Genomic DNA, 57,671 nt, shown 5'->3' with positions numbered 1-57,671 from the left:
GGCCTTGGTGAGAAAGATGATGTAGTTACAGTAAAGCCAGGTTTTGGCCGTAACTATTTAATCCCTCAAGGATTTGCTGCATTAGCTACTTCTTCTGCTAAAAAAGTATTGGCAGAAAACTTAAAGCAAGCTGCTTTTAAACAAGATAAAATTAAGAAAGATGCTGAAGGTGTTGCTGAGCGTTTAACTGCTGTTAAACTTTCAATTGGCGCTAAAGCTGGCGAAAGCGGAAAAATCTTCGGAGCGGTTAACACCATCCAGATTGCTGAAGCATTAAAAGCTCAAGGCTTTGATGTAGACCGTCGTCGTATTACTTTCGAAACTGAACCTAAATTTGTTGGCGAATATGTTGCTAACTTAAACTTACACAAAGAAGTTAAAGTTCAGGTTCCTTTCGAAGTAGTTGCTGAATAAGCATTCTTTAAGAATCATAAAAAAAGTCCTTTCAGTTTTCTGAAAGGACTTTTTTTATGAAATAGATTTGAGACGTGAGACATGCGAAATGCAAACTAAATCTCACATCTAATGTCTCAAATCTCAGATCTTTCCTATCCCTTCGGAGTGGTTGGTCTGATTTCTACCTTGCTTGGCAGTGTTCTTGCCGGCATGGCTAATAAATCTACCAGCAGTTTGCCCATATCTTCTGGCTGAATTTTCCAGGCATCTGCCTCGGCATCAGGATTGTGATCGTTAAAATGACTGGATACCGAACCCGGCATAATGGTACTTACTTTTACACCATATTTTCTTAAATCTAACATTACCGCCTGAGTAAAACCGGTTAAACCAAATTTACTGGCATTATAAGCCGAGCCTCCGGCAAAAAAGTTAGTGCCTGCCAGACTAGAAATGGTGAAAATATGCCCTTTCGTTTTTTTGATCTCTTCTACAGTAGCTTTAATGCTGTAAAAAACACCGGTTAAATTGGTATCGATAATTTCGTTCCATGAATTAATATCCAGCTCATCAATTGGTGCGAAATGTCCTACACCTGCATTGGCTATCAGTACATCAAGCTGTCCCCATTTCTGAATAATCAGGTCTACTGCTTCCTGCTGCGATTTGAAATCTTTAACATCTGCTTCAATGGCCAATACATCGCCATGCGCTACTAAACCGGCAGCGGCCTGGTTGGCTGCGTCAATTGTTCTGCTGGTGATGGCTACTTTATAACCGTCTTTTAAAAGGGCTTCGGCAACACCGAGCCCAATTCCTTTACTTCCTCCTGTAATTAGTGCAACTTTCATGTTCTCTTAACGTATATCTGTCAAAAATGTTTACTTAGATTTTGAGCTGGCAGGGATGGGGAGCTGTTTAATTTCGATATCTTTAAAATCAACAGGCTGACCTTCGCTTTGCAAGGCGATAAATCCCGATTTAAGCGCTTTGCCATCTATTTTAATTTTGGGGTCGAAACGGTTAGCTACGCCTCCGCCTATTTGTGGTTTGCTGTACTGCAGCACGGTATCGCCATTAATAATATGTGTAACCAGCGAATCGCCCAATACAATTAGCTCTGCCGATACCCACTGGTCGCCATCGTAAGTTTTCGATCTCGAATCTAAACAGTGCCCGGCGTACATTTTACCATTGTAGAAAATTTCGGTACCTGGTGAGCACATGTTACCGGTAGGGCGTGGCCTGCCATCGCTCAAACCACCTAAAAACTGCATTTCAATTGAAATTGGCCAATCCTGCTCTTTAGGCATGGTTTTCGGATCCTGCGAATGGAACATCACACCGCTATTGCGTAAAGTGTAGCCTGGTGCGCCTTTTTGCAGCTCACCAACCATACGGTATTTTAACTTTAGGTGATAGTATGAAAAAGGTGTTTTGTAGTAAAGGTGACCAAACTGATCATTAAAATCGCCATATTGATCGTAACGTACTTTTATAATGCCATCTTCTACGCGGAAAGTGTTTCCGAAGTTCACATTGTAATCGTGGTGGTGGATTTTAACATTCCAGTCTTTAATGTCTTTCCCATTGAAAAGTGAAATCCACTTTCCATTGCCAGTGGTGTTTTTTGTAGTGCTGCAACCCCATAAAAGGACCAACATAAAAAGGTATCCGATTTTCTTCATCTGTGTAAATTTGAAACCCCAAAATACAGAAAATCGGAGCATTAAATTTTATTTCAGTATTTAATTTACAAATCGGCCGTTGGTTAATAATTCTTTCAGCTTGCATTTTCCTTTTCCATCGCTTTAATTACCTTTGCGCTATGGCGAAAACCCGGACAACCAGAGCGAAAAGTAAAGCAAAACACCCGCTTTTAAAGAAGATTACCAAGATTGCATCGAAGGTATTTTTATACTTCCTGCTGGTTTCTGTTTTGTGGGTAATTGCGCTACGTTTTATTAATCCGCCAATTACCTTATTGATGGTTTTGCGTAACATTGAACGCAAAGCTGATGGAAAGCCTTTTAAAACTGAGAAAAAATGGGTTGATTTCGATGATATTTCGGATAACATGAAACGTGCCGCGGTATCGGCCGAAGATCAGCTGTTTTTAAAACATATTGGTTTTGATATGAAGGCTATCGAAAAAGCATTTGCCAGCAATGCCAAAGGCAAAAAAGTAAAAGGGGGGAGTACCATTTCGCAACAAACGGCTAAAAATGTTTTCCTATGGCCAGGCCGTTCGTGGATCAGAAAAGGTTTTGAAGCTTACTTTACCTTATTAATTGAACTCTTCTGGAGCAAAGAACGTATTCTGGAAGTTTATCTCAATGTAATTGAAATGGGAGATGGTATTTACGGTGCCGAGGCTGCAGCGCAGGAATACTACGGTAAATCCTGCACCAAATTAACCAAAAAACAAGCTGCCTTAATTGCCGCTTGTTTCCCTAATCCATTGCGTTGGACGCCTAAAAATGCAACACCATATATCAGGCACCGTCAGTATCTGATTTTAAGAAATATGAACAGGCTGGGGCCGCTTGATTTTTAGTCCTTAGTTTTCAGTCTATTTTTATTAGTAAGTAAGGAGACTCGGGACTAAAGACTTATGACTCACGACTAATCATGATCCTTATTCCATCTGATTTTGATCCCACCTTTTTCATCGTCAACTGCTTTCAGGTGCAATACAATACCACGCATGCGGGCTTCGCGCTTTTCCTGTTTGGTCAGGTTTTCATCTCCTTTGGGGTTTCTGAGTGGAATATCCATCGCTACATTGGTACCCGGACCTAAGGCATAAGTTCCTTTTACATTAAAGTTCAGTGCGCTTGAGCTGACCTGCATCGGGCTGATTTCAACCTTATCGCCATTAATATTTAAAGTACCATCGAGGTTTTTAATTTCTACGTTAGATAAATTCCGGTTGGCAAAGGCAAACTTGCCTACTTTAACCATAGGTTCGAAATTAACCAGCGCTGCATTATTGAGGTTAAATACCACCTTGCCATTAATGGAACGGGGTAAGATTTTACCGGTATGCGAAATACGGCCAGAGATATTCACCAGCGAAGACAAATAACCTTTCAGATTTTTATTGGTAATGGTGTTCTGCCCAAAATTATCAAAAGAGTAAAAGAAATCTTTAACGCTTACATGGCTGATTTTTGAATTGATTTTAAAGCTGTTTGAAGCGGCCTGCTGGATAATATTTCCATTAAGCGATAATTGACCACCTGCATGCGCTACGCTGATTTTATTGAAGAATATACCTCCGCCAAGTAAAGAAATATCAGCATCGAGGTTTTTGGCCATAAACTTCTCATAAATAGCTTTATTCACGGTAAGGCGGATATTCATTTGCGAAAGTTCTAATACGTTACTCAGTTCTTTCGAAACCACCTGCTTATTACCGCTTGATTTTGTTTTTTTAGCATTGCGCGGGCCTAAAAAAGGTAAAAACTCTTTTAAATAGAGTTGCGGACTGTTCATTTTAAGATTTACCAATATTTTTTCGGGGGCGGTATAATACAAATTGGCAAAGTTGGCAATGTCGCAGTTTACATTTAACTCGCTCTTACCCAGTTGGAAACGTCCGTTGCGGATGGATAAGTTATTTTGATTGAAATTGATATTCAAGGCACTTTTTACGAGGTGCAGATTACGCGGAATGTAAAGGATATCGGCATCGGCGATCTTTATTTCGCCTGAAACTACTGGTTTGGTAAACCTGAAGTTATCAATATCTGCCTGGCAGTACAGTCTTAAATCAGCTGTTCCGTTCTTGAACTCAAAATCGTTGGTTCCTAATGAATTGTTAAGGTTTGAAAGCGGAAACTGTGAGGTAACAAGTCCTGTTGCAATGGGGCGTGATAAGTTGTTAACCGTAAAGGTATCGATTTTTAGCGGTGCGTTGAAATACTTTGCAGTAAGCTTATGAAACTTGATAGCCGAGTTTTCATCGCCAATAATACCGCCAACAGTATCACGGTTAGTAAACGAGCCATCAAAATTACAAGCGGTTAATTTACCTGCCGGAATAGAAACCACATTATCCCTTACGGTTATCCCAACTTTAATCAGTGGGTCGCCGTATTTACCAGATCCATCGTCGATAATATTCCCCCTGATATCGATAGGTTTCTCTATGCCAAATTTCAGGAGTTTAGAAGAGATATTAGGTGCGAGCAGCAATGCAACATCTCTAAATAAAATGTCATCAACGGCAATGCTAATGGCAAATGCCGATTTATCCAGTTCTATTTGAGCGCCGATTTTAAATGGATGACCACCGATGTTTAAGATTTCAGGATCTAAAATTACCGCATCCAATTTACGGCTGTAGTGGGCAGAGAGCGTTCCGTCTAAGGTTTTATCTTTCAAAAAGCTGCCTTTACGGGTGTTGAAGGCGAAACTGTTAACCTCTGTTTTCAGTTTGATTTTGCCCGTCCAGCCGCTATCAGGATATTCCATGCGGCCTTGTACCTGGTCGATATTGAAATTAAAAAGCTTGTGGCGCTTTTTGTTATCAAGTACAAGATCTACCTTGTTAAAATCTATTTTCTTAATCTCCAGTGCAGAAGATTTAGGTGATGACTTTTTTTCTGAAGCAGGTTTGCTTTTAAATATACTGGTATTGCTATAGCCGGTAGAATCGGTATAAATGTAAATGGAGGCATTGTTAATGGCAATTTGTTTAATATTTACATTGCCCACAATAAGCGAAAGCACATTTAAAGATACATCAATATCCTGCGCTTTTAAGAGGTCGTGTTTATGTTGTGCCCACAAGCTATCTCTCAGCAATACGCCATTTAGCGATACCGAAACACCAGGAAAGCTTTTCAGCAGGGTAGGTTCCATGCTGGTGGCGGTTATTTCACCATTCAGATTTTTGTTCAGCTGCGAGAGGATAGAAGTAAGTACTTCTTTCTTATTGCGGCTAATGTAAAATGCGCCGGCAAGCCAGGTTAAAATAACCAGCACCACCAGAACAGCTAATATCTTTAAGGAAATTTTGAGCCAGCGTTTCATACACATTACTTTTGGTTTAACCAATATAATGCTTTTTGGCTGCTAATTGTTTGGAGGTTAACGAAAATTAACTAATAATAGAGTTGTAAGTTTTAAGAATTTTAATCAAAATTTTTAAAGCAGGTGCGCAAAAACAGAAGAGTGCCAGCTATTTTTAAATGGAACTTCCCATTTGCTATCCAACTCGGCCAGTGTTTGTACCATGTTGTTGAAAACAATCGTTTCTGGAGTAACCTGTTTAATGTTTACCAGTGTTTCGAAATCTTCTTTACCCTGAACTTTCACTTCATCGTCAACCCGGTAGGCGATGTTAAAGCGGTTAAAAAGATCGACATGATACTCATTTTCGATTTCTTTGATTAGTCTCACCGAACTATCAATAGAGCATCCGGTAACACCAGCCTGACTTTCATCAACGGTAAGGATAATAAAAAAGCCATAACGGATTTCGGCCTTTGCCAGCAATTCATTACCATGTGCTTTCCATTGGTTGGTAAAAGCAGCTAATTTATTCAGGATCTGGTTTTCTTCAACGGAAGTAAACTTACGATCGCTTTGGTAGATCCAAACTCTTGATTGTGGAGAAAAACTCATATACAAATTTATGATTTTAATTAATTTGCTGTGTTTAAAACGCTGGCCATATGAAAAAGTTTACACTTTGCTTGAAAATGTCGTTTATTTCGGCGCTTTGTGTGTTTTTTTATGCTTTTTCCAATCCCGACCCCTTAGAGCAATACGCTGGTTTCCTGCAAAAAACATTTACTGACCATTACGATTCGGCACAGGAAAACAACCAGATTAAGCGCTACGAGCTAAATGTTACTAACAATGGCTTTTGCCGTTACAAACGTTATTTTAATAACGGAAAAACGGAGTATTTCGCATTTAAGTTGTCGAAATTTAAAGATATGGATTATTATGGTAATACAGTGAGCGGTAAACTGTATCTGCATACCAAAGGAGATGATGTGATTGTGCAGACGTATAAGGACAGGGGAGGTGATGTAGATTCGATGGCCACGCAAGTTATTATTCCCCTTAAAAACATCGAGGCGGAAGATTTAAACCAGATCAGGGATAATTTGGAACAGATTGTTAAAATACCTGCCCAGCCAGCAAAGGAAGTGGCAAAAGTGGAGGAGTAGGAAACTGATTAGTTAGGGGTTAATTTCAAAATAGTACGCAACATTCCTTCGACAGGCTCAGGATTGACAGACTACGCAGAAAAATCATCTGTCTGTAGAGTTCCGAAGGGCTCTGCGGATTAAAGAATGAATAAGAGTCTATGACTCGTTTGTAATTATTGAGTTATAAACTCATCTTATTCACCATCCGTAGAGATGCTAAGCTCAACTCTACGGATAGAAACCTGATTAGTAGTTTTCCATTTCTGCGCATTCGGGGTCGTTGTGCATAAGCTTTAAGATTCCCATCCGATAGCTATCGGATCAAGCTGGGAATGACGATCTTGTTGTATGCTTCTGCTGCGAGAATATTCCTTTCAATAAAAAAAGTCTCAGCAATATGCCAAGACTTAAATTTCTTAATTGATTTATAGGGTTAATTTATAGCTACAAACCATTCGCTCTTGCGGTGATCTCAGCAATATCCAATACTTTAACTTCCTGTTCTTTATCTTTCAATTTAATACCATCACTAAGCATCGTCATGCAAAAAGGGCAACCTGCTGCAATAACTTGTGGATTGGTTTGTAAAGCTTCATCAATACGCTCAACGTTAATATCTTTGTTGCCTTTTTCAGGCTCTTTAAACATTTGTGCACCACCGGCGCCACAACATAAGCCATTGCTTTTGCAACGTTTCATTTCTACCAGCTGGGCATCTAACACTTCGAATGCTTTACGAGGTGCTTCGTAAATGCCGTTGGCACGGCCCAGGTAACAGGGATCGTGGTAAGTGATTTTTTTACCTTTAAAGCTTTCGCCACCTTCGGCTTTGAGCTTACCTTCGTTAATTAAATCCTGGATAAGTTGTGTATGGTGAATTACCTCGTAGGTGCCACCCAGCCCAGGATATTCATTTTTGATGGTATTGAAACAGTGTGGACAACCTGTTACGATTTTTTTGATATTATAGGCATTCAAAACCTCAATATTGGTCATGGCCTGCATCTGGAATAAAAATTCGTTACCTGCACGTTTAGCCGGATCGCCTGTACAGCTTTCTTCGGTGCCCAAAACAGCATATTTAATGCCTACATGATGTAAGATTTTGCAGATATCGCGGGTTATTTTCTGGGCACGTTCGTCGTAACTTCCTGCGCATCCAACCCAAAATAAAATTTCCGGTTCTTCACCAGCAGCCATTAACTCGGCCATTGTAGGTACTTTAAATTCCATTCCTTTTAGTATCTAGTATCAAGTATCGAGACCTGATGTAATTATTATTTTAATTCATTGCCAACTGGAAACTGCCAATTGCTAACTTTCCTGAGCCCAGTTAAAGCGGTCGGCTGGAGAATATTTCCACGGTGCCTGGTTGTTTTCAATATTACCCATCATGGCATTAATGCTTGCAGGTGCCTGCGATTCTTCCATCACCGCATAGCGGCGCAACTCTACAATAATCTGTAATGGATCTATATTAACCGGACAGGCTTCGGTGCAGGCATTGCAGCTGGTACAGGCCCATATTTCTTCCCTGCTGATGTAATCATCCAGTAAAGATTTACCATCCTGATGCTCAGCGCCATGTTTATCGATGTTTTGACCAACTTCGGTAATCCGGTCGCGGGTATCCATCATGATTTTACGTGGCGATAAAAGCTTGCCTGTAATATTTGCCGGACAAACCGAAGTACACCTTCCGCATTCGGTACAAGTATAGGCATTCATTAAGTTTACCCAGGTCAAATCTGTCACATCTTTTGCCCCAAATTTTCCCGGTTCACTTTCTGCTGGTACAAAAGAAGGATCGAGCATGGCTTTAACCTCATTAGTTACCGATGCCATATTGGTAAATTCACCTTTCGGCTCCAGATTAGAGAAATAAGTATTTGGAAAGGCAAAAATAATGTGGAAATGCTTAGAATAGGGTAGGTAATTCAGGAAAGCTAAAATACCAATAATGTGGAACCACCAACAGCTGCGCTCAATAATTACCAAAGCACTTTCGGTAGAAGGCAACAGATTGATTAAATACTGGCTTACCGGAAATGCACCTGCCTGTACATAGTGGCCTACACCCAGGCTTTGTAATTTTGCGTCAGCGGCATTCATCAGTAAAAAGGCGCTCATTAACAATATCTCGGTAATGAGGATGTAATTGGCATCTGATTTTGGCCAGCTTTTCATTTCCACACCACTGAAACGCTTCAATTTTAAAACATTTCTGCGGATCAGGAAAATGGCACATGAAACCCATACGGTAAGTGCAAGGATCTCGAAAGAGGCAATTAAAAAGTTGTATAGGCCACCCAGGCCATTAAAAATACGGTGGGTACCGAAAATCCCATCGATCATGATTTCGAGCACCTCAATGTTGATAATGACGAAACCAATGTATACGAAGAAATGGAGGAAAGCCGGAATAGGGCGTACCACCATTTTTGACTGACCAAAAGCTACACGTAACATCGTTATCCAGCGTTTTGCAGGCTGATCGTTGCGGTTAACTGCTTTCCCCAACCGGATATTACGGATAATTTTACGGAGGTTAATTGTAAACAGCGCAATTGCTGCAAGCGTAAGTACTAGAAAAAGGATCTGTGCTACCATGCAATTATTAGATTGTTAACGCTAAATTAGGATATTAATCTAAATAAAATACTATGCATGCATAAAAAAATAGATAAAATTGTTTGTTTGTATTCATTCTAAGCAGTTATGAAGGCCATTTTTTAAAAGTGCTAAAAATTAATTCGCTGATAATCAGTTGAGCAGTGAAATAATCGAAAAAAAGTTTTGCTTTTGAAAAAAGAACACTACATTTGCAATCCCAAACGGATGGTGCCATAGCTCAGTCGGTAGAGCAAAGGACTGAAAATCCTTGTGTCCCTGGTTCGAATCCAGGTGGCACCACTTCCAAAAGCCTTTCAGAAATGAGAGGCTTTTTTGGTTTTTAATCATTTTTAGCAGAATTGTGTTGGTTCGATATACCTGAAATAGCTTACATAGTTCTTAATATCCGGCGAATATCTGAGCCCATGTAAACTTCATTATGTTTTAGATCAGCATTAAAATCTTTAAATCTACAGAAAAGTGAAGTAAGGGCAAGTTTGCTTAATAAAATGAAAATATTTTTTCGGCGCATCTTGTTGCTTATCAAAAAGATGTGACTTCATGGTGCTGTTTCGAAGAAAAAAACTGAAATCCTTTTTTGGAATTGTGAAAAAGAACACTACATTTGCATTCCCAAACGGAGGGTGCCATAGCTCAGTCGGTAGAGCAAAGGACTGAAAATCCTTGTGTCCCTGGTTCGAATCCAGGTGGCACCACTTCTAAAAGTCTCGATGAAAATCGAGACTTTTTTGTTTTAAAGCTATTTTATGTTTCTACATGATATTCGCTTTCTGACATAGCTTTTACCTTTTTTAAGGCCGCAGGCCAGGTTTCGTTAAAATAATCCTTCCATTCTTCAACAATGCTCATATCAATGATAAGCTCAGTTTGCCCGTCTTTTTCTTTTAAGGTATAGTTCTCCAGCGATTCGCCCCAATCATGTAATTCTTCTTTGCCATCTTTTATCTCGCCTATATGCTTAATAGACATAAATTGATTGGGGATATTCTCGGCAATAACTGCTACCATTCCTGATCCTTTGCCATCCCCGAACACTGCCCTGCTTCCTTTTTTCCAATCGGTTTCTACGCTCGATCCTTCTGCAAAAACCGAAGTCCATTTCGGGTAGCTTTCTACACCAAATAATACATCCCAAACCTTTTCAGCACTGGCGTTAATACTGGTTTTAAATTCAATCTTTTCCATGGTTTTGATTTTAATTGTTTTCCATTATTACTTGATTAAACAAATTTGTAAAGTATTTGATTGATTTTTAAGGTGTAAAGACGACAAATTATGGGGGCAGAAGAGCTGAATATTTGTATGAACTTTGAAATTTGGGTTTTTGAACCATAAACCGTAAATCGACTGATTAAACCTTGCATTAATATTTAACATATTTTCACGATTATAATCTCAGGATTAAGTAATTTAATCGGTATATTTAGGTAATTCAACGATACATGTACTAAGCTGCACAATATTTTGGATTAAATTTAGTTGTTGCTTGGTGGGTTTTCAGTTAACAGTTCTCAGTAAAGCGTTTTTCGGGACTGTTTTCGGGCTTGACCATAAAACAATAAAACAACTTTATTGCATCCCTTTACGTATATACAACACCATGTTACCAACTTCCATGAGAAATAATAAATTTAACAGGCTGTTACTATTTGGCTTTTTGGGCCTCATGGCAACTGCTGCCTGTAAAAAAAGTAGTATTACCCCCGATGAGCCAGTTACGCCGACCGAAGTTACACCTCCAGGCACCCGCGAAGAGCTGACTAAGGATTCGATCTTTTTATATGCCAAAGAGCTGTATTACTGGAATACCTCTTTGCCCACTTACGAGACGTTTAAACCGCGCAGCTTTAGCTCAAACGAGGCCGAGCTATATGCTGTAACCCAATATTCGAACGATCCGACTACTGGGAAACCTTACGAGTACGTAAGCGGTTCTGCAGAGCCCAAATATTCGTTTTTTGATTACACGGCAGCTACTACCGGAAAAACCGGCGCTTTAAAGGCCGATGTGAATGGATCGGCAAATGATTATGGTTTTTCTATAAATTACAGCTCTACCGACGATTTAAGGGTGAAATATGTATATCCCAATTCTCCGGCGGCGCTGCAAGGGTTAACCCGTGGCTGCAGGATAACCAGCGTAAACGGCCGTACCAGTCTTACCTACAGTACTGCCAATGTTAGCTTCTTATACGATGCTATTTTTGGAACCAATCCTAGTGTAAGCCTCGGTTTTACCGATTTAAACAATAATACTAAAAACGTGGTGATCACAAGTACCACTTATACAGTCAACCCAATTTTATATACGCATGTGTATACTGTTGGGACTAAAAAGGTAGGTTATATTGTTTTTAACAGTTTTACCAACAATGCAACCGCTGGCTTAAACAGCGCTTTTGCTAATTTTGCCACACAAGGGGTAAGTGAGCTTATTGTCGATCTACGTTATAATGGTGGCGGATATGTATCTACTGCAACCCAAATCATTAACCTGGCGGCACCAATTGCGCAAAACGGTAACATCATGTTTACCTCGTATTACAACAGCTATTTACAAAATATTACTACCGCGCAGCGTAAAGCTTCTATTTTGGCTCATCAGCCTTTGCTGGATGATGCGGGTAAATTGCAGACTTTTACCTCGGGAGTTAATGGGAAATATGCTACATACGCCGATTTAAATTACTCGGCAAGCTCTGCCGATAATATCGAGCGATTTGCAAAATCGGGTAACCTGGCATTAAGCCGGATTTATTTTATTGTAACCGGCTCTACAGCTTCGGCAAGTGAGTTAACCATTAATAGCTTAAAGCCGGTAATGGATGTAAAACTGATTGGTAAAACGACTTATGGTAAACCAGTGGGTTTCTTTCCGATCAGGATTGATAAGCTGGATATGTATATTCCCGAATTTGAAACCAAAAACCAGGCCGGTGTTGGCGGATATTATTCTGGTTTAAGTGTGGATAAAGACGCTTACGAAGACTATAAAAAGGATTGGGGTGATGAAACCGAAACTTATTTATATTATGCATTGGCCTATGCCAACACAGGGGCTTTCCCGCTTACGGCACCAAAAACTGCCAGTTTAAAAACAAGCACTTTGCCGCTTTCTTCAACCTTATCAACCGAAGAGATTAAATCTGTTGATATGCGTTTAGACCCGAATGGGTTTAAAGGAATGATTATGACCCCACACGGAAAATTGTAAAAGATTGATTGAAACAATAAAAAAAGCGCGGTTAACTTAAATAATTAACCGCGCTTTCTTTTTGTAAGCCCAAAAGCTACAACAATATTTTACTGCTGATATCTTTATTGATGGTAATATAACCCGGGTATTTAAATGGAGTGTTACCTAACATAAAAGTTGGCTTAATTTTAATCGTCAATAAACCCAGTTTTTCATCTTTAGCTGATGATCCTTTTTGTGCAGCTTTTACAATGTCGTTAAATACATTGCCGTTTGATACCAGGCCATAAATATTGCTTACCAGTTGCACCGGAACGGTTACAGTCTGGCCTTGTGCAATACTTACCGTTTGATTAACCAAGCCTTCGGCTAAATCGGTATTGTTTACCAGTATTTTATATTCGAACTGGTTTATAGCAGCCAGGTTGCTGGATGGATTGCTGATTTCTAAATTAAGGTTGGCTTTTAAAGGGATATCTTTACGCAATAAACCCAATGCCACGCCCGGCAGGCTGCCAAGACTAAAACTTTGCTGGTCCATTAATTTCTTTACATCGGTGCCCGCAATAGATACCTGCTGAACGCCTGTAATTTTGTAGGTGCAGTTTTCCAGCGCTTTTATTTGCTGCGCCTGTTTATTAATGCCACAACCGAATACGGTAGTTACAAACAGGCAAATCATTAGTATGTTTTTCATGTTAATCATAACGCCAAAATAATAAAACTATTTTATTTGGCTTAATTGTTGAAACGCTTAAATGGAGTAACTGTTTTCTTCCCCTATACAAAGAGCCAGTTGCCTGATTTTTATACTACATATGAATTAACCCTATTTACAGTAATTTTGAAAGAAAAACAGTTATGTCCATTACAGTGAGGAAAATTGTTGCAGAAGATGATGCGGCTGCGGCAGAAATGATCAGAACAATTTTGCGCGAATTTAAGATAGACCGTCCGGGTACGGTTTATACTGATCCGACAACTGATCACTTATCCAAATTATTTGAGCGCCCTGAATCGGCTTACTGGATTGCCGAAGAAGATGGAGAAATATTAGGTGGCTGTGGCATTTATCCCACCTCAGGTTTACCCGAAGGTTGTGTAGAGCTGGTGAAACTTTATACTGCTGCATCGGCCAGGGGAAAAGGAATTGGTAAAATGCTGATGCAAAAAAGTATCGAATCGGCGCAGCATTTTGGCTACAATGAAGTTTACCTTGAGTCTTTCCCAGAGCTAACCACGGCCATCAATATGTACAAAAAGGCAGGCTTTATCACACTACCGGCTCCGTTAGGCAATTCGGGTCACTTTGCCTGTAATGTTTGGATGTTATTGGTATTGTAATTGGTTAATCGTTGAAACTGGTTAATCGGTTAACGGTTTGCAACTTTATAATTGGTTAACTGTCTTGCAACTCTATAATTGATTAATTGTTGAAACTGGTTAACTGTAGATACTCCTACAATTAACCAGTTAGCCGATTTATACAGTTAACCAAATAGATCAGTTAACCAACTAATTTAGTTGCCTCCCACACGGTTTTCCTCCTCACGGGTACCGGTACTTCTGTTGCGTGCGGTTTTAATTTTCATATTGCCGAATTTGTAAGTGAAACTCAGGTTTACCCTGCGACTTTCCCATTCATTTTTCCAGTAGGTTTTAATGTTATTGTATTCGAGGTTAGCCCTGAAGGCACTGGTGTTAAAAATATCATTCACTTTTAAGGCCAGCGTTGCATTCTTGTTCCAGAATAATTTTTTTGCCCCGATATTGAGCTGATAGCTACCTAAACTGTGGAAAAGACCGGAAACGGATGGCGAATCGTAATAAGCATAGGTGGTTAAGCTATAATTTTTAGGTAAAGTGATGGTGTTATCCATCATTACCGACCAGTTCCACGAAAAAGCATTAAAGCCATTGCCCTGCACAGCAGATTGTGTGCGGTTAAAACCAGCCGAAACTTCGGTATTGTTGTTCCACCATTTGGTGATATCAATCGGGCTTCCGGTTGCCATGTAAAAATTGGTGGTGCGGTTCAGGTTTTCCGGTCTCGAAATACTTTCTTTAGTAGCATCGTTCTGATAAACCACTTCCCACATAGATCCGTTATTTACCGAATAACTTAAAGTTAATACCCTGAAGCTTTTGAGCGAATAATTCAATTCGAAACCATTGGCATAAGACGGTTGCAGCAGTGGATTGCCCTGCAAAGCTGTATATGGATCGCTGTAAAAAGTAAATGGATTTAAACTGCGATACGATGGCCGGTTAATGCTTTTGCGGTAAGCAGCGGTAACCAGGTTGTTCGAATCAATTTTGAGGGATACAAAAACGGTTGGGAAAAGCTTCCAGTACTTTCTGTCAATTAAAGTGCTGGTGCCCGAAGATATACCCTTACCCAATGTTTGCTCTGCCCGAAGACCTGCTTTAATCTGGATGTTTTTAAAGCTTTGATCTAAAGAAAGGTAAGCCGCATTAATGTTCTCGCGGTATAAGAACTGGTTGGTACGACGGGGATCGTTTATCCATCCAGCAGTTTTTAACGAATCGAAACGCACATCGCTTTCGGATTTTATCCAGCTGCTTTTCCAACCGGTTTCCATTTTAAAGGTTTTGTTAAAGTTTAGGGTATAATCGGCTTTTACCGAATAGATAGCAACATTACCCATGCCCATATTGCGTAAATCGATGGGATTGCCCATTATGTTATCATTTACATCAAAATAGGTATTGGTAAAAGTTTCATTTTTACTGTTATCGTACCGGACATAATCGGCATCGAAGCCAAGTTCGCCACCCAGACTATCGGTTTTATAGCGGTAATTCAGGTTTAAAGCATGATTCTTCTCTGTGTTGGATTGTGGATTAAACATTGCAGTTGACCCCATTTTTGCACCTGTAGCACTGTAATTAATGGAGTTGCTGTTTACTTTGGTTTCTTCGGGTGCAGTAAATCCCTTCACCATTACGCCTAAGGTATGTTTATCATTGATAAAATAATCGGCACCGGTAGAGTAGTTGAGGCTATTGGTAACCGGGTGCCAGAAATTAAGCTGGTTATATTGTTCGGCGCCAATGGTGCGGTTTAAGGTTAAGCGGTTGTAAGAATTATAATGTCCGGCGTTTAGGCGCAGGTAGGTACTCACCTTACCGATATTGTAATTGAGGTTGGTACCGGCGTTCACTTTCTCGTACCTGCCGTAGCCACCGCCAAGGTTCATGTTGCCGTTAAAACCCTGCATGCTGTTTCTTTTCAGTTTAATATTGATAATTCCTGCCGTACCTGCCGCATCAAAAGAAGCGGGTGGGTTCGAGATCAGTTCAATTTTGCTCAGTACCGTTGCAGGCAGCGATTTCAGATAGGTGGTTAATTCCTGACCGCTCATGTAGCTCATCTTGCCATCAATCATCACATTAATGCCGCTTTTACCTTTCAGCACAATATTATCATCCTTATCCAGCTTTACGCCCGGCGACCGGCTGATGACTTCCAATGCATTGTCGCCGGCAGTATTCATCTGTTCTACATTTACAATAACCCGGTCGGCTTTTTGGTCGATAACCGGCATTTTGGAAATGATATTCACCTCTTTTAAGTTCTGGCTGTGATCGGCTAAAGTAAGCGCAGGAACCCGAACAGCAGCTGCCTTTACTTCAAAAGGATCCGATTGGTTTTTTTGATAACCCATCATCAGTGCCTTAATCAGGTAACGGCCCGCTTTAACATTGCTAAATTCGTATACACCTTGCTGATTGGTGGCCTGTAATCCAACCGAAGCCGAATCGGGCAGGCGGATGAGGGCAACTGAGGCATAATCCAATGGCTTATTGCTTTTGTCGGTTATCGTTCCTGATATTTTGGTGTTTTGTGCCCAGGCTGTTTGAATGCCTGAAATCAGTAATATAAAAAGAGCAGTTTTAAATAAGCGGTTCATCATGGGGTTTGTTTTATAATTTGATGTTCCAAAGATGCGGTGGCTGCGTTGGCCAACAAATTATATCATCCCAACCACCCGAAATATTATCCCAACAGGTTTTAGTACCTGAAACAGCTTTCGTACTAAAAAAGCAAGGTTTGGGATAAATATTTACTGGTTTGGCATAAGAAAATAGGTGGTTAAAAATGCTTTGTATAGTTTTAGGGCATGAAAACATTAAAAACGGTTGCACTACATATACTTTGCTGGGTACTGGTTCTGGGTTATTTTTACGGTGGCTCGCTCATACAAGGCATTACTTTAAGAGAATCGGCCTTTAGCATCTCCATGAACTTTATACAGATCATTGAGTTTTACATCTGCTATCTGTGGGTATATCCGCGTTTTTTGAAAAAAGGTAAAACCCCTCAGCTCATTGGCGGCATTGTACTTACCATTGCCATATTTATTGCTTTAAGATATCTGATTGAGGAAGTTTTGTATTTAAAATGGTTCGGTTTTCATAACTATGCAGAGGGTACAACAGCATGGCACTACATTTCTGATAACATTTACTGGAGTTTAGCCTTTATAGTGGTGCCCGCTGCGGTTTATGGTATCGAACAGAGTTTTAAATCGGAGCAGGTAAACCGGAAACTTAAAGAAGAAGTGGTTAAAGCTGAACTTTCCTTCCTCAAATCGCAGATTAATCCACATTTTTTGTACAACACCTTAAATTATGTGTATTCGCTGGCTATTCCGGTTTCGGATAAACTAGCCAATGCGGTTTTGCGTTTATCTGATTTGATGCGCTATACCTTAAACGATAGCCCGGATGGAAAAGTGAGCTTAGATAAAGAAGTAGGCTATTTGGAAAGTTATGTTGAACTGTTTAAAATGCGTTTCGAGCCCAATTTCTTTGTGAGTTTTACCTCAGAAGGAGTTAGTGATCAGAAAATTGCTTCATTGATTTTAATTCCCTTCGTTGAAAATGCCTTTAAGCATGGTGTGGTAAACGATGAAAAGCAACCCGTGCGCATTAAACTTAAAGTACAGCAAAAACGCCTGAGTTTTGAGGTGAGCAATAAGATCAGTCATGCACAAAAAGACCATAGCAGTGGGGTAGGCATGGTAAATGTACACCGCAGGTTAGATCTCATTTATCCTGACCAACATGAATTGCTGATTTCTAATAACGGCAATACCTATAAAAGTACCTTGATTTTGAATCTCTAGCAGATAATTAGTATCATTGAAATTATTACCTAAACCCTAAGCCCAACATGATCCGTTGCCTTGCTGTTGATGATGAATCTTACGCCTCAGATATTATTGCGGCCTTTATCAATAAAACCCCTTTTCTTGAATTGGTTGGAACCACTACCAATGCCTTTGAGGCGCTGAATATGGTGCAGGAAGGTAAGGTTGATCTGGTTTTTCTTGATATCCAGATGCCTGAATTAACCGGGATCCAGTTTTTAAAGATTTGTGGAGGCAAATGCAAAGTGATTTTAACTACAGCATATCCCGAATATGCGTTGGAGGGCTTTGAACTCGATGTGGTTGATTACCTGCTTAAGCCCATTTCTTACGAGCGGTTTTATAAAGCAGCCTCAAAAGCGCAGCAAATTATAAATCCGGTACCAGTGGTTCAACCTGAAATGATACAACAGGTGGCACCAGGCAACGACTTTATTTTTATTAAAGGCGATACCAAGAATAAATTCATCAAAGTAAACTACGATGATATTTTGTACATAGAAGGACTTAAAAACTACGTTTCTGTGTACACTGCCACACAGCGGATTATTACCTACCAGGCCCTGCGCGAGCTGGAAACACAATTGCCCAAGCCACCCTTTTACCGCGTTCATAAATCGTACATCATATCGATTGAGAAGATTAAAATGATTGATGGTAATACGGTTTTTATTAATGATGAAGCCATTCCTGTTGGCGAAACCTATAAAGAAGAGTTTTTTAAGGTAATCAGGGAAGGGAAGAAGCATGGATAGGTTAACTGTATAAATCGGTTAACTGGTTAATTGTTATGATGAACTTACAGTTAACCAGTTTCAGCAATTAACCGATTAACCAATTACGATTGTTCCATTGCTAAATTGTTCGATTGTAGGGATTGACCTCCAATTCAGTATTTCCACCTTAATTTTCTTAATCTCTTAATGGTAAAAATCTTTAAAGATTATCTCCAGGTGACCAGTTTAAACAATTAACCGATTAACCCCAGGAAGTGTGCATAAAATCTCCCGATTATTTCTTTCTATTTTTTTAAGTTTGCTGCACAAAGATTAAATAGAACATGAGCATGCAAGAAACCAATTCGCTAAACCAGGTTGCCGAATTCCACACTACTTTTAAACACCCTATTCTCGAAAATCCGGTTATCCCTTCAAAGCAAAGGGCTAATTTGCGTATTTCGCTTTTGGCTGAGGAGTTAAAAGAATTGCAGGAAGCGGTAGAAAATGATGATTTGGTAGAAGTTGCCGATGCATTGTGCGATTTGCAGTATGTTTTGGCCGGTGCAATCCATGAATTTGGTTTGGGTGGAAAGTTTAAAACGTTATTTGACGAGGTACACCGCTCAAACATGAGTAAAGCCTGCAAAACCATCGAAGAGGCCGAAAATACCATTCAGTTCTATTTAGATAAAGACGGAACAGAATCTTATTATAAAGAAATCGACGGATTATTTCTAGTATTCCGCAAATCAGACGATAAAACGTTGAAATCCATCAACTATTCGCCTGCTGATTTAAAATCACATTTAATTTATTAAGCTTTGAAAAGGCTAAAGCAGCTAATTGGCGATTTGAAGCAGCAACAGGGTAATCCCGATGCTGCTTTAATGCGCGAGTTTATTTTTTACTCGCCTAAAATGCCGCTACGCCTGCATCAGGAGCAGCTTATCGCCGAATCGAAGCAATTTAGTCTGCCCGTTTTCGATACCTATTTTACCCGTTCCGAAATCAGCATCAATTGTTTTAGCTGGGGCAAAGGTAAAAGGAAAGTGTTGCTTACCCATGGCTGGGCTTCAAAAGCACTCGATTTTTACGAGCTTATTTTAGCCCTTTTAAAAAATGATGACCTGGAAGTGATCGCTTTTGATGCGCCGGGCAATGGGAGTTCTGTTTCGGAATTTTCGAACCTGATGCTCTATGCCGATTCGGTAAAATCAATTGCACTTAATTATGCACAGCCCGATGTGCTTATCGGGCACTCGCTGGGCGGAATGGCCAATGTTATTGCCGTGCAGGAGCTGGCTATACAACCACAATTGCTGGTTAGCATTGCTCCTTTAATTCGTCTGAAAGAGAATTTTGAACAAAGTCTCGATTCGGTAAACATTGCCAGCAAAGACCAGGCAATTTTCTTTGCTAATTTTGAGCAGGAGTTCCCGGTTCCGGCCAGTTATTTTAATTTGACGAATTTATATCAGTTAAAAAACGATATTAATCACTTTCTGGCTTTCGATCCCGAAGACCATATTTCGCCCTATCCGTTTCTGAAAGAATTTTTAGATAAATACCCTTCTATCACCTCCAAATCATTCGAAGATGTTGGGCATTATAAAATCCTTAAATCGGTTGAAGTAATCGAAGATATTGCGCACCAGATTCAAGTATTAAGTTAATTTTTCTGTTTTTAATTTCATTTGGTACCACCCATGGTGTGATGGTTTCAAAGTAACTTTGATTTGACGCCACCCATGGAGGGAAGGTTTCAAAGTAAATAAGCTGAATTACCTAAAGTAAGGGCCTTTAAATTAATCTTATCTGTCTTTAATTGTGCTGTCAGCTGTTTCCAGCTGACAGTCTTGTACGCTCAGCACCTTTGTGGTTATTAAACAAAATTAAGACCTTAGCTGTTCTAAGGTGTCTTAGGTGGTGAAAAAAACTTTGTGCTTTCAGGTTTACCATCTGACAGTTCTCAAATATTGCTTTTAATCCAGTTGGTTTCACGAACTCCATCTACATATTATCTCCCGCTGATTTCGCGGATCACCGCAGAGATTGAATAATCTTTCTTGAATATCCTCATATGTCTTAAATGGTGAAAAAATGTTCTACCCTTTTTAAATCCATAACAGTGCATGACAGTTAAAGCTGCTGTAAATTCTATTTTAGGGCAACCAAATATTAATTAACAGCATGCAGGCAATTTTAGGCGTTATTTTTCATTTCTTCGGTGGTTTCGCCTCCGGAAGTTTTTACATTCCTTATAAAAAAGTTAAAGGTTGGGCCTGGGAAAGCTATTGGATCGTTGGCGGGATATTTTCCTGGTTGATTGTTCCACCGCTGGCAGCTTATTTAACTATCCCGAATTTTAGCGCGATCATCAGCAGTACCAATGGCAGCATTTTATGGCTCACATATTTTTTTGGCGTGCTTTGGGGTATTGGTGGCCTTACTTACGGCTTAGGTGTTCGTTACCTGGGCGTATCGTTGGGCAGTAGCATCATTTTGGGCTTATGCATGGTTTTGGGCTCTATTTTGCCTTCCATCTATTTCGATTTTTTTCCGCAAGCCGGTAAAGATACTTTCACCATGTTTTTGCAAACCGATTGGGGTCGCATGGTTTTACTGGGTTTACTGGTATGTGTGCTGGGGATTGTGATTTGCGGCAGGGCCGGAATGATGAAGGAAAAGGAAATGAAAACCGATATTACCGATCCGCATGGTATGGAGGTAAAAACCGAATATAAATTTGGTCTGGGTTTATTTGTAGGGATCGTTTCAGGCGTGTTAAGTGCTTGTTTCAATTTTGGTATCGAAGCCGGTAAACCCATGGCCGATGCAGCCAATGCCATCTGGAAAGCCGCTAACCCTGCCGAAACGGGTAATTTTCTTTTTCAAAACAACGTTACTTATGTAATTGTGCTTTGGGGCGGACTTACCACTAATTTTATCTGGTGTATGGTGCTTAATGCCCGCAACAAATCATTTGGCGACTATACCAATAAAACAACCCCGCTCTTAAAAAATTATATTTTCTCAGCCCTGGCTGGTACCACCTGGTTCCTGCAATTCTTTTTTTACGGGATGGGCGAAAGTAAAATGGGTAACGGTGCCAGCTCGTGGATTTTACACATGGCCTTTATCATCTTAATTGCAAATGTTTGGGGGCTGATATTAAAAGAATGGAAAGGCGTGTCGCGCAAAACACTTGTAACGGTTTTGGTGGGTATAGTAACCATCATTCTTTCGGTGCTCATTGTGGGATACGGCAACTCAATAAAAGGTTAATCAAATAGAAAAATTTAAATAGAATAATATAATGTCAATCGATACGAAAAGTTATAAGCATGTAAGCTACTTGTGGGATGAAGAAGAAGCTGCAAAACTGGCTGGTGATGAAGTTGCTTTGTTAATCTACCGCTCAAATTTATTGGGTGCAGATTTACGCCTTACCAATTACGGAGGTGGCAATACTTCTTGTAAACTGTTGGAAAAAGATCCGCTAACGGGCCTTGAAACCGAGGTGATGTGGGTAAAAGGTTCTGGTGGCGATTTAGGTACCTTAAAGAAAAGCGGTTTGGCTGCTTTATATGTAGACCGTTTACGCAGCCTGAAAAACATTTACCGCGGGGTGGCTTACGAAGATGAGATGGTTGAATTGTTTAATCACTGCATTTTTGATTTAAGCTCTAAGGCACCGTCAATTGATACCCCTTTACATGGTTTCTTACCTTTCAAACATATCGATCACCTGCACCCTGATGCCGCCATTGCCATTGCAGCAGCAAAAGATGGTAAACGCATTACGCAGGAATTGTTTAATGGTACCATTGGTTGGGTTGAATGGAAAAAACCAGGTTTTGAGCTGGGTTTACAGTTAAAGCAGTGCTTAGATGAAAACCCAGGTATCCGCGGTATTATGTTAGGTTCGCACGGGTTATTTACCTGGGGCGATACCGCTTACGAAAGTTATTTAAATACTTTAGAAGTAATCGAAATTTGTTCAGATTACCTTAGCCAGAATTATGGTAAAAAGGGCCCTGTTTTTGGTGGACAGAAAATAGAAAGTGCAGAAGCAGATCAACGTAAAAAACAAGCCGCTGCATTGGCACCGGTTTTACGTGGTTTATGTTCTTCAAAGCAGCACATGATTGGTCATTTTACCGACGATACACGTGTTTTGGAGTTCATTAATTCGAACGATTTGGGCCGTTTAGCGCCAATGGGAACCAGTTGTCCTGATCACTTTTTGCGTACCAAAATCAGTCCGCTGGTTTTAGATTTAGCCAGCGATGCCGATTTATCGGATGTTAAGGCATTGAAAGAAACTTTGGAGCCCGCTTTCGAAGCTTACAGAGCCATGTATACCGATTATTATGAAACCTGTAAGCATCCAAACAGTCCAGCTATTCGCGATACCAACCCTGTTGTAATTTTATACCCGGGTATTGGTATGTTTACTTTCTCAAAAGATAAACAAACGGCAAGGGTTGCGGCAGAATTTTACATCAATGCCATTAATGTAATGAAAGGTGCTGAAGCTGTTTCTGAATATACTTCTTTACCACACCAGGAAGCTTTTAATATCGAATACTGGTTGCTGGAAGAAGCCAAATTACAGCGTATGCCTAAACCTAAACCGCTTACCGGTAAAATTGCTTTAATTACAGGCAGTGCCGGTGGTATTGGTAAGGCCATTGCTAAAAAGTTCGTGGCAGAAGGTGGTGTGGTTATTTTAAACGACATGAATGCCGAGCGTTTGGAAGAAGCAGGTAAAGAATTTGCGGCACAGTTTGGAAAAGATTCGTACAGTACAGCCATTCTGGATGTAACCAGCGAAGCAGACATTAAAAATGCTTTCGATGCCGCTGCACTGGCATTTGGCGGGGTAGATATTATTGTAAACAATGCAGGTTTATCGATTTCTAAAACCATTGCCGACCATACCGAGAAAGACTGGGATCTTTTATATGATGTTTTGGTAAAAGGACAGTTTTTTATCACCCAGGCTGCAACAAATACGATGCAAAAGCAAAATATCGGTGGCGATATTATTAATATTGTAAGTAAGAATGCTTTAGTTAGCGGACCAAATAATGCAGGTTACGGCAGTGCGAAAGCAGCGCAGTTACATTTAAGCAGATTAAACGCTGCTGAATTGGGTGCCGATAACATCCGGGTAAATGTGGTTAACCCTGATGCGGTAATCAGCGATAGCAATATCTGGGCTGGTGGATGGGCCGAAGGTCGTGCCAAAGCTTATGGAATTACCGTGGCCGAGTTACCTGCTTACTACGCAAAACGTACATTGCTTAATCAGATTATATTACCGGATGATATTGCGAATGCCTGCTTTGCCTTTGTTGGTGGCTTGTTGCAAAAATCAACCGGCAATGTGCTTAATGTAGATGGCGGTGTAGCCATGGCATTTGTAAGATAATAAAAATGTAACCACAGATAAAAAGGATGCACACAGATGAAATTTGATCTATCGATTGGTGTCCCCATCAACTGAAATAAATGCAGCAATACAAATCTGTATTTATCTGTGTGCATCTGTGGTAAAATAAAAAATAGTGGTCAGTGTGGACACTGACCACGGCGATTGTTTTAAATTCAGTTTTAGTAAGTTGTTTCATCGGTCTGTGTTTAGGCACAGATCGAAAATGACTTTAAATTTTTGTTATCGTCCTCGTTTTTAACGAGGATGAACGAGAAAGGCGATTATATCGCCAAAATAATTAACCTAATAAAAACCAAATATCCTCATGAATATCGGGCAGAACCAAATAGAAAAACACAACGACTCATTGTTAACCGCACATCAGCGTAAGCTTGCTTTTTTAAAAGAAGACTGGGCACACGTTGATCTTGAAGCTGTAATTCAAAAACTGGTCGATTTTCAGATTGCCATTCCAAGCTGGGCTTTGGGAACAGGTGGTACACGTTTTGGTCGTTTTGCCATTACCGGCGGAGAGCCACGTACCATTGAAGAAAAAATTGAAGATGTGGGTTTATTGCATGCCTTGAATGGTGCAAGTGGAGCAATTTCGCTTCATATTCCATGGGATATTCCTCAAAATGCAGCAACACTAAAGCAACTGGCTGCGGGTTATGGCCTGAAGTTCGATGCCATGAACTCTAATACCTTTCAGGATCAGGCAGGTTCGGCACACAGTTACAAATTTGGTTCCTTACAAAATGTAAATAAAGCCATTCGCAAACAGGCGATTGAGCACAATATAGAAGTAATTAAACACGGTGTAGCATTAGGTTCTGATGCTTTAACGGTTTGGCTTGCCGATGGATCTTGTTTCCCTGGCCAGCTTAACTTTCGCAAAGCCTTCGAGAATACATTGGAAAGCTTACAGGAAATTTATTCGGCCCTGCCTGATGACTGGAAAATGTTTGTAGAGTACAAAGCTTTTGAGCCTAACTTTTATTCAACTACAGTGGGCGATTGGGGTCAGTCATTATTGTATGCCAGCAAACTGGGCAAAAAAGCTTATACATTGGTTGATTTAGGTCACCACCTGCCTAATGCCAATATCGAGCAAATTGTAGCTTTATTGTTAATGGAAGGGAAATTGGGTGGTTTCCACTTCAACGATTCTAAATATGGCGATGATGATTTAACTGCTGGAAGCATTAAGCCTTACCAGTTATTCCTGATTTTTAATGAGCTGGTTGAAGGAATGGATGCAAAAGGCATGAACCATGCTAAAGATCTGGGCTGGATGATCGATGCTTCGCACAATGTCAAAGATCCTTTAGAAGACCTGCTTCAATCGGTCGAAGCCATTATGATTGCTTACGCACAGGCACTTTTGGTAGATAGAAAAGCATTAAATGTAGCACAGGATAACAACGATGTGGCCAAAGCACAGGAAATTTTACAACATACCTTCCGCAGCGATTTAAGGGCATTGGTTGCCGAGGCGCGTTTAAGAGCCGGAGCGGCATTATCACCAATTGGCTTATACCGCGATTTAGATGTGCGTAATCATTTAGTTAATCACCGTGGAAAAACTGTTGCTACAGGTTTGTAAAGAGGAGAATAGAAATGCCAAAACCTGTTATTGCCATATTTGATGTAGGGAAAACGAATAAAAAACTCTTTCTGATCGATGAAAATTATCAGATTGTTTACGAGCGTTCAGCCCGTTTTGTAGAAACCGTTGATGAAGATGGCGAAGTTTGCGAAAACCTGGAAAGCCTGCGCTCATCTGTGTACGATTCCCTGCATCAGGTTTTGCAGTTAAAAGAGTTTGATGTTAAGGCCATTAATTTTTCTACCTACGGTGCCAGTTTTGTGTACCTCGATGAAAAAGGTGAGCCTTTAACGCCACTTTATAATTATTTAAAAGCCTATCCAGAAGCACTTAAGCAGCGCTTTTACACTACGTACGGGGGTGAGGATAAGATTTCTTTAGAAACCGCTTCACCAGTTCTGGGCAGTTTAAATTCGGGTATGCAGTTGTACCGTTTAAAACACGAAAAGCCTGCGTTATTTGATAAAGTAAAATGGGCTTTGCATTTGCCTCAATACCTGAGTTATCTGATTACAGGTAAAGCTGTGGCCGATATTACCAGCATTGGCTGTCACACCCAGCTGTGGGATTTTAACAAAAACCAGTACCACAACTGGGTATCGACAGAAAAGATCGATGGCAAGTTCGGCACTTTTACACCTGCAGATTCGAGCCTGAAAACAGATTTTGAAGGCAGCAGCATCAAAGTAGGGGTAGGCTTGCACGATAGTTCAGCTGCTTTAATTCCATATCTGGCTAATTTCAATACCCCTTTTGTACTCATTTCTACCGGTACCTGGTGCATCAGTTTAAATCCTTTTAACCAGGAACCTTTAACAGCCGAAGAACTGAAACAAGATTGTCTGTGTTACATGCACTATAAAGGCAAAGCGGTTAAAGCTTCGCGTATTTTTGCTGGTTACGAACATGAGGTGCAGCTTAAACGTATTGCCGAGCATTTTGATCGGGCAGCTTACCTGTTTAAGCATTTGAAGTTTAATCCTTCTATGATTTTGAAACTGGCCAATAAGATTCCGGAGAATAAGGAGGCGCAGACGGGATTTTTGGCGAATTCGGCATTTCCAGATCGCGATCTGAATATTTTTCAAACGGCCGAAGAAGCTTACCACCAGCTTATTTTTGATCTGGTAAAACAGCAGCTCTATTCGTTAAAATTGATTTTAAACCCAGGCGTAAAACGGATTTTTGTTGACGGGGGATTTGGTAAAAATGCCATTTACATGCATTTGTTAGCTACCGCTATTCCTGATATAGAGGTATATGCTTCATCGGTTTCGCAGGCTACCGCTATTGGAACCGCTTTAGCCATTAACGATGCCTGGAATGAAAACCCGGCACCCACGGATATGATTCAGTTAAAATATTATTCGGCCATACAACGTACACTGGATTTTTAGGAATTTCCTTATATTAGAAATCCTAATACCCTAACCATTTTGAAACCAGAAGATCTAATACCTTATCTCAATGTTGATGAATACTCGTCGACACCCAAATACAAACAGTTAACCAATGCCATTTTAGCGGCAATAGAAAGTGGTAAATTGCTTAAAAATAGTTTGCTGCCTTCTATTAACGAGCTCAGTTTTAGTTTGGAAATGTCGCGCGATACAGCAGAGAAAGGTTACCGGAACTTGCGGAAATTAGGGGTGGTAGATTCGGTTCCGGGGAAGGGCTATTTTATCATCAATACCGATTTTTCGCGCAAACTTAAAATCTGTTTGCTGTTTAATAAGCTCAGTACGCATAAAAAGATCATCTACGATTCTTTTACCAAAACCATAGGCGAACGGGCAGCCATCGATTTTTATATTTATAACAACGATTATGCGCTGTTTAAAAAGATGATTGTGGCCAAGCGAGATGAATATTCGCACTTTGTAATTATTCCGCACTTTCTGGAAGGGGGAGAAAATGCACATGAAATCATCAACACCATACCTAAAGAAAAACTGGTGATTTTGGATAAATTGTTACCAGGGGTAACCGGAAATTATGCTGCGGCCTATGAAAACTTTGCACAGGATATTTATGCAGCGCTTGAGCAGGCCTTAGACCGTCTTTCCAACTACCGCACTTTAAAAATTATTTTCCCCCGAAACAGCTATTTCCCACACGAAATACTAACCGGTTTCTACCGTTTTTGCCAACAGTATGCTTTCGATCATAAAGTGATCCACAATATTAAAGATGAAGAAATTAATCCGGGTGAGGTTTACATCAACCTGATGGAAGACGACCTGGTGATGCTGATTGAACGTTTGATTGCACAAAAGCTCAAAATTGGTAAAGATGTAGGGGTAATTTCTTATAACGAAACGCCATTAAAAAGGATCATTTTAGATGGCATCACCACCATTTCGACTGATTTTAGTGAACTTGGTGCCCAAGCCGCTGAGTTTGTATTGAGTGGCAAAACCGAAAGGGTAGAGGTACCTTTTTACCTGAATTTGAGGAAATCGCTTTAGTTTGTAGTTGATCCGTCATCTCGACTGAAGCGTAGCGAAATGGAGAGATCTTTAATAGATTTAGCTTCGCTGAGCCTACGGGTTCTCGACTTCGTTGCACTTCGCTCGAAATGACGATATTCAATTGTGTATAAAAACCTTAAAACCAACTTTACCCCAAACCGAATATTCATTACTTTTATCGTTTAACTTTTTTAAATGAGTGAAACGGTAACTACACAGCTGCGATCAGAAGAAAACCCTTACGATTATATTTTAAGGGATTTTAATCTCAAAGATCTCAGCGAAATTGTTATCCTCAAGCATTTGGGTGGGCTGGTACATACCGATGTAAAAGGTTTTTATCATTTGCATCCCGAACAGATCGAAATTGATTTTGCCGCATTTAGTCAGGAAGAAGCAGCTGAACCTTTTCCTGTGGTGATGGTTCAGCAACAAAATAATTCGGTTAAACTTTCCTGCCGCTGCGCTACGCCAAAAAACAAACTCTGTGCACACCAGGCTCAGGTTTTATACAATATTCTTCAACGCAAAGCGCTGCGTATTTTTTTCGATGCTAATCTACGCAGAGAAAAATTGATTAAAATAGCCGTCAATTATGGGCTGGAAAAGGAAGAAAACCCCGATCTGCTTTTTAACCTCACTTATCACCAGGATGAGGTTGAAATTAAACCCAAAATGGAAGCCTTGCAACCTTTTAACAAAGAAGCTCAGCAAAACCTGGCCGATTTGCTGCTACCCAGGACAAAACCGCAGGTTAAGGCCCGGGATAAAGGTGATTGGAGTAAAATGATCCTGGTATTGGGGCAGCACCGTTATTACAACCATTTAACCATCGAGCTTTTTGAAGCAGCCATTACCAGGACCGGAAAGGTTAAAAATCCATTAAAAGGTATTCATCCGGCAGATTTAATTTTTAAAACAGAAGATAGCGATCTGCTAAAATTTTTTAGCGGCATTACCACCTTTCAGCAAAACTACAATACCGACCAAAGCGAGGTAGAAATTGAAGCTTTAAAGGCAATTGTTAAAAATCCCGCTAAAATTCCGGTTTACCTGCAGGATGCGCAACAATCGTCGGTTATTCAGCCGTCCAGCATCTCGGCAGTTGATGTGCAACCACTCAATGTCGATTTGAGGCTTGCGGTAAACCAGCGCGAGGATTATTATGAAATTACCGGCCGTTTAATCATCGAGGGCAAATCGTACGAACTCGACAACCTGCAATTGGTACACCAGTACTTTGTCAAGCTCAAAAATCAACTTTATCTGATTGGCAGACTTGATTTTTTAAGGGTGATTGGATTTTTTAAAAAACAAAGTAATCGGTTAATCTTACACAAAAGCAAATATCCCGAATTTCAGAAAGCCATTCTGATTCAGCTGGAAGGCAGTATACATGTTGATTATGCTTATCTAAAGCCTGCCACCAAAAGCCAGATGGAAGAAAAAGGCTTCGACCTCGAAAATGAACAATTAATTTATCTGTCCGAATCTGAAGATTTTATCCTGTTAACGCCGGTAATGCGCTACGGAAATTTAGAAATTCCGGTTTTATCGAAAAAGCAAATTCAGGCGCAGGATAAATTGGGTAATGTTTTTAAGCTTAACCGAGATGAAAAAGCTGAACTTCAGTTCGTTTCTAACATCATTAGGTCGCACCCCTACTTTTACGAACAAATTGAAAACGATTTCCTCTTTGAGCAGAATAAATATGATTCCTTTTACCTGCACCGGAAAAGATTTTTAGAAGAAGCCTGGTTTTTAGATGCCTTTGAAATCTGGCGGAATAAGGGAATTCAGGTTTTAGGCTTCAATCAGTTGAAAAATAACAAGCTGAGCGAATTTAAACCTGAAATAAACATTGAGGTAATTAGCGGACTGGATTGGTTTGAAACAAAAGTTGAGGTAAAATTTGCCCGGCAGGTGGTTCCCTTAAAGCATTTGCATAAATCAATTCGCAATAAGAGCAGGTTTGTCAAGCTCGACGATGGCACCGAAGGTATTTTGCCGCAAGAATGGGTAGAGAAGTTTGCGGCTTATTTTAATGCAGGCGAAATTACTGAAGAAGCGCTTCTGACGCCGAAAATTAAATTTGCTACAGTAAACGAACTGTACGAAGATGCTCTGCTGGATGGCGAAGTTAAAAATGAGCTACAGCTTTATAAACAGAAGTTCGAAGGCGCAAATGCAATTGAAGAAGTAGAAGTACCTTCAGCTTTACTGGCAACCCTGCGTCATTATCAGAAAGACGGACTGAACTGGCTTAACTTTTTAGATGATTTTAATTTTGGTTCGTGCCTGGCCGATGATATGGGCCTGGGTAAAACCATACAGATTTTAGCCTTTATTTTATCGCAGCGCGAAAAAGTGAAACACAATACCAACCTGGTTGTGGTTCCGGCTTCGCTGATTTTTAACTGGAAAGCTGAGGTAGAAAAGTTTGCACCATCTATACAGGTTAAAACCATTTATGCCGGCGAAAGGAGCAAAACCACCGAAGATTTTGACCAGTATGAAATCATTTTAACCTCTTATGGCACCTTGCTTTCTGATATTCGCTTTTTAAAGGATTATCGCTTCAATTACATCTTTTTAGATGAATCGCAGCTCATTAAAAACCCTGAATCGCAGCGTTATAAAGCCGTGAGGATGCTGCAATCGCGCAACAAAGTGGCCATTACAGGTACGCCCGTTGAGAACAATACCTTCGATTTGTACGGACAGTTATCTTTTGCCTGCCCCGGCCTGTTTGGCAGCAAGCAACAATTTGCCGATCTATATTCTACCCCGATTGATCAGTTTAAAGATAGCCGTAGGGCAGATGAGCTTCAAAGAAAGATAAGGCCATTCATTTTACGCCGGACTAAGGAGCAGGTAGCAAAAGAACTTCCGGATAAAACGGAAATTATATTGTATTGCGAAATGGGTGAGGAGCAACGCGAAGTATATGAGGCGAATAAAAAGGAAATTCAGGATTTTATTTTGGGTAAACAGGAAGATGATTTGCCTAAAAGCTCGATGCATGTATTGAAAAGTATTACCACGCTTAGGCAAATTTGTAACTCGGCTGCTTTGCTGGCCGGTGGTAAATCTTATCTGCAGGTTTCATCAAAAATTGATGTCTTGCTGGAGCAGATTGAAAGCAAAGCCGGTAAACATAAAATTCTGGTTTTCTCGCAGTTTGTAACCATGCTCGATTTGATTAAAAAAGAACTTGACAAACGGCGTATAGGTTATGCTTATCTCACTGGCCAGACAAGGAACAGGGAAGAAGTGGTAGCTTCATTTCAACAAAATAGAGATATTCCGGTTTTCCTGATTAGCCTAAAGGCCGGGGGAACGGGATTGAATTTAACCGAAGCAGATTATGTTTACCTGGTTGATCCCTGGTGGAACCCTGCAGTAGAAAACCAGGCCATCGATCGTGCTTATCGCATTGGCCAGCATAAAAACGTAATGGCAGTGCGGCTTATTTGCCCCGATACCATTGAAGAAAAAATTATGAAACTGCAGGCCACTAAAAAGGATTTGGTCAGTAACCTGATCCAAACTGAGGGTAGTTTTTTCAAAAATCTAACCAAAAAAGAATTGCTTGGATTGCTGGATTAAGACTATTCGTGATTGCGAGAAACGAAGCAATCTTACTACTATGGGTGGGTAAAAGCATTAATTCAATTTTCAACTAGCGATCGTTGTAAGATTGCTTCGTCGTTCCTCCTCGCAATGACGCAATTATTTAAATCCCCACTTCAAAATCGTAATCCAAATATTTCGGTACATGCAAACTCTCTACAATTTTCCAGCTTTTCTTTTCGGCAATAAACTCAGGTATGGCTAAACCCGATGTTTTGGCCGCTTCCATGTAAAAATCCATTTTCGCGGGGTGCAATGGCGAACAGGCATGATAAATGCGGCCAAAGGCTTGTTTTTCCAATAACCGGATCGCGATACCAACCGCATCTGTTTGATGGATGAGATTTACCGGTGCTAAACCATTGGGAACACCCGTTTTGCCTGCAAAGAACCTTCCCGGGTTACGGTCGGGGCCAATTAATCCTGCAAAGCGGATGATGGTAAAATTGGGCGTTTCGGCTTTTAAAATTTCTTCGGCAGCTACGACAACCCTACCCGAATCGGTATCCGGACAAGTTTCACTTTTTTCGTTTACCAACCGGTTTTCATCTGCAAAAACACTAGTCGAACTGATGAGTACAATTTGTGTTGTCTTGCCTTTGGCAGCCGCTATAATCGACTTAATTTTTGCCGGGTAATCCTGCAGTTCGGCTGAGTTTCTTTTTGGCGGGATACAAATAAACAAGGCATCGCATTCAAAAAAGGAAGGATCTGCTTCAATTTTTGCCGTTGTGAAATTAACCAGATAAGGCACAATTTGCGCATCGGCCAGCATTGTAAGCTTGGTTTCGGTGGTCGATGAACCATTAACTGAATAGCCTTGAGCAACCAGTGCTCTGGCAAATGCAAAGCCAAACCAGCCACAACCTAAAACCGAAACCTTTTTAATTGCCTTTTGATGCACTTTAGAACCTGAAATCATAGTGCCTAAAGATAGCGTTCTACCGGTAATTTATTTGTCAATTCTGCTTCTGGTACAAGCTTTTTGATAAGGCTAAAATGCCATCGTGGTAACTGGTTGGTTTAAAGTTAAAAGCCTTTTCAAATTTTGTAGAATCGAAATGATAATCGTGGTCGTACTGGTAGTACATTTCTACGGTACCTGCTACTACTTTTTTAAATAAGCCAACCAAACGGAGCATCAGTTTATTAATTACCGAATAACGGGCTTTGGTGCCGTAAATCTGGGCGGCCATTTCGATAAAAGCTTTTCCTTTTAAAGGAGCTGCGGTTGGTAAATGCCAGATCTGGTTGCCCGAATCGGGTGTTTGGCCCAAGAGAAAGAGCGCTTTGCCGGCATCCGGAATGTAAGTAAAGCTATGTAAGGTATTGGGATTTCCTATCCACTGGCCGCTGGTATTTTTGGCAAATTTGTCCAGTATCATCATGTCGAAGAAACTGTTCATAGAGTTAGTGCCATAAAAATCGGCCGCACGGGCTATGGTTGCATTAATGCGGCCTGCTTGGCTCTCATCCATTAATTGCTGAGCTATTTTTGCCCTCACTTCGCCTTTCAGGCTGCAAGGATGGTAAGGTGTATTTTCAGTCATCGGACCTTTTACTAGCCCATACATGTAAACATTGTCGAAAAAGATTAATCGTGCGCCGGTTTGCTTGCAGGCACTAATCACATTTTGAATAATAACCGGCCACTGTTGCTGCCATATTTGGGCATCGTAAACTAAACCGGCGCACAAATAAATGATGGTCGAACCTGCTGTTGCGGCAAGTACTTCCTGTTCGTTCAATAAATCGGCCTTTTGCCAGCTTACATTGGGATTGTTGGTCGCTACCGGTTTACGGCTTACCAGCCTAAGGGTTTGGTTATGGGCAATTAATTCCTGGGTTAATGCGTTTGCTGTTGGCCCGCCGGCGCCTAATATCGTGTGCATAGCTTTTCTTTTTTTGATTGACTCAAAGTTAGCTGAGCTTTGATGCAGAAAACGTTAACAAAAGATAATGATTACAAAAAGTATAAGAAGAGGCTTAGTGCTGTAGTAAGGTTCTTTTGCGTATGCGCGAAAGTGAAACAGGCGTAATGCCCAGAAAATTGGCAATAAAATGCTGCGGAACCCGCTGAAAAATATCGCAGGCAGTCTTCTCGAGTGCAGTATAACGCTCTTCGGGACTTTGTGTAATAAAAGCGGTTACCCGGTCTTCGTAACAACAGATGTAATATTCGGCTATTAAACGGCCAAAACGTTCCATTTTTAAGGCCAGTAGCGGGTGGTTTAACATTTGCTGCAAATGCTGGTAAGAAATCATTACCAGTTCGGTTTCTTCAAGGGCTTGAATGTAATTGCGGTTTGGGGTACGTTTAACGAAGCTTTTGTAAGCGCTCATCAATTCATTTTCAAAGCTAAAGTATCCGGTAATTTCCTGTCCATCTTTGATATGGTAATAGCGTACAGCCCCACGGGTAATAAAGGCCATATAGTCGCACACTTTTCCTTCTACAGCAAAATGTTCCTTTTTGTTTAGGCTCGAAAAACTGAGGTAAGTGCTAAAGATTTCCCACTCTGTATCGCTAAAGGTTACAAATTGGGTAATCCCCTTTCTAAATGCTGCAAGTTGAGACTGTTTATCCATACCAGAAGTAAAATTCTGATTAAAGATACAGATTTACGATCAATAAGGTTAACCCTTGCCCAGGTTATAACAAGCCCTGCAACGGGGTTCGTAGCTTTCTTTTTCGCCAAGCAATACGGTAGCTTCATCGGCAGCCGTGCGGTAGCTGTACAGGGCAGGGTTACCACAGCAAACACAAACTGCATTTACCTTAGTTACATGTTCGGCAATGGCCATTAGCGCGGGCATAGGGCCAAAAGGCTTGCCGGTAAAATCCATATCCAAACCTGCAACAATTACGCGGATACCCCTGAGGGCTAATTTATTGCAGACATCAGGCAATTCATCATCAAAAAACTGGGCTTCATCAATGCCTACCACCTGGGTGTTGGTACCCAGTAATAAAATGGCCGAGGCACTATCAACAGGTGTGGAGTTAATCGAGTTTAAATCGTGCGAAACCACAGCAGTTTCGTGGTAACGGGTATCGGTTCTGGGTTTAAAGATTTCGACATTCAATTTAGCAATCTGGGCTCTTTTTAGCCGGCGGATCAGTTCTTCCGTTTTACCCGAAAACATGGAGCCGCATACCACTTCAATACTTCCCGAAAATTCGCCCCTTCTTCTAAAATTTTGTTCGCTAAATAACATGCCTTATTTTTTATTCCCCAGTATCAGCCCGATAATTTTTAAACCGAACAAATATGAGAATTATGTGTTATTTTTGAAGAGATAGTTACCAACATAAATCGATCAGAAATTCGTTTTAACTTTATGATGAACCAACAAGATATTTTCAAAAAGATAGGCAGTATTTTAACAGAGTTGAATGAGCAATACCAGTTTTTAGCTCAAAATCCTCAGCAGCTGAATGATTTGGAACTCGAACTTTTCCTGGCCAACGCACATTTTCTTTCCGATCACGTTAATATCGTAAAAAAACTAAATGCCATCATTGAAGATAAAACACCTGAACCGGGCAATCACCCGCGTTTAGCTGAACAAAATACAATTATTTTGCCCGAAGCGCCTAAAAGCTATGCAGAAGATGATGAGTGCTTCGATCCGCAGGAACTGGAAGAGGTAGCTACTGCAGAAGAAGAAGAAGAACGCGTTGATATTAAGCCTGCACAGGAGATTATTGATGAAGAAGCTGCTGAAGTTGAAAAAGCCGTTGAGGTAGAAAAAACAGCTTCAGCAATAAATAACGATTTCTTTAAACCCGATCAGGACGATCATACTTTTGAATTTGTGCTGGGTACGCATGATGAAAATGCACAGTTTGATTACGAGTTAAAACCTGCCGAAGAAATCTTTGACCGGCCTTTAAGTAAGGAAGAAGCAGAAATTCTGGCTCAAAAGAAAAGAATACACGAAAAAGAAAGAGCATTACCCGCTGATGAAACTCCTTTGCCTGCCGAAGAAGATGAAATTGGTCCGGAACCTTTTTTAATTGATCATGAAGCGGAAGAAGAAGTAGTAGTGGCTGTTACACCTACACCGAAAGAAGAACCGGTAGCTGTCGCCACGAAGCCTATCGAGGCACTTAAGGATGTAAAATTGGATGAGCCTATTATTTCGCCACCTGTTGAGCATGAAAGACCACTGTTTACACCAGAGGCCGTTCCGGTAAAACCAACACCAGAGCCTGTGGCAGCAAAACCTGTTCAAAGTTTAAATGAATTATTGGCGCAAACAAATGGCAAAAACGAGGATCCTGTAAAAGCACCAATATCCGATTTAAAACAAGCGATTAGCTTAAACGAAAAACTGTTGTTTATTAAAGACCTTTTCAACGGCTATAACCTGGCTTACTCTGAAGCGATTGATATTGTAAATAAAATGAACAGCTTTGAAGCTGCTGATGCTTTCTTACAAAACAATTACGCTGCAAAGAATAACTGGGCCAGCAAGCAGGGCACAGTAGATCAGTTCTACGAATTGTTGAACAGAAGGTTTAGCAGGTAAGGCGTTTAGCGGTAAGCGTTTGGCGACAGACGTTAATTGCTGATCGTCATCTCGACTGAAGCGTAGCGGAATGCCTGCCCGTACAGGCGGGGAGAGATCTAAATCAAAAATTCTTTCAAAATAGATTTAGCTTCGCTGAGCCTTGATCGTCCGCGTTTGTAACGCGGATGCCAGAACCCGGCATTTGCAATGCCTCTTGCTCCTTAAATAAAACCCGTCCTGTTCGAATCGAGCTTTAAGATAAATAGCAAGGTGGTAAAATTTAAAGATCGTCCGCGTTTGTAACGCGGATGCCGGAACCCGGCATTTGCAATGCCTCTTGATGCTTAAATAAAACCCATCCGGTTTGAATCTAGCTTTAGAAAGATAAACAGCAGGATGGTAAAACTCCAAAGCGATGATCCTCCATAGCTAATTAAAGGTAGCGGAATCCCAATAACCGGAATAATGCCAATCGTCATCCCGATATTGATAAACACGTGAAAAAACAGGATACAAGCCACGCTGTAACCATAAACGCGCGAAAATGTAGAACGTTGGCGTTCTGCCAGATTAATTAATCTGAGCAGTAAAAAGATGTACAGGCCAATTACAACTGAACAACCTAAAAAACCCCACTCTTCGCCAATGGTTGAAAAGATAAAGTCGGTACTTTGCTCAGGCACATAGCCATATTTGGTTTGTGTACCCTGTAAAAAGCCACGTCCTGTTGCCTGACCAGAACCAATGGCAATCTGCGACTGGATTACATTATAGCCCGCACCCTTATTATCGGTTTTAAGACCGAGCATTAACTCGATACGGCTGCGCTGGTGCGGTGCCAGTACTTTTTCGTAAGCTACTTTAATGAGAAACAAATAGCCAATTGCAAAAACGGTTACTAAAATGGTAGAGAAAATAATCTTTTGTTTCCGTCTATTGTTGTAAATAAAAAGACCCGCAATAGTGGTTATAATGATGATTAAAATATAGGTTGGCACTAAAAAGTCTGCCACAAACAAGACAATCATTCCCAAAAATATCAGCAGGAAGTAGCCTGATAAACCTTCGCGATAAAGTGGAAACATAAAAGCAAGGAAAACCAATGCCGAACCGGTATCGGGCTGGAGCATAATCAATAATAATGGTGCCCCTACAATTAAACCTGCAATGCCAATGGATTTGATATCCCTGAATTTTGGATTAAAGGCCCCCACATACCGGGCTAATAGCAAGGCTGTTCCGAATTTAGCAAACTCAGCGGGTTGTAATTTAAATGAACCAATGGCAATCCAGGCCTGGTTACCTGCAACCTTATTTCCGATCAGCAATACGGCCATCAATAAAATTAATGTACCACCGTAAATAAAAGGAGAAAAGACATTAAACAACCTTCCGTCAAATAGCAGGATTGACAAGCCTAACACCAAGCCCGTAATGATGTAAATTAGCTGTTTGCCATATAGCGTACTAAAACCAAACACGGCTGTTTGTTCAGGGGGAACTGAAGCGTAAATGTTAATAAAACCAATAGCGCATAAAGCGATGTAGATTAAAACAGTAATCCAATCTACGTTAAAGAAAAAGCGGTTTCCCTGTTGCTGCTGCATTTTATTTAATGGTTACAGGTTTATCGATGGTTACAGTTTTAAGTTCTTTAGGTTTGGTTGCTGCGCTTTGTTTTAGGGTTGCCGAATTGATCCTCAAACTATCCTTTATTCTTTTAGTAGAATCTGCTTTCTTAATTAACAGGCTGTCTGCTTTTGTGAGTTTAATGGCTTTGGCTTTGTCTTTTAAAACAGGTAACAGATTTTGGCTTTTCATCCACTCAATTTGAGCAGACCTTTCTCCGCTAACTGTACCTTTAAGATATTTTTCAATCATGTAACTGGCAATTGGTGCAGCATAAGTACTACCGTAACCCGCATTTTCTACAATTACCGCTATGGCAATTTTTGGATTATCGCGGGGGGCAAAACCAATAAAAACCGAGTGGTTTTTGCCGTGCGGGTTTTGTACTGTTCCGGTTTTTCCACACAATACTACATCGGGAATACGCGATAATATAGCTGTACCCCAGCTGCTGTTTACGGCATCCTGCATGCCATCAATTACTGGTTCGAAATGTTTGGCATCTACACCTACATAATTTTTAACCACATATTCTTTTCTAACCAGGTTTTTATCGCCAATGCCTTTAATCAGGTGTGGTTTAATGTAATAGCCACGATTGGCAATAATGGCCATCGCATTAGCCATTTGTAATGGGGTAGCTGTAATTTCGCCTTGTCCAATGGCTTGCGAGATTACGTTGGTGTAACCCCATCTTTTACCGTAAACTTTATCATAATGGTCTGCGGTATAAAAATAACCTTTTCTCTCGTAAGGCATATCTATACCCAGTTTTGCACCAAAGCCAAATTTGGCAACCTTATCGCGCCATTCCTGATAAGTTTGCCTTTGGTTTTTCATGCCATTCTTTGTGATTAATTTTTGAAAAACATAGCAGAAATAGGTGTTGCAAGAACGGGCTATACCTCTTCTAAGCGAAATAGGGCCATCAAAGTGCTCGCACTTGATCCTCCTGTTACCAGCCTGATAATAATGTGGACAAAAGAAAGTGGTGTTGGGATCAATCACGCCTTCCTGTAATCCGATTAAGGCATCAACAGGTTTAAAAGAAGAGCCTGGAGGATAATAACCCATTATTGGCCGTACTAACGACGGGCGGTAGGGGTTACCCACAATAAACTCCATATAATTATTTCCCTGATTGCGGCCAACTAACAAATTTGGATCATAGCCCGGGCTACTTACCAGCGAAAGAATTTCGCCTGAAGAGGGTTCGATGGCAACAATGGCACCAACCTTATTGGTCATTAATTGCTCACCGAGTTTTTGGATTCTCATATCAATGCCAGAAATAAGTCGTTCTCCGGAAACTGCATTGATATCATATTTTCCATCAGCATAACTTCCTTGCGGGGTATTGTGGGCATCATAAACTGTGTTAATCACTCCTTTTTCACCCCTCAAAGTTTCTTCGTACGAAAATTCTAATCCACTTTTTCCTTTATAATCACCTGGTTTATAAAAACCTTCCGATTTTTCAATATCTGTAGGACTTACTTCTTTTACATATCCAAATAGCTGTCCGCCAACACTATCCGGATAATGCCTCACGGTACGATCCTGAGTTCTGAAGCCAGGAAAACGATAGAGCGTTTCCTGCAGACGTGCATAACTTTGAACTGAAATTTGTTTAAGAAAAGGTGTAGCCTGATACGTTGATTTTCCCCTCGCTTTACGCAGGTTTTTCCGTACATCCTCAAAGCTAATATCCAGAGCTTGTGCAAGAGCTAAAGTATCGAAAGGCTGTACTTCGTTTGGTGTAACCATTAAATCGTAAACCGGCTCATTCTGCACAATAACTTTCATGTTACGGTCTAGAATTGCACCACGTGCGGGAAATTTATAAATCTTTCTGAGTACATTACTCTCGGCCGAAATAAAGGCTTTGTCGCTAATAATCTGGATGTAGAAAAGTTTGCCCAGTAAAATGAGGGCAATAACAATAAATAATCCCTGAACGATGTATTTTCGATTAAATAATTGATCCATTAGCGTGGCGTTCTTCTATAGAATATAAACTCTACCAATAAAATAATAAGCAGTGTAAAGATACAACTTAGGCCGCATCTCATTAAGGTATAACCAATTTCGGTTAGCCTGAATGTTTCTAAGAAGAACAGCACCAAATGGTGTGTAATAACGCAGAGAAAAGCATAAAGTGAAAACCATTGGAAACCCATATAACTTAACGAAGGTTCAGGGTCATCAATTGCGTCGCGGTTTAAACTTATGGATATAAATGAGATCCTAACAAAAGCCAGCACCACACAAGCAGTTGCGTGCACCCCCATGGTATCGTAAAATGCATCGAGTGTCAGGCCTGTTGCAAAGGCTAATCCGTACAATAAAATATTAGGGATGCCAAAAGGCAGGAGCAACAAAAATAATACGTAGATAAAAGGGGTAGACAGATCATAAAAGCCCATATTCTTGAGCAGAAAGATCTGCACAAAAAGCAGTAAAAACCACCTGATCACATTTACAATTATGATTCTACTATTCATTGGGCTTAGCTAGGCTTTCTAAAGCTTTTTGCTCGTCAGCGAGTTTATCTTTAACCACATATACATATTGCAATGTGCTAAAATCTGTAAATAAATTCAATTCTCCCGATAAGAAATTATCGTTAGTGGCCACATTGGGTTTGGTAATTCTACCTACCAAAATCCCGGCAGGGAAAGAAGCAAAACCGGAGGTAACAACTGTATCGCCCACCTGCATTTTAATGTGGTTGGGTACTCCCTTAATAAGTGCTTTCTTAATGTCGAAATTGCCATCACCCCAAACTAAAGAACCCAGGGCATTGTTCTTTTTTAGCACAACACTAATTCGGGTGTCTTTATGCAACAGCGATTGGATAGTGGCTAAATGGGCTGAAACATCGCGGATAAAGCCTACAACACCTTTTTGCGGCGCAATTACAGCCATCCCGCTTTTAATCCCGTCAACCGTACCTTTATTAATGGTCATTACGTTGTTGCGAAGGGTAATGGAGTTTTTAACCACCTTAGCTGCCAGGTAAGAATATTGCTGATTGGTAACAGTATCAATTACCTTAACATCTTTAGCACTATCAACGGTAGTTAAACCCAATAAGCGGGTTTTAAGTTTGGCATTTTCGGCTGCAAGGCTATCGTTTACCATTCCCAGGTTTAAATAGCGTTTAAAAACATTCAGCCTTTCGTATGCGGTACCTACTACTTCGTTTGAAGAATTTAAGGTTACACTACGCTGGTAGGCATTGTTTTTCACCGTTAGGTAAATCCCTATCGTAAAAAAGATAATAAACAGGAAAAATGCGTTGTATCTGCTGATGAAAATCCAAAGGTTACGCATTTGAGCTTGGAGTTAAAAGCTTGGAGTTATGAGTTAAAAGTTTGATGTAGGAGTGGAAAACTCCAAACTCAAAACCCTCAACTCCAAACTAAATGTTATTGCATCAAGAATTTATATCCGCCAATATTTTTTAAGGCGATACCAGTACCGCGAACTACTGCACGAAGCGGATCTTCTGCCACGTGTACCGGTAATTTTGTTTTAGCAGCCACACGTTTGTCTAATCCTCTTAATAAGGCACCACCACCTGTTAAATAAATACCGGTTTGGTAAATATCGGCAGAAAGTTCAGGAGGGGTAATCTCCAATGCTTTTAAAATCGCTTCTTCAATTTTAGAGATCGATTTATCCAGACAGTGTGCAATTTCGGTATAAGAAACTGTAATTTGTTTAGGTACACCGGTCATTAAATCACGACCTTGAACAGCAAAGTCAGAAGGGGCATCCTGTAATTCAGGTAAAGCTGCACCAACTTCGATTTTAATTTTCTCAGCAGTACGGTCACCAATCATAATGTTGTGCTGGCGACGGATATAGTTTACAATGTCAGAGTCGAAGTTATCTCCTGCAACGCGGATTGATTGATCGCAAACAATACCAGACAAAGCAATTACCGCAATCTCGGTAGTACCACCACCGATATCGATAATCATATTACCCATAGGTTCTTCCACATCGATACCAATACCTACAGCAGCAGCCATTGGCTCATGTATTAAGTAAACTTCTTTAGCACCGGCAATCTCGGCCGAGTCGCGTACTGCACGTTTTTCTACCTCGGTAATACCAGATGGGATACAAATTACCATACGTAACGACGGGAACATCCAGCCTTTACCACCGTTAAGCATGCGGATCATACCTTTAATCATGGCTTCAGCAGCGTTGAAATCGGCAATTACACCATCCTTTAGCGGACGAACGGTTTTAATATTATCGTGGGTTTTACCCTCCATTTGCATGGCCTGGCGACCAATTGCAATAACTTTGTTTGTAGTGCGGTCAAAAGCAACAATTGATGGCTCATCCACCACCACTTTGTCGTTATGTATAATTAGGGTATTCGCAGTGCCCAAATCAATGGCAACTTCTTGCGTAAACCAGTTAAATAATCCCATGTATGAGGTATGTTTCTTTAATTTTAATAAATGTATACTATTCCTAATGTAAAAATAGCTTTTTTATTGTTTTAACTTCTATTTTCTTTAAGCATTAAATTGTTTTTTAGGCAATTAAAATGTTTTAGGAAATTAAAGTTTAAATAAATTCAAAAAGACTAACGCTTATGCAGGGTGCTTTAAGCTTTAGTCTTTCAGCTTTATGCTTATATTAGTGTTTAAAGTGTCTTACACCAGTGGTAACCATAGCAATACCTTTCTCGTTTGCTTTTGCAACAGAATCGGCATCTTTAATTGATCCACCTGGTTGTAAAACCGCGGTAATTCCTGCGTCGGCAGCAATTTCAACACAATCAGGGAAAGGGAAGAAGGCGTCAGAAGCCATTGCAGCACCTTGTACACTGAAACCAAATGAAGCCGCTTTTTCGATCGCTTGTCTTAAAGCATCCACACGTGAGGTTTGGCCAACACCGCTTGCAATTAACACGTCATTCTTAACCAAAACAATAGTGTTCGATTTAGTGTGTTTTACAATTTTATTAGCGAAATATAAATCTTTTAATTCTTGTGCAGTAGGTGCTTTATCGGTAACGGTTGTCATTTGCTCCGGACCCTCGATAATTAAATCTTTATCCTGCTCAATTACGCCGTTTAATAAGGTTTTAAATTGTTTTTTGCTCAACTCAACCTCATTGCGTTTTAAAATTACGCGGTTTTTCTTTTTGCTGAACAACTCAACAGCTTCTGGCTGGTAAGCAGGTGCAATCAATACTTCAAAAAACAGGTTGTTAATTTCTTCAGCTGTAGCTAAATCAACTTCAACGTTGGTAATTAAAACACCACCGAAAGCAGAAACCGGATCGCAGGCTAAGGCATCAATCCAGGCTTGTTTTACGGTTGGGCGTGAAGCAATACCGCAAGCGTTGGTATGTTTTAAGATTGCAAAGGTTGGATCCTGGAATTCGTCAATTAAGGCAACAGCGGCATCCACATCAACCAAATTGTTGTAAGAAAGTTCTTTACCGTTTAATTTGGTAAACATAGCTTCTAAGTCGCCATAAAATACAGCTCCCTGGTGAGGGTTTTCGCCATAACGCAAAGTTTTAGCTTCAGTTACGCTTTGTTTAAAAACATCAAGTGGCTCTTCCTGGTTAAAATAGTTGAAAATAGCCGTATCGTAGTGCGAAGAAGTATGGAATGCAGTTTTAGCAAACGATTTACGCTGTGCTAAAGTAGTTTCGCCATTTTGCGCTTCTAATTGTGCCTGTAAGGTAGGGTAGTCGTTTTTCGATGCAATGATAACCACATCGTTAAAGTTTTTCGCCGCTGCACGGATTAATGAAATACCACCGATATCGATTTTTTCGATAATCTCTTCAGGTGTGCCGCCAGCTTTTACGGTTTCTTCAAATGGGTATAAATCAACAATTACCAGATCAATTTCCGGAATTTCATATTCAGCAATCTGCTCCTGGTCGCCGGTTAAAGCCCTGCGGTTTAAAATACCGCCAAATACTTTTGGGTGTAAAGTTTTAACACGTCCGCCTAAAATAGAAGGATATCCTGTTAAATCCTCAACCGCCGTAACCGGAAGGTTTAAATCTTTGATAAATTGTTCGGTTCCACCTGTAGAGAATAACTGTACTCCCTGTGCGGCTAACAATTTTACCAATGGTTCTAAACCATCTTTATAATATACTGAAATTAAAGCGTTTTTAATCTTAATTGGCTGACTCATTTTACTGTAAATTTTGAGCCGCAAAGGTAGTAAAACAGGATTGTTTTTTTATTATGTTTTATTGGTAAAAAATTACCTGCCAGATTAAAAAAACAAAAAGAATATTTTGATCTGTTAAATGTTGCTAAATTACTAGTTATAAATGTTTAAGTAGTCGCCGATATGATGATTTTAAGTAATTAAGCAAAAATCTGTTTTTAAGGTTGACAGTTGAGTTTAAAACCGGCTTACACTATTATATGTATATGCTTTGCATTATAAGTATAAGGTATAACAAAAAATACCTGCATTTAGTCAGGCTAATGCAGTTGAACAATACCAGTTATAATCTGCGGATGATGGTTATTTGCTGATTTTCTTTACAATGCTTTCAACAACGCGCGGATAGTGCTGATGCTCCAGTTGTTGCCCCTTAAATTTAACCATCTCCAAACTGTCGTTTTTGTCGATCTTATAACGGGCCTGGTAAATGTATTCGCCTTCATCGTAATTTTCGTTAACGTAATGAATGGTGATACCACCTTCAGATTCGCCGGCAGCAATTACAGCATTGTGTACATGGTCGCCATACATACCCTTACCTCCAAATTTGGGTAAAATAGCAGGGTGTATATTGACAATGCGGCCAGGGTAGGCGTGGATTAAGCTTTTAGGAATAAGCCAAAGGAAGCCTGCAAGCACAATGAAATCTATTTCCAGATTCTTGAGCAGTTCTATTACCTCATCGGTTTTATAAAACTCATTTTTATCGAAAACATGGGTAGGGATTTCAAAGTTGTCGGCTCTTTGTAATACATAGGCTTCGGCATTATTGGTTAGTACCAAAGAAATTTCTATCTCATTACTCCGCTTGAAATGCTCCATCAGTTTCTGGGCATTTGAGCCAGAACCTGATGCAAAGATGGCTATTCGTTTTTTCACTCAAAAAGGGTTTTGCCCAAAAATAGTATTTTTAGGGCTGTTTTCTTAATCGAAATTAATTTTTATTGTAAGCGCTTAAAGTATTATTAATGAATAAATTTAGTGTATTTTTGCGGTTCGGTAAGCGGGCTGAATTTTAGTAAATAAAAAAGTTAAAAGTGTTTTGTATTTTTAAAACATTAATTCTATATTTGCAACCCGAATTATAGGAAACGATTAAGAAAAATAAAAGGCTAAATAGAAATGGCAAATCATAAATCTTCATTAAAAAGAATTAGAGCAAACGCAACAAAACGTTTACGTAACAGATATCAGGCAAAAACTACACGTACTTTCATTAAAAGATTACGTGCTGCAGAAGACAAAAAATCTGCTTCTGATTTATTGCCTAAAGTAATCTCTATGTTAGATCGTTTAGCTAAAAAGAACATCATCCACAAAAACAAAGCGGCTAACAACAAATCAAAATTAACGAAATTCGTTAACGGTTTAAAATAAGCCAATTTTTTTACGATATTAGTAAAAGGCATCCCAACCAAAAGTTGGGATGCCTTTTTTTGTCGAAAAAAATGGAAAACAACAAACAAAAGTTAGGCATTAAGTTATGGGCTGAGGCCGACCGGCCTCGCGAAAGGCTTTTGCAACATGGCAGAAGGTATTTAACAGATGCCGAATTAATTGCCATTCTAATCGGTTCTGGCAATAAGAATGAAACGGCCCTTGATCTCAGCAAACGGATTCTGGCTTTTTACGATAACAATTTAGTTCGGCTGGGCAAGGCTTCTATTCAGGAACTATCCAGGTTTAAGGGAATTGGTGAAGCAAAAGCACTTACGATTATCGCTGCACTGGAATTGGGTTTGCGCCGCAAAGAGACCGACGATGAACAGGTTGTGCAGGTTACTACAGCCAGGCAGGCCTATAATTATATGCACCAGACTTTCGAAGATCTTCATTACGAAGAATTTTGGATACTGCTTTTAAACAGGTCAAATCACGTAATTGGTAAATTCCAAATCAGCAAAGGCGGGCAGGCCGGAACCATCGCCGATCCGAAAATCATCTTTAAAATCGCCCTCGAAAATAATGCAGCAAATACCATATTGGCCCACAACCATCCGTCAGGTAATTTAAAGCCAAGCGATAGCGACAATAAACTTACGCGCGATCTTGTTGCATCGGGCCGAATGCTTGGTCTTTTTGTGGTCGATCACATTATTTTTGCCCGTAACAATTATTATAGTTACAGGGATGAAGATTTAATTTAAAAATATATTAACTGGGTAAAGTAGAATTAATCTTAAATTGTTATCATCGCAGCTTATTAAATTTATGCGCCGGAATGGCGACAGTGATTAAGCACAATTATACACAAATGAAAAGATTATTAATTCTTCCTATTGCCCTGTTGCTAACAGTGGCAGCTTTTGCCCAGAAAAAGGGTACACCTGTTAATATTATAACCTATAATATCCGTTTAAATGTTGCATCAGATGGGGTAAATGCCTGGCCTAATCGTAAAGATAATGTTAAGGCCCTGGTGAAATTTCACGATGCCGATATTCTTTGCGTTCAGGAAGCCTTGCCCGAGCAATTTGATGCTTTACTGGAAGATTCAAATTTTGATGTGGTAGGTGTAGGCCGTGACGACGGCAAAAGAAAAGGCGAATTCTCTGCAGTTTATTATGATAAAGACCGTTTTACTAAAAAAGATGGTGGAACTTTCTGGTTATCAGAAACACCTGATGTGCCATCAAAAGGCTGGGATGCTGCGCTTAACCGGGTGTGTAGCTGGGTAAGGCTGTATGATAAACTGAATAAAAAAGAGTTTCTGGTTTTTAATACGCACTACGATCATATTGGCGTTCAGGCCAGAATTGAATCGGCCAAATTATTAAAGCAAAAAATACAGCAAATTGCCCCAACTCTGCCTGTTGTTTTTACAGGCGATTTAAATGTAACACCAGAAACTGAAGCCATTGCGACCATCAAATCCTTCCTGATTGATGCAAAAGAAGTTTCGGCCGAAAAACCTTACGGACCAACCGGTACTTTTAATGCTTTTCACTTTGATAGCGACTTGAAAGACCGTATCGATTACATTTTTGTAAACAAAGGATTTAAAGTGCAGAAGTTTGCTGTACTATCAGATAGTAAGGAGAAAAGATATTACTCAGATCATTTACCTGTTTTTGCCAGACTTTGGTTTTAGGAGGGGTAGAGTTGTCGACTTTTAATAGCAAACAGGCAATTAAAGTCGACAACTCTTCAAAAGTAGGTTGATATCAGGTCTACGTTGATATGGACCACGTAACATCAATGCCAGGTCCATCATACCTCTTCCATTTTCCATCATTTATTCCCGTTTGGCTTTCTCCTTTTGGCTTTAAATAATATCTTTGCGTTTTAATAAATTGATTATCCTTTGGGCTTGTCCCAATACGAGATACTCACTACTTGATTCTCTAAAATGAAAATATCATATAACTGGTTAAAACAATTTGTACAAATAGACAAAACTCCTCAGGAACTTTCGTTAATCCTCACCAATGTAGGTTTGGAGGTAGAAAGTGTAGAAAAAGTGCAGCCTGTTGTGGGCGGCTTAGAGGGTTTGGTTATTGGCGAAGTATTAACCTGTGTGCAGCATCCTAATGCCGATCGTTTACGTGTAACTACTGTAAATGTTGGCGGAACTGAAAACCTTCAGATTGTTTGTGGCGCACCTAACGTAGCTGCCGGACAAAAAGTAGTTGTGGCTACCGTGGGTACAACCGTTTATCCTTTAGAAGGCGAACCTTTTAAAATCAAAGAATCAAAAATCAGGGGAGAACTTTCGCAGGGGATGATCTGTGCTGAAGATGAAATTGGTTTGGGTAAATCGCACGATGGAATTATGGTTTTAGCTGAAGATACCGAAGTGGGAATCAAGGCTAAAGATCATTTCAAAATGGACGATGATTATGTTTTCGAAATCGGGTTAACACCTAACCGTGCCGATGCGGCTTCGCATTTAGGTGTAGCCAGAGATTTGGCCGCTTATTTCAGAAGCGAATACGAAATTCCTGATCTTACTGCTTTTAAAACAGACAACGAAAATCTGGTTATTCCGGTAGAGGTTGAAGATTTAGAGGCATGCCCGCGTTATAGCAGTGTTACCATTTCTGGTGTAACCGTTACTGAATCGCCTGAGTGGTTAAAAGATAAGCTTAAAGTAATTGGCCTGCGTCCGATTAATAATGTGGTAGATATTACCAATTATGTATTGCATGGCTTAGGTCAGCCGCTACATGCTTTCGATGCCGATAAAATTGCCGGTGGAAAAGTGATTGTTAAAAAAGTTGCTGAGGGTACACCTTTTGTAACGCTTGATGATGTTGAGCGTAAATTAAGTGCAGACGATTTAATGATCTGCAATACAGAAGCGCCAATGTGTATAGCTGGTGTTTTTGGTGGAAAAACTTCGGGTGTAGATACCGAAACCAAGAATATCTTTTTAGAGAGTGCTTACTTTAATGCAGTTTCTGTACGTAAAACAGCTAAAAGACACGGATTAAAAACCGATGCTTCTTTCCGTTTTGAGCGTGGTACCGATCCTGAAATTACCGTTACTGCATTAAAATATGCGGCTTTATTGATTAAAGAACTGGCAGGCGGCGAAATTTCTTCTTCAGTTTCTGATATTTATCCAAAACACATTCGTCCGTTTGAGTTTGAGGTAAGTTATACCAATATCAATAAGTTGATTGGGGCCAATATTCCATCAGCAGAAATTAAACACATTATTACCGCTTTAGGTATCTCAGCTACCAGTACTTCTGATGATACCCTGGCTTTAAGAGTACCTTCATTTAAAGTAGATGTAACGCGTGAGTGCGATATTACCGAAGAGGTTTTGCGTATTTATGGATATAATAATATCGAGATCCCGGCTAAGGTAAATGCCTCTTTATCTTATAGCATTAAGCCAGAGAAAGAGAATACGCACAATACTGTTGCCGATATGCTTAGTGCTAACGGTTATGCAGAGATTTTGTGTAATTCGTTAACCAAGTCGGCCTATTCGAAAAAGATAGATGAAGCTGTATTTATTTTAAATCCGCTCAGCAGCGATTTAAATGTAATGCGTCAGAATTTGTTGATGCCTGCATTAGAAAGTGTAGCTTATAATCAGAACCGTAAAAATGCGGATGTGAAGTTTTACGAATTCGGTAAAACCTATCACCTGATTAACGGACAGTATGTGGAGCGTCCGCGGTTATTGTTGTTGATTTCAGGTGCAAAACAAGGCGAGCAATGGAACCAGAATTCGAAACCAGCTACATTTTACAACTTAAAATCGGCTGTTGATGCCATTATTGCCCGTTTAGGGATTACGACTTACCAAAGCGATGCTTTAATGAATGAGGATTTTGCTTATGGCATTAAGTATTTCCGTGGCGATAAAACATTGGTAAGTTTCGGAGCAGTTTCAAAGGCAGATCGTAAGGTGGCTGATGTAAATGCTGAAGTTTTCTACGCTGATTTTGACTGGGCAGTTTTGCTCGATATCGTGAAGAAAAATAAAATCGTTCACAAAGATGTTGCAAAATATCCGCAGGTACGCCGCGATCTTTCTTTATTAATCGATCAGCAGGTTACTTTCGATACTTTAAAAGGTATTGCCTTTAAAACCGATAAGAAGCTGATTAAAGAAGTTGGCGTTTTTGACGTGTATGTGGGCGATAAATTGCCAAATGGTAAAAAATCTTATGCATTAAATTTCATTTTACAGGATGAGGAGCAGACCTTAACCGACAAACAGATTGAAAATACCATGCAGAAATTAATCGCGAATTTAACTGCACAAGCTGGCGCAGAAATTAGGAAATAAAATATAAATTCGTATTTTTAGAAATAAATTCATGGCTTCTGTTGCAGATCAATTAGATAAAGTATTACAAAAAACGGCTCAAGTATTGGAGTTATGTAATGCGCTACAGGAAGAAAATGATTTATTAAAGCTTGAAAATCAATCGTTAAAAGTTGCGGTCGATACGGCGAAAGGCAAAAATGTAGAACTTGAAGAGAAATTAAGGGTTACAAAACTGGCCAAAAGTATTGAGGGAGCAAGTGAGAAATCGCTTGACATTAAACAAAAAATTAACGATTTTGTGCGGGAGATTGATAAAAGTATCGCATTATTGAAAAAATAAATGATGCGGGGAAATCAGAAACTAAGCTAAACAAATGGGAGAAATCTCGATTAAAATAACCATTTCCGACCGTATTTATCCACTGAAGGTAAATATGGAAGAGGAAGAGATTGTGAGACGGGCAGCAAAAATGATCAATGAGCGCATAAAAGATTATCAGGATAATTATGCGGTTAGAGATAAGCAGGACCTTCTTTCTATGGCTGTGCTACATTATGCAACGGCTGTATTAAGAACAGAAAATAAAGTACAAAACCAGGATACTGCTGTTGCCGATAAAGTCGAAGAATTGGATGTTTTACTCAATAATTTCTTTGCAAAATAGGATCGTTCTTTATATTTTTTGTCGTACTGAATGCAATGAAGGAACTTGGGCGTTGTCTCCGGTTTCTGGAGTAGTTTTAGCGCCATGCGCCATGCTCTATTCGCCAGTTCGACAGAACACATATTAGCACAAAAATATAGCCGCAGCTAGTTTTTGAGTTTCAAATTTTATAAAACTTAACACTTCAATATCTATAGGGTTAAGAGGGCGTATTTCATTTGCTTTGCACCTGAAAATGGCTTAAACCCTAATTATGCTTAGTTGAGGTTTAAAATGTATGAGACTTTAAAAATTAGTTGCGGTTTTTTTTACTTAAAAAACAAAATGGAAATAGTTGAAATATTAGGATACGTGTTTGCCGTAATTGCAGGTATCGCTATCGGAGTAGTGGTGGGAAGATTCCTCCTGCGTAACTTACTGAAACAGCAGGAAGTGGCTGCTCAGAACAAGGTAAAGAAGATTTTAAAAGATGCAGAAAATAATGCCGAAATCTTAAAAAAGAACAAATTACTCGAAGCCAAAGAGAAATTTTTACAGTTAAAAGCTGAACACGAGCAGGAAGTAAACGCTAAAAATAACACCATAAACCAGCGCGAAAACACCATTAAACAAAAAGAGCAATCGGTGAACCAGCGTATGGAAAACTTCAATAAGAAAGAACAGGAGCTGGACAGGCAAAAAAGTAACCTCGAAAAGCAAACTGATCTTGCCCTTAAAAAACAAGACGAAGTTGAAGTGTTGAAAAATCAGCACCTTAAACAACTGGAAACTATCGCAGGTCTTTCAGCCGAAGAGGCAAAAGAACAATTGGTAGAAAACCTGAAACAGGAGGCCCGTACACAGGCCATGATGCAGGTGAAAGATATTGTAGATGAAGCCAAATTAACAGCAAGTAAAGAAGCTAAAAAGGTAGTAATCCAAACCATTCAACGTACAGCTACTGAGGCGGCGATCGAAAATTCGGTTTCTATTTTCCATATCGAAAGCGATGAAATTAAAGGTCGCGTAATTGGTAGGGAAGGTAGAAATATCCGTGCACTCGAAGCAGCTACAGGTATCGAAATTATTGTAGATGATACTCCTGAGGCCATTATTTTATCTGGTTTCGATCCGGTAAGAAGAGAAATTGCCCGTCTCGCTTTACACCGTTTAGTAACCGATGGTCGTATTCACCCGGCCCGTATTGAAGAAATTGTAGCCAAAACCAAAAAGCAAATCGAAGATGAGATTGTAGAGATTGGCGAGCGTACCGTAATTGATTTGGGTATTCACGGTTTACACCCTGAGCTGATCAGAATGGTTGGCCGTATGCGTTACCGTTCGTCTTACGGTCAGAATTTGTTGCACCACTCTCGTGAGGTAGCTAATTTCTGTGCTACCATGGCTGCCGAGTTAGGCTTAAATGCAAAAATGGCTAAGCGTGCCGGTTTATTACACGATATAGGTAAAGTGCCTGATGATAACCCTGAATTACCACACGCGATTTTAGGTATGCAACTGGCAGAAAAATATAAAGAACACCCTGAAATTTGCAATGCCATTGGTGCTCACCACGATGAAATCGAAATGACATCGATGATCTCACCAATTATCCAGGCTTGCGATGCCATTTCAGGTGCACGTCCTGGTGCCCGTAGAGAGGTTGTTGAAAGCTACATTAAACGTTTGAAAGATTTAGAAGAACTGGCTTTATCTTATCCGGGTGTAGAAAAAACTTTCGCCATACAGGCAGGTAGAGAATTACGCGTAATTGTAGAAAGCGAACGCATTACCGATGCACAGGCCGAATTACTGGCAGCTGATATTTCTACCCGTATCCAAACCGAAATGACTTATCCGGGTCAAATCAAAGTTACAGTAATCAGGGAAACCCGTTCGGTAGCTTTTGCGAAGTAATACTTTTAAGATCTTATAGGTTTTAAAAACCTATAAGGTCTCTTATATAAAGCGATGGATATTCCGTCGCTTTTTTTTATTTTTACATAATGAGCAAACAAACCATACCATTAGAACCCAAACGTCCGGTTGATGTACTTTTCGATAAATATGCCGAGAGTCATCAAAACCCAACCAATAAACTGGTGCACTGGATTTGCGTACCTTTAATTGTGTTTAGCCTACTGGGCTTAGTGTGGCAAATTCCTTTTCCGCATATTGGTTTTTTAGGGAGTTACAATGGTTTTTTCAACTGGGCCTCTTTTCTGCTGGCCTTTAGCTTATATTATTATTTTACCTTATCACCCGTATTGTTCTTCTTAATGATTTGGGTGGTGGGTATTATGAGCTATCTCATTGTTAAAATAGAGCAGGCTGTTGGCCTGGGTACTGGGGCGGCTTATGGTATTTATGCAGCAATATTTGTAGCCGCATGGATCGGGCAGTTTATCGGCCATAAAATTGAAGGGAAAAAACCATCCTTTCTGGATGACGTTAAATTCCTGTTAATCGGCCCAATCTGGTTATTGCACTTTATTTGCAAGAAAACCGGTATTAAATATTAAAATGAGTGAGGTTAACATTAAATTAACTTTTAAATAAACTAAGCTTAATTAACATCTAACATATAGCTAACATTGTGGTAATAGCTTTGCCTAAAATTAAATACAGGCAAATTGGACTTAATCACAATTTTTAGAAGAACAGCACTGACTGTGCTGGTTTTATTTCTTGGCATAACAGCTTATGCGCAAACAGGCAAAATTTCGGGTGTTGTATCAGATAAAAAAACAGGCGAAACACTAATTGGTGTAACTGTTAAAATTAAAGGTACTACCAAAGGCGTTTCAACAGATGTTGATGGTAAATATGTCCTTCAGGCCATGGCCAATGGCAAGCATACCCTTGAATTTTCTTACGTAGGGTACCAAACCAAAGAAGTATCTGATGTAGAAGTAAAAGGACCATCAGTTACCAGTTTAAATATTGTGCTGAGCGAAGCCGGTGGGCAAAACCTACAGGAGGTTGTAGTAAAAGCAAGCTTTAAACAGGAATCAGTTAATTCTTTATACGCACAGCAAAAAAACAGTGCTTTAATTTCTGACGGTATTTCTAGCGATCAGATTAAAAAATCACCAGATAAAAATACTTCTGATGTTTTAAAGCGGATTAGTGGTGCTACTATTCAGGATAACAAATTCGTAGTTGTTCGTGGTTTAAGTGACCGTTATAACACTGCCACTTTAGATGGATCTACATTACCAAGTACGGAAGCAAACAGAAAAGCTTTCTCTTTTGATATTGTTCCTTCTAACCTGGTTGATAAAATTACCATCAGCAAAACAGCTACTCCTGATTTACCTGCAGACTTTGCTGGTGGAGCGGTTCAGATTTTAACTAAAGATATCCCAGATCAGAATTTCTTTTCTATCGGAGTTGGCTACGGTTACAACAGTCAATCTACATTTAAAGATTTTCTTGGTACTAAGAAAAATGCACTGGCTTATTTAGGCTATGAGGATGGTTCGAAGCAACTGGCCGAAAACTTTCCAAGCCGTGAGGCAATTTCTAAAGGGACATTATCACCTTCAAAGAACATTGCTGCTTTAAAATCATTACCCAATGATTATGCTATTAAGAATACAAGTGCTTTACCTACACAGAATTATCAATTTAATTTAGGCCGGGTAAAACATTTTGAAAGTGGAAATAGCTTTGGAGCAACATTGTCAGCAACTTATAGAAATTCACAAACTATAAATCAAGATGTTGAACGTAATTTTTACGTTTACGATTATAGAGATAACCAGTACAAGTTTTCTACAAACTTAGGCGCTTTAGCTAATTTTGCTTACAGTTTCGGTAAGAATAAAATCAGCTTTAAAAATATCTACAATAAAAATTACGACGATAACTATACTGTACGTACTGGTTTAAGGGAAAAAACCGTATTAAACCAATTTTATGCCTATGATATCATGCAGAAGTCGCTTTTTAAAACAACTTTAGAAGGTGATCATCAAATTGGCGAAGGAAACAATAAGTTAAAATGGACGGCATCTTACAGTAACATTGGAAATAATCAACCTAATCAGTTAAAAATTAATTATCAGAAACCGTTATCTGCTCAGAATGATCCATCTGTTCCTTACCAAGCAAACATAACTTCTTTAGGAAAAGATAACACCAGATTGTTTTCAGATCTAAATGAAAATATCTACTCAGGCGATGTAAATTACAACACACCATTTAAACTGTTTGATGCATCAACAACCATGAAGGTTGGTTTAGGTTCACAATACCGCGAGCGTACCTTTGATGCCCGTTTTATTGGTGCTCAGTTAACCACAAATGATCCACAATTACAACCAATGATTAGAAGTTTACCGATTACGGAAATATTCTCTCAATCATTGTTTGAATCGGGTGTATATAAAATTGATGAAGTAGGGTTAGAGTTGGATAGTTATAAAGCTAATTCTTTTACCAATTATGGGTATTTAATGCTTGATCAAAAGTTCGGCGAAAATTTTAGAGCAGTTTATGGAGCCAGGGTAGAAAACTACAATGTACAATTGTTAAATACAATTAAAACGTATGTAGACGATACACAGCTAGATGTTCTTCCGTCAGTTAATTTAACATATAGCTTAACAAAAAAGGCAAATTTACGTGCTTCATATTACCGTACCTTAGCGAGACCAGAATTTAGAGAGCTTTCGTTATCGTCATATTATGATTATGAGCAATTAGCGAATATCCAAGGTAATCCAAATTTAAAAAGATCGCTCATTGATAATGCCGATTTAAGGTATGAAATCTATCCGGAGGCAGGGCAGTTATTCTCAATTTCAGCATTTTATAAGCACTTTACCAATGCAATTGAGTCTTATCGCTATGACGTATTATCAACACCCGATATTTCTTTTTTCAATACGCCAAAAGCATACGCTTACGGTCTTGAGTTAGAGGCGAGGAAGAATTTGAACTTTATTAACGAAAGTGATTTCTTTAAAAATACAACTGCATATTTCAATTTATCACTGATCAAATCGAAGGTTACTAACCCTACAGATCAGGATTATATAGATAAAACGCGTCCAATGGTTGGTCAGTCACCTTATTTGATCAATGCTGGTTTGCAGCACAGTGCACTTGATAATAAATTAACTTTCAATATCCTTTATAATAAAATAGGAAGAAGAATTGTGCAAGCTGGTGGTATCCGTTTTCCTAGTACCTGGGAAAATCCAAGAGACGTGTTAGATCTGCAGGTAAGCTATAAAGTGCTGAAATCTAAAGGTGAGTTTAAGTTAAATGCTGGTGATATTTTAAATCAAAGAAGCATAATCTATTTCGATTACAATGGTGATAAAAAATATAACGGAAGCGTTGGTGATGGTGGAGATGAGACAATGATGTCATATAAGCCGGGGACAAACATTTCATTATCATTTAACTACACATTCTAGTCTTTAACAATATGTTAACAGGATATTAATCCACAAGAAAAATTAAAAATCTCTATTTGTAAATAAAAATATTAAATAAGAAAAAATGAAAAACCAATTTTTACTACTTGCTTTGTCAGTAGTTTTATTTTCAACTTCTTGTAAAAAGAACGTAATTGTTGAAGGCCCTTCAACCGAAACTCCAACAAACAATACAAACGTTGTAGAAGTTTCTGGCGAGATCTCAGCTAATACAACCTGGTCTGCAAGTAAAATCTATTTATTAAAAGGCTTTGTATTTGTAAGCGGCGGTGCTACTTTAACCATCGAACCAGGTACAATTATCAAAGGTGATAAAGCTTCGAAAGGTACTTTAATTATTACCCGTGGCGCTAAAATCAATGCAACTGGTACTGTTGATAAACCAATTGTATTTACATCTGCTTTAAATGCTGGTGCACGTAGTCAGGGAGATTGGGGTGGTGTTATCTTATTGGGTAAAGCACCGGTTAATCAAGGTACTGACGTTAAAATTGAAGGTGGTTTAGTACAACCAACTGGTAAAGACGAAAAAGCTTACATTTTTTACGGTGGAACAGACGCAGCTGATAACTCTGGTACAATGAAATATGTACGTATCGAGTTTGGCGGTATTGCTTATTCAGTTGATAACGAGATTAACGGTTTAACCATGGGCGGTGTTGGTTCAGGTACTACTTTAGATTATATCCAGGTTTACCGTTCAGGTGACGATGCTTTCGAATGGTTTGGTGGTACAGTAAACGCAAAACACTTATTAGCTATCGGTACCTGGGATGATGATTTCGATACAGATTTTGGTTATTCAGGTAATGTTCAGTTTGCTTTGGCACAACGTGTTGCAACTGTTGCCGATCAATCGCAATCAAATGGTTTCGAATCTGATAACAACGGAACAGGTACAGATCAAACGCCTAAAACTTCTGCTGTTTTCTCAAACGTTACGATTTTAGGCCCGATTAAAAAAGCTGGTGATTCATATAACGCAAACTATTACCACGGTGCTCAAATCCGTCGTAACTCTTCAATCAGCATTTTAAACTCTGTAATTTCAGGTTTCCCTATCGGAATTTATGTTGATGATACTAAAGTGGTAACTGCTGGTTCTACTTCTACCAACTTTATCTCAGGTTCAGCTGTTTTTGCTAACAACCTGGTTTATGGTAGCAAAACTGATATCAGTGTAAGTACAGCTGGTGTTGCGACTCAGGTTACTGATCTTTTAAAATTAACCAGTACTTTTGATGGTAGCAAATATGCAAGTTCATTATTTGCAAATCCTTATATCTACGGAACAGACTTCGCTGCTGCTGGTGCTGCGGGAAATGCTGATTTCACATTATCTACTGGTTCTGCTGCTGCAACTGGTGCTGCATTTACAAATGCAAAAGTATCAGGCGCATTCTTTGATAAAGTAGATTACAGAGGTGCTTTTGGTACAACAAACTGGGCTTCTGGTTGGGCACAAGTTGATGCACAAACTTTAGCTTACACTACTCCAGGTGCTGTTAAATAATTTGAGTTAAAAACTAATATGGAAAAAGGCCGGAATCACTTCCGGCCTTTTTTTGTTTTTAGTGCGCCGGGCATGGCAATCGACTATAGGGTTAGAGTCCCGAACACGCTTAGCAGTAGGAAGTGTTAGCTTAAGACAAGGGTGTCGTGGGTGACTGCGAATCTGAAGGAAGTCGGCGGCAAATATGGGGGCCTACGAACAGAAACTGTATATAAGGCGGATTTAGTCCGGGTGATGTTGCTAACCAAACAGAAGCCCAATACTGCACGGGGACTATTACGTAAATACAGGGGCCACATCCATAGGAAGTAGATTGTCTTACCCCGGGAGATCTGAATGAGTTCTGTCAAGAGTAAGCGCGATTACAGGAGAAGAAACATTTAGCAGTGATGCTAAATGCCTCAATCAGAAGTCAGCAGCGGTAGTAGTACTGCAATACAAATGCAGGAAGGACTGAATGTTGGGATGGCAAAGGAAACAGGAAGTTTATGGCAGAGCGTTTACAGC

At 39.8% G+C, this 57,671-nt stretch carries 46 protein-coding genes and 2 tRNA genes (1 of these 48 running past the window's edge); 28 read left to right on the top strand and 20 right to left on the bottom strand.

Going from position 1 to position 57,671, the window contains the following annotated elements:
- Positions 1-414, top strand: partial view of a 50S ribosomal protein L9 gene (gene rplI / locus BLR37_RS23845; RefSeq protein WP_039478206.1) — the 3' portion only. It extends 30 nt beyond the left edge of the window; the window shows 414 of its 444 coding nt (coding positions 31-444); its start codon lies beyond the left edge, outside the window; its stop codon occupies positions 412-414.
- 134 nt (positions 415-548) lie between these two features.
- Here the strand turns inward: rplI and BLR37_RS23840 are convergent, their stop codons facing one another.
- Together BLR37_RS23840 and BLR37_RS23835 are read right to left on the bottom strand one after the other, a co-directional pair.
- Positions 549-1,247 (bottom strand): SDR family oxidoreductase, encoded by a 699-nt coding sequence (locus tag BLR37_RS23840; protein WP_090773069.1) that lies wholly within the window; start codon positions 1,245-1,247, stop codon positions 549-551.
- A 30-nt stretch (positions 1,248-1,277) separates the two neighbouring features.
- Positions 1,278-2,084, bottom strand: coding sequence for a 3-keto-disaccharide hydrolase (locus BLR37_RS23835; RefSeq protein WP_039478316.1), 807 nt, complete (start codon positions 2,082-2,084; stop codon positions 1,278-1,280).
- Between the two features lie 140 nt (positions 2,085-2,224).
- On the opposite strand from BLR37_RS23835, the gene mtgA reads away from it, so the two are divergent.
- A complete protein-coding gene (gene mtgA, locus BLR37_RS23830; RefSeq protein WP_090773067.1) occupies positions 2,225-2,953 on the top strand; it encodes a monofunctional biosynthetic peptidoglycan transglycosylase in 729 nt (242 codons plus the stop codon).
- A gap of 68 nt (positions 2,954-3,021) precedes the next feature.
- Here the strand turns inward: mtgA and BLR37_RS23825 are convergent, their stop codons facing one another.
- On the bottom strand, positions 3,022-5,436 hold the full coding sequence (locus tag BLR37_RS23825) for an AsmA family protein (RefSeq protein WP_167356674.1): 2,415 nt from the start codon (positions 5,434-5,436) through the stop codon (positions 3,022-3,024).
- Positions 5,437-5,550: 114 nt separating this feature from the next.
- Positions 5,551-6,030, bottom strand: coding sequence for an ABC transporter ATPase (locus BLR37_RS23820; RefSeq protein ID WP_090773063.1), 480 nt, complete (start codon positions 6,028-6,030; stop codon positions 5,551-5,553).
- 50 nt (positions 6,031-6,080) lie between these two features.
- On the opposite strand from BLR37_RS23820, the gene BLR37_RS23815 reads away from it, so the two are divergent.
- Positions 6,081-6,584: a hypothetical protein gene (locus BLR37_RS23815; protein ID WP_090773061.1), complete on the top strand. Its 504-nt coding sequence runs from the start codon at positions 6,081-6,083 to the stop codon at positions 6,582-6,584.
- Between the two features lie 426 nt (positions 6,585-7,010).
- Here the strand turns inward: BLR37_RS23815 and BLR37_RS23810 are convergent, their stop codons facing one another.
- Both BLR37_RS23810 and BLR37_RS23805 read right to left on the bottom strand, forming a co-directional pair.
- Positions 7,011-7,799, bottom strand: coding sequence for a (Fe-S)-binding protein (locus BLR37_RS23810; protein WP_090773059.1), 789 nt, complete (start codon positions 7,797-7,799; stop codon positions 7,011-7,013).
- 81 nt (positions 7,800-7,880) lie between these two features.
- The gene (locus BLR37_RS23805) at positions 7,881-9,176 is read right to left on the bottom strand and encodes a 4Fe-4S dicluster domain-containing protein (protein ID WP_090773057.1); all 1,296 of its coding nucleotides are present in this window, start codon (positions 9,174-9,176) and stop codon (positions 7,881-7,883) included.
- Positions 9,177-9,406: 230 nt separating this feature from the next.
- Between BLR37_RS23805 and BLR37_RS23800 the strand changes: the two genes are divergently transcribed.
- Positions 9,407-9,479, top strand: a tRNA-Phe gene (locus BLR37_RS23800).
- Between the two features lie 343 nt (positions 9,480-9,822).
- Positions 9,823-9,895 (top strand) — tRNA-Phe (locus BLR37_RS23795).
- 49 nt (positions 9,896-9,944) lie between these two features.
- Here BLR37_RS23795 and BLR37_RS23790 read toward each other — a convergent pair.
- Entirely contained in the window at positions 9,945-10,385 is a 441-nt protein-coding gene (locus tag BLR37_RS23790) for an SRPBCC domain-containing protein (protein WP_090773055.1), read from the bottom strand.
- Positions 10,386-10,815: 430 nt separating this feature from the next.
- Here BLR37_RS23790 and BLR37_RS23785 point away from each other — a divergent pair, with 430 nt between their 5' ends.
- On the top strand, positions 10,816-12,414 hold the full coding sequence (locus tag BLR37_RS23785) for a S41 family peptidase (protein WP_167356673.1): 1,599 nt from the start codon (positions 10,816-10,818) through the stop codon (positions 12,412-12,414).
- A 76-nt stretch (positions 12,415-12,490) separates the two neighbouring features.
- Here BLR37_RS23785 and BLR37_RS23780 read toward each other — a convergent pair whose 3' ends face one another.
- Positions 12,491-13,093, bottom strand: a complete 603-nt coding sequence (locus BLR37_RS23780) for a hypothetical protein (protein WP_090773053.1) — start codon at positions 13,091-13,093, stop codon at positions 12,491-12,493.
- 164 nt (positions 13,094-13,257) lie between these two features.
- On the opposite strand from BLR37_RS23780, the gene BLR37_RS23775 reads away from it, so the two are divergent.
- The gene (locus tag BLR37_RS23775) at positions 13,258-13,740 is read left to right on the top strand and encodes a GNAT family N-acetyltransferase (protein ID WP_090773049.1); all 483 of its coding nucleotides are present in this window, start codon (positions 13,258-13,260) and stop codon (positions 13,738-13,740) included.
- A gap of 176 nt (positions 13,741-13,916) precedes the next feature.
- On the opposite strand, the gene BLR37_RS23770 is transcribed toward BLR37_RS23775, so the two are convergent.
- Positions 13,917-16,334, bottom strand: a complete 2,418-nt coding sequence (locus tag BLR37_RS23770; RefSeq protein ID WP_090773046.1) for an outer membrane beta-barrel family protein — start codon at positions 16,332-16,334, stop codon at positions 13,917-13,919.
- A gap of 207 nt (positions 16,335-16,541) precedes the next feature.
- Here BLR37_RS23770 and BLR37_RS23760 point away from each other — a divergent pair, with 207 nt between their 5' ends.
- The 10 genes from BLR37_RS23760 (at position 16,542) to BLR37_RS23715 (ending at position 31,421) form a co-directional block, all read left to right on the top strand.
- Positions 16,542-17,549 (top strand): sensor histidine kinase, encoded by a 1,008-nt coding sequence (locus BLR37_RS23760; protein ID WP_090773042.1) that lies wholly within the window; start codon positions 16,542-16,544, stop codon positions 17,547-17,549.
- Between the two features lie 47 nt (positions 17,550-17,596).
- Positions 17,597-18,328 carry a LytR/AlgR family response regulator transcription factor gene (locus tag BLR37_RS23755; protein ID WP_090773040.1) on the top strand — a complete coding sequence of 244 codons (732 nt, stop codon included), beginning with the start codon at positions 17,597-17,599 and terminating at the stop codon, positions 18,326-18,328.
- A 305-nt stretch (positions 18,329-18,633) separates the two neighbouring features.
- Positions 18,634-19,110, top strand: a complete 477-nt coding sequence (locus tag BLR37_RS23750; protein ID WP_244154748.1) for a pyrophosphohydrolase domain-containing protein — start codon at positions 18,634-18,636, stop codon at positions 19,108-19,110.
- Positions 19,111-19,113: 3 nt separating this feature from the next.
- Positions 19,114-19,965 (top strand): alpha/beta fold hydrolase, encoded by an 852-nt coding sequence (locus BLR37_RS23745; protein ID WP_090773038.1) that lies wholly within the window; start codon positions 19,114-19,116, stop codon positions 19,963-19,965.
- A 517-nt stretch (positions 19,966-20,482) separates the two neighbouring features.
- Complete coding sequence (gene rhaT, locus BLR37_RS23740) at positions 20,483-21,577, top strand: L-rhamnose/proton symporter RhaT (protein ID WP_039478237.1); 1,095 nt, start codon at positions 20,483-20,485, stop codon at positions 21,575-21,577.
- A gap of 31 nt (positions 21,578-21,608) precedes the next feature.
- Complete coding sequence (locus BLR37_RS23735) at positions 21,609-23,729, top strand: bifunctional aldolase/short-chain dehydrogenase (protein ID WP_090773036.1); 2,121 nt, start codon at positions 21,609-21,611, stop codon at positions 23,727-23,729.
- Between the two features lie 328 nt (positions 23,730-24,057).
- Positions 24,058-25,338, top strand: coding sequence for a sugar isomerase (locus BLR37_RS23730; RefSeq protein ID WP_090773034.1), 1,281 nt, complete (start codon positions 24,058-24,060; stop codon positions 25,336-25,338).
- Between the two features lie 14 nt (positions 25,339-25,352).
- The gene (locus tag BLR37_RS23725) at positions 25,353-26,738 is read left to right on the top strand and encodes an FGGY-family carbohydrate kinase (protein ID WP_090773033.1); all 1,386 of its coding nucleotides are present in this window, start codon (positions 25,353-25,355) and stop codon (positions 26,736-26,738) included.
- Between the two features lie 39 nt (positions 26,739-26,777).
- On the top strand, positions 26,778-27,809 hold the full coding sequence (locus BLR37_RS23720; RefSeq protein WP_039478247.1) for a GntR family transcriptional regulator: 1,032 nt from the start codon (positions 26,778-26,780) through the stop codon (positions 27,807-27,809).
- 198 nt (positions 27,810-28,007) lie between these two features.
- On the top strand, positions 28,008-31,421 hold the full coding sequence (locus BLR37_RS23715) for a DEAD/DEAH box helicase (protein WP_090773030.1): 3,414 nt from the start codon (positions 28,008-28,010) through the stop codon (positions 31,419-31,421).
- 127 nt (positions 31,422-31,548) lie between these two features.
- On the opposite strand, the gene BLR37_RS23710 is transcribed toward BLR37_RS23715, so the two are convergent.
- The 4 genes from BLR37_RS23710 to BLR37_RS23695 all read right to left on the bottom strand — a co-directional run bounded on the left by BLR37_RS23710 (position 31,549) and on the right by BLR37_RS23695 (position 34,664).
- The gene (locus BLR37_RS23710) at positions 31,549-32,367 is read right to left on the bottom strand and encodes an NAD(P)-binding domain-containing protein (protein ID WP_090773028.1); all 819 of its coding nucleotides are present in this window, start codon (positions 32,365-32,367) and stop codon (positions 31,549-31,551) included.
- Positions 32,368-32,404: 37 nt separating this feature from the next.
- The gene (locus BLR37_RS23705) at positions 32,405-33,337 is read right to left on the bottom strand and encodes an NAD-dependent epimerase/dehydratase family protein (RefSeq protein WP_090773026.1); all 933 of its coding nucleotides are present in this window, start codon (positions 33,335-33,337) and stop codon (positions 32,405-32,407) included.
- A 94-nt stretch (positions 33,338-33,431) separates the two neighbouring features.
- Entirely contained in the window at positions 33,432-34,034 is a 603-nt protein-coding gene (locus tag BLR37_RS23700) for a Crp/Fnr family transcriptional regulator (RefSeq protein WP_090773024.1), read from the bottom strand.
- 48 nt (positions 34,035-34,082) lie between these two features.
- Positions 34,083-34,664 (bottom strand): thymidine kinase, encoded by a 582-nt coding sequence (locus tag BLR37_RS23695; RefSeq protein ID WP_025146756.1) that lies wholly within the window; start codon positions 34,662-34,664, stop codon positions 34,083-34,085.
- A gap of 123 nt (positions 34,665-34,787) precedes the next feature.
- Between BLR37_RS23695 and BLR37_RS23690 the strand changes: the two genes are divergently transcribed.
- Entirely contained in the window at positions 34,788-35,981 is a 1,194-nt protein-coding gene (locus BLR37_RS23690; RefSeq protein WP_090773022.1) for a hypothetical protein, read from the top strand.
- A 326-nt stretch (positions 35,982-36,307) separates the two neighbouring features.
- Here BLR37_RS23690 and rodA read toward each other — a convergent pair whose 3' ends face one another.
- The 7 genes from rodA to purN form a co-directional block, all read right to left on the bottom strand.
- The gene (rodA, locus tag BLR37_RS23685; protein ID WP_090773020.1) at positions 36,308-37,570 is read right to left on the bottom strand and encodes a rod shape-determining protein RodA; all 1,263 of its coding nucleotides are present in this window, start codon (positions 37,568-37,570) and stop codon (positions 36,308-36,310) included.
- Between the two features lies 1 nt (position 37,571).
- Positions 37,572-39,581: a penicillin-binding protein 2 gene (mrdA, locus tag BLR37_RS23680; protein ID WP_090773018.1), complete on the bottom strand. Its 2,010-nt coding sequence runs from the start codon at positions 39,579-39,581 to the stop codon at positions 37,572-37,574.
- Entirely contained in the window at positions 39,581-40,096 is a 516-nt protein-coding gene (locus BLR37_RS23675; protein WP_090773016.1) for a rod shape-determining protein MreD, read from the bottom strand. The genes mrdA and BLR37_RS23675 overlap by 1 nt, the downstream gene beginning before the upstream one ends.
- Positions 40,089-40,928: a rod shape-determining protein MreC gene (gene mreC / locus BLR37_RS23670; RefSeq protein WP_090773014.1), complete on the bottom strand. Its 840-nt coding sequence runs from the start codon at positions 40,926-40,928 to the stop codon at positions 40,089-40,091. The genes BLR37_RS23675 and mreC overlap by 8 nt, the downstream gene beginning before the upstream one ends.
- Before the next feature lie 95 nt (positions 40,929-41,023).
- A complete protein-coding gene (locus BLR37_RS23665; protein WP_039478263.1) occupies positions 41,024-42,046 on the bottom strand; it encodes a rod shape-determining protein in 1,023 nt (340 codons plus the stop codon).
- Between the two features lie 211 nt (positions 42,047-42,257).
- Complete coding sequence (gene purH, locus BLR37_RS23660) at positions 42,258-43,784, bottom strand: bifunctional phosphoribosylaminoimidazolecarboxamide formyltransferase/IMP cyclohydrolase (RefSeq protein ID WP_090773012.1); 1,527 nt, start codon at positions 43,782-43,784, stop codon at positions 42,258-42,260.
- 342 nt (positions 43,785-44,126) lie between these two features.
- Positions 44,127-44,705, bottom strand: coding sequence for a phosphoribosylglycinamide formyltransferase (purN, locus tag BLR37_RS23655; RefSeq protein WP_090773010.1), 579 nt, complete (start codon positions 44,703-44,705; stop codon positions 44,127-44,129).
- 243 nt (positions 44,706-44,948) lie between these two features.
- On the opposite strand from purN, the gene rpsT reads away from it, so the two are divergent.
- From rpsT to BLR37_RS23605, 10 genes are all read left to right on the top strand, one after another.
- Positions 44,949-45,203 (top strand): 30S ribosomal protein S20, encoded by a 255-nt coding sequence (rpsT, locus tag BLR37_RS23650; protein WP_029277289.1) that lies wholly within the window; start codon positions 44,949-44,951, stop codon positions 45,201-45,203.
- Between the two features lie 71 nt (positions 45,204-45,274).
- Positions 45,275-45,973 (top strand): RadC family protein, encoded by a 699-nt coding sequence (gene radC / locus BLR37_RS23645; protein WP_090773008.1) that lies wholly within the window; start codon positions 45,275-45,277, stop codon positions 45,971-45,973.
- A 107-nt stretch (positions 45,974-46,080) separates the two neighbouring features.
- Positions 46,081-46,917: an endonuclease/exonuclease/phosphatase family protein gene (locus tag BLR37_RS23640; RefSeq protein WP_090773090.1), complete on the top strand. Its 837-nt coding sequence runs from the start codon at positions 46,081-46,083 to the stop codon at positions 46,915-46,917.
- A gap of 258 nt (positions 46,918-47,175) precedes the next feature.
- Entirely contained in the window at positions 47,176-49,575 is a 2,400-nt protein-coding gene (gene pheT / locus BLR37_RS23635; RefSeq protein WP_090773007.1) for a phenylalanine--tRNA ligase subunit beta, read from the top strand.
- A gap of 31 nt (positions 49,576-49,606) precedes the next feature.
- Positions 49,607-49,897 carry a hypothetical protein gene (locus BLR37_RS23630; RefSeq protein ID WP_039478279.1) on the top strand — a complete coding sequence of 97 codons (291 nt, stop codon included), beginning with the start codon at positions 49,607-49,609 and terminating at the stop codon, positions 49,895-49,897.
- A 34-nt stretch (positions 49,898-49,931) separates the two neighbouring features.
- A complete protein-coding gene (locus tag BLR37_RS23625) occupies positions 49,932-50,222 on the top strand; it encodes a cell division protein ZapA (protein ID WP_039478281.1) in 291 nt (96 codons plus the stop codon).
- A 324-nt stretch (positions 50,223-50,546) separates the two neighbouring features.
- The gene (rny, locus tag BLR37_RS23620; protein ID WP_039478282.1) at positions 50,547-52,118 is read left to right on the top strand and encodes a ribonuclease Y; all 1,572 of its coding nucleotides are present in this window, start codon (positions 50,547-50,549) and stop codon (positions 52,116-52,118) included.
- Positions 52,119-52,207: 89 nt separating this feature from the next.
- Positions 52,208-52,723, top strand: coding sequence for an Mpo1 family 2-hydroxy fatty acid dioxygenase (locus BLR37_RS23615; protein ID WP_090773005.1), 516 nt, complete (start codon positions 52,208-52,210; stop codon positions 52,721-52,723).
- A 111-nt stretch (positions 52,724-52,834) separates the two neighbouring features.
- On the top strand, positions 52,835-55,630 hold the full coding sequence (locus tag BLR37_RS23610; protein ID WP_244154747.1) for a TonB-dependent receptor: 2,796 nt from the start codon (positions 52,835-52,837) through the stop codon (positions 55,628-55,630).
- Between the two features lie 85 nt (positions 55,631-55,715).
- Entirely contained in the window at positions 55,716-57,164 is a 1,449-nt protein-coding gene (locus BLR37_RS23605) for a hypothetical protein (protein ID WP_090773003.1), read from the top strand.
- Positions 57,165-57,671: the final 507 nt, after the last annotated feature.

It is taken from the genome of Pedobacter soli, from assembly GCF_900101435.1.
In the GTDB taxonomy this organism is placed as follows: Bacteria; Bacteroidota; Bacteroidia; order Sphingobacteriales; family Sphingobacteriaceae; genus Pedobacter; species Pedobacter soli.
This window is presented reverse-complemented; position numbering and strand designations above follow the sequence as displayed.

What these genes read in the sequence shown, in the direction of transcription:
- BLR37_RS23840 (WP_090773069.1), bottom strand. Translation starts at nt 1,247, where the DNA reads ATGAAAGTTGCACTAATTACAGGAGGAAGTAAAGGAATTGGGCTCGGT.
- BLR37_RS23835 (WP_039478316.1), bottom strand. Translation starts at nt 2,084, where the DNA reads ATGAAGAAAATCGGATACCTTTTTATGTTGGTCCTTTTATGGGGTTGC.
- mtgA (WP_090773067.1), top strand. Translation starts at nt 2,225, where the DNA reads ATGGCGAAAACCCGGACAACCAGAGCGAAAAGTAAAGCAAAACACCCG.
- BLR37_RS23825 (WP_167356674.1), bottom strand. Translation starts at nt 5,436, where the DNA reads ATGAAACGCTGGCTCAAAATTTCCTTAAAGATATTAGCTGTTCTGGTG.
- BLR37_RS23820 (WP_090773063.1), bottom strand. Translation starts at nt 6,030, where the DNA reads ATGAGTTTTTCTCCACAATCAAGAGTTTGGATCTACCAAAGCGATCGT.
- BLR37_RS23815 (WP_090773061.1), top strand. Translation starts at nt 6,081, where the DNA reads ATGAAAAAGTTTACACTTTGCTTGAAAATGTCGTTTATTTCGGCGCTT.
- BLR37_RS23810 (WP_090773059.1), bottom strand. Translation starts at nt 7,799, where the DNA reads ATGGAATTTAAAGTACCTACAATGGCCGAGTTAATGGCTGCTGGTGAA.
- BLR37_RS23805 (WP_090773057.1), bottom strand. Translation starts at nt 9,176, where the DNA reads ATGGTAGCACAGATCCTTTTTCTAGTACTTACGCTTGCAGCAATTGCG.
- BLR37_RS23790 (WP_090773055.1), bottom strand. Translation starts at nt 10,385, where the DNA reads ATGGAAAAGATTGAATTTAAAACCAGTATTAACGCCAGTGCTGAAAAG.
- BLR37_RS23785 (WP_167356673.1), top strand. Translation starts at nt 10,816, where the DNA reads ATGAGAAATAATAAATTTAACAGGCTGTTACTATTTGGCTTTTTGGGC.
- BLR37_RS23780 (WP_090773053.1), bottom strand. Translation starts at nt 13,093, where the DNA reads ATGAAAAACATACTAATGATTTGCCTGTTTGTAACTACCGTATTCGGT.
- BLR37_RS23775 (WP_090773049.1), top strand. Translation starts at nt 13,258, where the DNA reads ATGTCCATTACAGTGAGGAAAATTGTTGCAGAAGATGATGCGGCTGCG.
- BLR37_RS23770 (WP_090773046.1), bottom strand. Translation starts at nt 16,334, where the DNA reads ATGATGAACCGCTTATTTAAAACTGCTCTTTTTATATTACTGATTTCA.
- BLR37_RS23760 (WP_090773042.1), top strand. Translation starts at nt 16,542, where the DNA reads ATGAAAACATTAAAAACGGTTGCACTACATATACTTTGCTGGGTACTG.
- BLR37_RS23755 (WP_090773040.1), top strand. Translation starts at nt 17,597, where the DNA reads ATGATCCGTTGCCTTGCTGTTGATGATGAATCTTACGCCTCAGATATT.
- BLR37_RS23750 (WP_244154748.1), top strand. Translation starts at nt 18,634, where the DNA reads ATGAGCATGCAAGAAACCAATTCGCTAAACCAGGTTGCCGAATTCCAC.
- rhaT (WP_039478237.1), top strand. Translation starts at nt 20,483, where the DNA reads ATGCAGGCAATTTTAGGCGTTATTTTTCATTTCTTCGGTGGTTTCGCC.
- BLR37_RS23735 (WP_090773036.1), top strand. Translation starts at nt 21,609, where the DNA reads ATGTCAATCGATACGAAAAGTTATAAGCATGTAAGCTACTTGTGGGAT.
- BLR37_RS23730 (WP_090773034.1), top strand. Translation starts at nt 24,058, where the DNA reads ATGAATATCGGGCAGAACCAAATAGAAAAACACAACGACTCATTGTTA.
- BLR37_RS23725 (WP_090773033.1), top strand. Translation starts at nt 25,353, where the DNA reads ATGCCAAAACCTGTTATTGCCATATTTGATGTAGGGAAAACGAATAAA.
- BLR37_RS23715 (WP_090773030.1), top strand. Translation starts at nt 28,008, where the DNA reads ATGAGTGAAACGGTAACTACACAGCTGCGATCAGAAGAAAACCCTTAC.
- BLR37_RS23710 (WP_090773028.1), bottom strand. Translation starts at nt 32,367, where the DNA reads ATGATTTCAGGTTCTAAAGTGCATCAAAAGGCAATTAAAAAGGTTTCG.
- BLR37_RS23705 (WP_090773026.1), bottom strand. Translation starts at nt 33,337, where the DNA reads ATGCACACGATATTAGGCGCCGGCGGGCCAACAGCAAACGCATTAACC.
- BLR37_RS23700 (WP_090773024.1), bottom strand. Translation starts at nt 34,034, where the DNA reads ATGGATAAACAGTCTCAACTTGCAGCATTTAGAAAGGGGATTACCCAA.
- BLR37_RS23695 (WP_025146756.1), bottom strand. Translation starts at nt 34,664, where the DNA reads ATGTTATTTAGCGAACAAAATTTTAGAAGAAGGGGCGAATTTTCGGGA.
- BLR37_RS23690 (WP_090773022.1), top strand. Translation starts at nt 34,788, where the DNA reads ATGATGAACCAACAAGATATTTTCAAAAAGATAGGCAGTATTTTAACA.
- rodA (WP_090773020.1), bottom strand. Translation starts at nt 37,570, where the DNA reads ATGCAGCAGCAACAGGGAAACCGCTTTTTCTTTAACGTAGATTGGATT.
- mrdA (WP_090773018.1), bottom strand. Translation starts at nt 39,581, where the DNA reads ATGGATCAATTATTTAATCGAAAATACATCGTTCAGGGATTATTTATT.
- BLR37_RS23675 (WP_090773016.1), bottom strand. Translation starts at nt 40,096, where the DNA reads ATGAATAGTAGAATCATAATTGTAAATGTGATCAGGTGGTTTTTACTG.
- mreC (WP_090773014.1), bottom strand. Translation starts at nt 40,928, where the DNA reads ATGCGTAACCTTTGGATTTTCATCAGCAGATACAACGCATTTTTCCTG.
- BLR37_RS23665 (WP_039478263.1), bottom strand. Translation starts at nt 42,046, where the DNA reads ATGGGATTATTTAACTGGTTTACGCAAGAAGTTGCCATTGATTTGGGC.
- purH (WP_090773012.1), bottom strand. Translation starts at nt 43,784, where the DNA reads ATGAGTCAGCCAATTAAGATTAAAAACGCTTTAATTTCAGTATATTAT.
- rpsT (WP_029277289.1), top strand. Translation starts at nt 44,949, where the DNA reads ATGGCAAATCATAAATCTTCATTAAAAAGAATTAGAGCAAACGCAACA.
- radC (WP_090773008.1), top strand. Translation starts at nt 45,275, where the DNA reads ATGGAAAACAACAAACAAAAGTTAGGCATTAAGTTATGGGCTGAGGCC.
- BLR37_RS23640 (WP_090773090.1), top strand. Translation starts at nt 46,081, where the DNA reads ATGAAAAGATTATTAATTCTTCCTATTGCCCTGTTGCTAACAGTGGCA.
- pheT (WP_090773007.1), top strand. Translation starts at nt 47,176, where the DNA reads ATGAAAATATCATATAACTGGTTAAAACAATTTGTACAAATAGACAAA.
- BLR37_RS23630 (WP_039478279.1), top strand. Translation starts at nt 49,607, where the DNA reads ATGGCTTCTGTTGCAGATCAATTAGATAAAGTATTACAAAAAACGGCT.
- BLR37_RS23625 (WP_039478281.1), top strand. Translation starts at nt 49,932, where the DNA reads ATGGGAGAAATCTCGATTAAAATAACCATTTCCGACCGTATTTATCCA.
- rny (WP_039478282.1), top strand. Translation starts at nt 50,547, where the DNA reads ATGGAAATAGTTGAAATATTAGGATACGTGTTTGCCGTAATTGCAGGT.
- BLR37_RS23615 (WP_090773005.1), top strand. Translation starts at nt 52,208, where the DNA reads ATGAGCAAACAAACCATACCATTAGAACCCAAACGTCCGGTTGATGTA.
- BLR37_RS23605 (WP_090773003.1), top strand. Translation starts at nt 55,716, where the DNA reads ATGAAAAACCAATTTTTACTACTTGCTTTGTCAGTAGTTTTATTTTCA.